This window comes from Bartonella sp. MR63HLJHH (assembly GCF_042194155.1).
Taxonomy (GTDB): domain Bacteria; phylum Pseudomonadota; class Alphaproteobacteria; order Rhizobiales; family Rhizobiaceae; genus Bartonella; species Bartonella grahamii.
This window is the reverse complement of record NZ_JBHIMN010000002.1, coordinates 216,409-274,079: the sequence shown is the minus strand read 5'-3', so window position 1 is coordinate 274,079 and position 57,671 is coordinate 216,409. Positions and strand designations below refer to the sequence as shown.

The window sequence follows — 57,671 nt, the reverse complement described above, 5'->3', positions numbered from 1 at the left end:
TGAGCATACACAGAATTGCTCATAAAAAATGTTGTTATAGCTGCAGCAATTGTTATGATTCTGTTGTTATTTTGTGATTTTAAATTATTTAATTTTCTCATTTTTTATTCTTTCAGGAAGCATTTATGAATGCTATGTGTTGTTATTTTATATTAAATGGTACTATCATCAGTGTATCTACAATAGATAAATAAAATCTATTTTTGTTAAAATTATACTTACATATAATTCATTATGGGTTAAACAACATTGTAACAAGTTGGGTTGCAGAACCTGCGACGACAACACCGATTGCCCACCGTACAAACGTGTCCTTTCCGATGTAGCGTCCTGCATAACCAATTGCTAAGCACAAGAGGATAACGGCAGCAGCAACAGGGATAATACTGTCAATAAGATCTTTTTTCAGAGCATCTAAAGCTGTCTTTGCCTTGTTCAAAACTTGCGCTTGAGCACATATGGGATGTGCCATAAAAGATACGGTTAAAGCTGCAGAAAATGCAATAATTCGATTATTTTTTGATTTCGATTTACTTAATTGTTTCATTTTCTATTCTCTTAAGAGTTTTATCGTTATTTTCAACATCATTGAGATTATTACTAATTTATCTAAAATTAATAAGTAAAATCTGTTTTGGTAAAATTATACTTACATATAATTTATGGAGCTGTTCCAAATAGCATTTTGACAAGTTCAGCTGCTGAACCTGCGATGACAACACCGATTGCCCAGCGTACAAACGTATCCTTTCCGATGTAGCGTCCCGCATAACCAATTGCTAAGCACAAGAGGATAACGGCAGCAGCAACAGGGATAATGTGTCCAATAAGATCTGTTTTCAGAGCGTCTAGAGCTGTCTTTGCCTTGCCCAAAACTTGCGCCTGAGCACATATGGGATGTGCAGTAAAAAACACAGTTAAAGCTGCAGACAATGCAGCAATTTTATTACGAGCTGTTGTGTGAAGAATATTTAATTGTTTCATGTTCTTTATCCTGATTAAGATTAAAACTCCCACAAATGACCCCTCGTTCATGAAGAAACTTAAAGAGATATTTTGGATCAGCCCAAGTTCTTAGTTTTCCTCTTTGTGTAAGTAACGTATATTTATTTGGCTTTCCGGTGATTGGATCATCGGAAATAAACGTGAAATACCATTCTCTTTCTGAAAGCATCACGACTGTAATCTCACGTGCTGCTTTTTGACTAAATGCTATATCAACGCTGTTTTGTTCTATCATTTTCATTATCTTTGCCCTCAATTAGAAGAGATTTTGTCCAATCTTACTAATTAGAGCTTTAACATTTTCTTATCTACCTTTCATTATAATATCCTATCAAAATTCTAGGGTTTCGTGAAAATATCAGTTGTCACTCTAGCGAGCCTCTCGATGAAGAAGAATTTTCAGCCGAAAAAGCATCGCTGGTGCCACTTTCTTTATGTGTAAATGCATCTTCCTCTCCTCTTGAAGAGGGAGGAAGAGAATCTACGTTAGTTGTCTGTTCTGGTTCTTCTTTTTTAAGCTTTACAGGCTCCTGCAAATCTTCATTTCCTCGTACAGCAGCTTTTACTCCAATATATGAAGTAACTTTCTGTATAGAGGTGTGGTTTGAGTTTTCTGTGTTGTAAAAATTTAGCACAGATTGCAAAGTCGCTTTTTCAAAGATGCACTTTGATGTTGTTTGTTCATAGCAGTAAGTTAAAGCGCTTTGTACAGCTGTAAGATTTCTGCAAAAACCAAATGCATCAAAAAGAGAAAACAATTTCACATTTCCAACACCAATTTGCCCTAAAATTATGTTAAAATTATGTTTGCTCTGTCTAAACTGTTCAGTTGTTGCGATTGTTTCCTTAAGCTGAGATGAATGATAGAAGAAGTTATCTTTATCATCTGTTACATAGACATTGTCCCGCGCTTCTTGTTCGGCGATAACTGAAAATGTTATGGGAGGCGTATTGGATATGTATGCAGCAGCAAAAAATGTGAAATCTGGAACAATCATTAGCAATACACCTTATTATGAAAAATTTTATTAATACAAATGCTAATTCTTTGTGGTGCGTTTTTTCGTTGTCTTTTGATTTTATAAATTTGCAGAACGAAATTGTTTAGCGTAGAATATTCCCTGTGATTACTGTTTTGTTCTCTTCTAAGAATATTTCTAATATATGCGAATATCCAACCAACAAGATAAAAGTGTGGAATAAAATAGAGCACATTACGCCAACCAATATTATTGGAATCACGAAAAAATGCGCTGCTTTTAAAAAATAATAATCTTTGATACTGTATTGAAGCTGCTTGTTTTATATAATTTTCTAGTTGCAAAAATCTTTTCAAAAAAAATTTATACGAAGTAAAAATCCGTTGTGTATGAGGGGAGGTTTTATTGTCATAATGAACCACACTATCATTATACAGAGAGGGCTTGTTCTTTGTTGCGTATTGCCATAACTTATAGAGTGACGATTTATATTTACTTTTGACTACTGATTCATGAGAGTCAGAGAGGTGTGATGGTGTTTGAGCACTACATTTAGTAGTTCCAGCGATTGAACTGAAAAAAGATGCAGTGGTGGTAATTGATGTACCAATAAACAGTTCTTTGTGGTCCAAAGCACATCTCCGTCAAAGTGATATATGTATCGTAATTTTAATTTCGATAATAAATAGACGAAAATTGTCTATAATTGTGTTTAAAATATGGCAAGAAAAAATTCTTTTTTGCAAGGGGAGTAATTAAGGTGAATGATCTCAAAAATATGAATTTTGATGAACTACAAGAGATGCGTACACAAATCGATATGGAATTAAAAAAACGGCAAGCAAAGGAAAAGCAAAATGCGCGACGAAAAATTCTTGAAATTGCTAATGCCCATGGAATTGATATCGCTGATCTTGTGAGCAAAGAGCGCCATTATAGAAATCCCAATAACCAATGGGAATTATGGAATGGGCGTGGACGTAGGCCTAAGTGGATTAAAGAGTGGTTGGAGAATGGGTATACACTTGATGAACTTGAAGTAACATAACACGTGTGCGATATTTACAAGATAAGGGAATACCAAGGAATGTAAATGTAAGAAGTATGCTCTTTTGGGTAATTTGATTGTATAGATATACTGAACGAATATATTAAAGTATTGAGTGATCAAATAAAATGATAGGGGGCATGAACAAATGTATTTAAATGAAAAAGGTCTTGTTGTTATAATCTGGCAAGCATAATGATGATGCCAGATTATAATATTGTAATTGCTTTTGGCATTTGAGAGAGGGGGATATTTTACTTCTTTTTATAGTTTTATTGACTCTTTACAAAAGTGGTCGAAATGAGAATAATTTATTGCATGGGGTTTATAGAATTTATGACATATTTCTGAGCGTTTGTGATTAAAATTCATTTATGAGCATTTATGAATAATGAATAAAGAGCTTATTTGAAAATAAAAGGATTGAGTCATTTCTATTGCGGTTTATCTTCTTTTATGGTGTGAAATAGGGGGGGTGATATGCAAGTTTACAATTATGTGTGATGGTATAGAGTACGGAACACTTTGTTATATATTAGAATATTTTTTCTAAAATCGTGTGGTATTCCACAATAAGTTAAAGGGTTAGTCTGAGGAACAGAATACCTCAAACAGAATACAGTTGTGTTACCAATTTACGTGCTTTTTTTAAAAGAAAAATTTTTCAATGCAACTAAGCTTATTTTATGGTGCTTCTCGTGAATAGTATAACGTAAAAGTCCCTATGATTACATAAAATCCATTTTGTACACCACCATTTTTATTTCAATAAAAAATATAAGCCGGCGCCATTATACACTTTACTCACCTCCAATGTTACTAAAGCCCTTAGTGCTTGAGAGGGTAAGGATTTTTATTGCTGTTTTATTTATACGACACTCCTGCTTGTGATGTGCAAGTGAATGATTTTGATTGCTTCAACATGAGAGAGATTTGAATTAAGGGTATTTTATGATCGTTAGATTTATCACTCAATATGAGAACAATGAATTTATTATTATAAATAAAATGTTGTGTGCTAAAAGGTCTTGTTTATTTCGTTATGACGTGAAATGGCTTCTTTTAAGGTGTGGTGATATAAGGCAACCTCTTTGAGACATTAAATGTTTTTTTTTCAGTGCGTGGTGAATATTCTTAGAATGTATCTCGCTTGTCGAGTCTTATATTAAGTGAAATATGGCAGGAGGAAGTCAAGAGAAAATTACTCGACAGGAATCTGGTTTGTAAACAGATTGGATGAGATAGGAATTTTTTGTTCTTTGAAGGAGGGAGGCAAAGGTTGTAAAAAAGTGAAATAGGATGAATTTTTGCTTAAAGTGGGAAGCCGTGTAGAAGGCGTGGGGCATTTGGAGTGAGTCCGGCAGCTTCTTGGATGAAGTATTTTTTTATTTTTGGCGCTTGATTAACAATACCAAGGCCGGTATCGCGGAGCATCCGTAAAAGAAGGCTATCATTAGAAAAGAGTTTATTAAGCCAATCATTGCTTAAAGCCATACGGACAACTTCAAAACGTCTCCAGCTTTGATAGCGCTCTAAAGCAGTGAGGGAGCCAATGTCAAGACCTAGTCGTGCTGTTTCAATAATCACTTCAGCGAGGGCAGCGCTATCACGTAATCCTAAATTGAGTCCTTGTCCTGCAATGGGGTGGATGGTATGGGCGGCATCGCCAACGAGAGCAAAACGTGGTTTAACGCATTGACGTGTTAAAGAAAGACTCAAAGGAAAAGCTTGACGTTCGCCATTCCAAGAGAGTTTGCCTAATCGATGGCCAATGCGTCTTTCGAGTTCTGTTTCAAAAATAAGGGCATTAGCTTTGAGATAATATTGCGCAGTTTTATGATCTTCATTCCACACAATGGCAGATCGGTTGCCTTTGAGAGGGAGAAGAGCAAAAGGACCGGCAGGTAAAAAATGTTGAATTGCTTGACCATTATGGGGTTTTTCATGTTCAACTGTACAGATGATTGCTGTTTGTTTATAGGGATGAGAAAAGTTTTTAAGACCTGCTTTTTGGCGTAATCTCGAATGGGCTCCGTCGGCTGCAATAAGCAATTTTGTTTGCCAAACCTCTTCATTATTTAAAGTGACGGTTTTATGTTGGTCTTCTTGATGAAAATCAATGACACGCGTGTTTGCAATAACAGGGATATTGAGATCTTTGACACGTTTTTTTAAAGTGTTGATGAGTTCTCTCTGCTCTACCATAGCAGCAAAGGGCTCACCAGGGTTAATGTCGCCTTCAAAGGTTAAAAGAGTGGGTTTGACAGGGTCACTTGTGCTTGTATCTGTGATGATCATTGAATGAATGGGTTGCGCATAGGGTTTTATAGGTTCCCAACATTGTAATTGTTTTAACATACGAATAGAAGCAGCAGCAAGGGCAATGGTTCGTATGTTAGAAGCAGGAGTATCTTCTTGTGGAGCAGCATCAACGATTTTTATTTTCAGATTAGGGGCTGTTTGCTTGAGTGCTATCGCTAAGGTTAAACCGACAGCCGCTCCCCCTGCAATGAGAAGATCACATTGTTTTGTTTTATGAGATTTAATTTTTTTATTTGGTTTTACGTCTTTATTGCGATTAGAACACACAATATTTCTTCCATTGTTTACAGTTTGCTTTCTTTTAAAAAGAATATCTTTTTAAATTGCCTAAAATATCTTAACGTTTACTTTTCTTTCTGCTTTACAAAAACGAGGTTCTTTTTTGGCGCCAATCTGATGACAGATTGGTTTTTGAGAGTTCTTCTGCTTCATCATTTATGTGATTCATTTTACAGATTTATCGGATAAGCTGTTTTGAATGTCCTCTTCAATTCTTTTTACACTTGGTTGATAAAAAAGAAAACTAAAAATAAACAAAGATGATCGTATATTTTTTAAGTTGTATGAGTGTACTTTAGTATGCCTGTCCTGAAGGGGGATATTTAGTTAGTATGATAGATAAAAAATTGTGTTCATTCGTGATGGTTAAAACAGTATTAATATTTTGCCGTTATCATGATGTAGTGTAAAAAACATCATCTGTTTAGGAAGGTGCTATAGGACCCATGTAAAACTTTACACATGAGGTGTTTTTTGGTTGATCCTGTGATAAATATTCAGGGAGATCTTTTTGTGCGCCTTATGAAGGATAGTCTCTTAAGGTGGTGATATATGAAGTGGGTTAGCAGGTAGAACGCGCTAGATAAGAAGTCGGATTGTTTACAGGCTATTTTGTTTACAGATCGGCACAGAGTTTAAGCTTCACCCTTTTGTAAGAGAGAGGGAGTTATAACTCTTTAAAATATGAAAGTTTTGTATTTGGAATTGATAGATGCACCGAAGTTCTTCTCCTTATGATTCATTAGAAGTGCGAAATTCTCAAGGTTCGCGTCTTATTGAGATGTTTTTACGTCAGATAGGGGTATTTATTGGGCTTGGGCTTTTGGGCTTTATTATTTTTTGTGTGTTTGCTTTGGCGACGTGGAATGTTGCGGACCCATCTTTAACCCATGCAAGTACAAATGAGGTTACAAACCTTATGGGGTGGATGGGGGCAATTTTTTCAGATTTTATTATGCAGTTTTTTGGCTTGGCAAGTCTTGCTGTTTTGTTGCCGCCATTATTTTGGTCTTTTCTCTTATTGGCGCAAAAGAATATCTACAATTTGACTTTGCGCTTTTTTTTATGGGTGCTATCAACGATTTGTTTTTTAATTGCTTTTGCCCTTATGTCACCTGTTGCTTCTTTTACTTATTGGCCATTGCCAATGGGATTGGGAGGGGTTTTAGGAGATAAAGCTTTAAGTGTTGCTTCTTCAATCTTTCCTCTTTTTCTTTCTCCTCTTTACACGGTGTTTTTCAGTGTTGTTTTTATTCTTTTAGGTTTTTTCACTGCTGCTTTTGCTGGCAATGTGATATGGCGGCGTCGAACAAAGAAAAGAAAAGAAAAAAGCATTCCAAAAGATGCAATCGTTAATCCAGTCTTTGAATTGGAAGAAGACACGGAATATGTTGCAGAGGATGATCGTGAAAATCATGGTTTTTTTGCGACAACTTTTGGCGCTCTTTTACATCTTTTTTATTTTTTACAAGCGCGTTTCTTTCGTTTGTTCTGTTTCAAAAGGCGTTTTCAGAGTAAGGGGCAAGGAAAGTCATTTGATCGGATTGAGCCAACTTTTTTGGGTGAAAAAGTAAAGTGTGAGGAAAATCAAAATAAAGCCTATGTTTCTCCTGTTAAAAATCGAAAGTCTTTAACAGCTTCTTCAAATGGTGGTTTTGTTCTTCCTCTTGTAGATTATCTTTCGGTTCCACCACCGTCTGTTAGGGATGCAAAACTTTCTCCTGCTGTTTTAAGAGCAAATTCTCAGGAACTTGAAGGGGTTTTGTTAGATTTTGGAGTCAAGGGGCAAATTATTGATGCTTGTCCTGGACCGGTGGTAACTTTGTATGAATTTGAACCGGCTGCCGGCATTAAGTCTTCCCGTATTATTGGTTTGGCAGATGATATTGCACGCTCGATGCGTGCGATTTCGGCGCGTGTTGCGGTGGTTCCAGGGCGTAATGTGATTGGAATAGAATTGCCCAATACAAAGCGTGAGATGGTTTATTTACGAGAAATGTTGCAGGCGCAAGAATTTATTGAAAGCAAAGCAAAATTAGGGCTTGCTTTGGGTAAGACAATCGGGGGGGAAGCTGTTATTGCAGATTTAGCAAAAATGCCCCATCTTTTGGTTGCTGGGACAACAGGATCGGGAAAGTCTGTTGCTATCAATACAATGATTTTATCATTGCTTTATCGGATGACACCTGAACAATGTCGTCTCATTATGGTGGACCCGAAAATGCTTGAGCTTTCGGTTTATGATGGCATTCCTCATTTATTAACGCCCGTGGTGACAGATCCTAAAAAAGCCGTGATTGCTTTAAAGTGGGCTGTTCGTGAAATGGAAGAGCGCTATAGTAAAATGTCAAAACTGGGCGTTCGTAATATTGATGGGTTTAATGCACGTCTTAGGGAAGCAGCAAGTCAGGGAGAGACAATGGCGCGGACAATTCAAGTGGGCTTTGATCATGAAACTGGTGAGCCTCTTTATGAAACGGAAACGCTTGATTTTAGTCCTATGCCCTATATTGTTGTCATTATTGATGAAATGGCTGATTTGATGATGGTTGCTGGTAAAGACATTGAAGGCGCGGTTCAACGCTTGGCACAAATGGCACGTGCTGCCGGTATCCATGTAATTATGGCGACACAGCGTCCTTCCGTTGATGTTATTACTGGAACGATCAAAGCCAATTTTCCTACACGTATTTCTTTTTCTGTGAGTTCAAAAATCGATAGCCGAACAATTTTAGGTGAACAGGGGGCTGAGCAATTATTGGGACAAGGAGATATGCTTTTTATGATGGGAGGAGGACGTGTTCAACGTGTGCATGGTCCTTTTGTTGCAGATGATGAAGTGGAGCAGGTTGTTGCGCATCTCAAAGCGCAAGCACGACCTGATTATTTGGAAACAATTACGCAAGAAGTTGAAGAGGATGGTGCTGATGTTTCTTTGGCTTCTCCTTCAGAAGATGATCCCTATAGTCAAGCTGTTGCTATTGTGCTTCGTGATCGTAAGGCTTCGACCTCTTATATTCAACGCCGTTTAGGCATTGGTTATAACCGTGCTGCGACATTGATTGAGAGGATGGAAGAAGAAGGTATCATTAGTCCAGCAAATCACGCAGGGAAACGAGAAATTTTAGTGCCTGCCGAAGAAGAACGCTTTTGAAAAATCTTTATAGTTGTTTTTATAATATCTTATAAAACAAGTGTTTATCCCACTTTATCGTAGAAATTCTGCATTTTCATACACCAGCTCTCGATTTGCGATAGCTCCTTGGCACTTGAGACTCTTTATAAGGGGATTCTTTATCTTATATAATTTTTATCCACACACCAACCTTGCTTGTAACGTGCAAGAAAATGATTTCAATTGATTCGATATGAGAAAGTATGTGATGAGAGAACCTTCCTGTATTTGGCGTTATGATTTAAGTTAAAAAGATAAATTATTATAAATCAATATCTTGGTATAAAATAATGTCATTGCGAATGTAGGGGTATAAAAGCATGTAAGGCTTGATATTTAAGTGTTTTTTTAAGTGCGCTCTAAATATTGAGGGCAAGGCTTATCTGTCGAGCCTTATATAAATGAATCATATGGGGTGGGAAGCCAAGTGAAATCTGCTAAACTCCAAACTGTTTACAGACTGGTTCGGGTGAAAATTTTTATTCTTTTGGATTGGAAGGAAGTCAAAAAAGCATTTTTGCCACTTAAAAGAGTTTTCAGGTGCGTGAGCAATATGTTTAGTACTTAATCCGTTATGTATTGACTATAATTTATGTTGCTTCACAGATTAGGGGTGGGAAAGAATATATTATGCGTTTAGAAAATCAGCAGAAAAACGGGAAATTTGGATGCTTTCGGAAACTTAAACGCAGACTAATTATTTGGAAACGATACCGCAAGAAATAAAGAAGGATGTTTCTTTAGCTTTTTCTTTAGAAGATGATTCCTATAGTCAAGCTGTGGCAGTTGTACTTCGTGAACAGTAAGGCTTCGACTTCTTATATTCAACGCCGTTTAGGTATTGGTTATAATTGTGCCGCAACATTGATTGAAAGGATGGAAGGAGAAGGCATTATTAGTCCAGCAAATGATATGGGTAAGCGGAAAGTTTTGGGGACGGTCGAAGAAGAATACTTTTAAAAATCTTTTGATAGTTTTTTCAAACAATATCGTTATCTTATAAAGAAGGGTATTTATTCATCGTTGATTACTTAAGTTATAAATTATAAAGTCAATTAAGTATTGCTTGGGAGCATTTTTTTATGAAAACGTCTTTTTTGTCGCAAAGAAGAGTCTTTGGGTTGGTGGGAATTATTATCTTTTGGTGTTTAACTTTTCCTGTTTTTTCGCAAGCGTCTAATAAAGTGATAAAGGCGCAAAATGTTGTAAATCACTTTGCGGCAATCAAAACAATGACAGGTGATTTTATTCAGTTTAGTCCAAAGGGGAAAATGTCTCAGGGGACATTTTACCTAGAGCGTCCAGGGAAAATTCGTTTCATTTACAAAAAAATGCCCTTACAGATTATTGCAGATGGTCAATTTGTAGGTATTAACAATCGGGCTTTGAATACTTGGAACTTTTCACAACTTTCGCAAACGCCAATGAAGTTTCTGTTGGGTGATAAAATTGATGTATCTTCTGGGCGCTTGTTGGCATTTCGCGAAGATCCAGGGGCTGTGACGATTGTTCTGCGTGATAAAACGATTGGGGCAGGGCAAATAAGGATGGTTTTTGATTCTAAAGGCTCTGCTTTGCGCCAGTGGACAATTGTTGACCAACAAAATTTGGAAACTACTGTGCAGATTATGAATGTGCGGACGGACGTCCGCTTCGCTAATGGAATGTTTACACTTCCTTCAAAGAAATAGTGCTGTGTTATTTCATTGGGATTGAAATGGATGTTCTTTCGTATTGCAACTTGGAATATTAATTCTATTCGTTTGCGTCTTGCACAGGTTTTTCAGTATTTGGAACTCTTTTCCGCAGATGTTTTGTGTCTACAGGAAACAAAATGTCCAGATGCTTTATTTCCAGTGGAGGCTTTTGAAGCGGCGGGTTATAAGCATATCGCATTGAGTGGACAAAAATCTTATAACGGGGTGGCTATTGTTTCTCGGTTGCCTTTTAAAAAGGTAGAAAAGCGTTTCTTTTGCCAAAACCAAGATTGTCGCTATATCTCAGTTATTGTGGAAGCCTATGGGAGAAGCTTGCGGATTCATAATTTTTATGTTCCTGCTGGGGGAGATATTCCTGATGCTGATGTGAATGAAAAATTTCGGCATAAGCTTGATTTTTTAGAAGAAATGTCCTCCGTATGTGCGGATCAAGGAGATGGTCTTTCTTCTCTTTTGGTGGGCGATTTAAATATTGCTCCTTTGGCAGAGGATGTTTGGTCTCATCAGAAATTGTTGAAGGTTGTAAGCCATACTCCCATTGAAACCGAGCGTTTAAAAGCTTTATGCTGTCAAGGTGGATGGGTTGATCTGATGCGGTTACATATCCCTGTTCCTACCAAGCTTTACACATGGTGGAGTTATCGTGCACGCGATTGGGCATTTACCGATTATGGGCGGCGGCTTGATCATGTTTGGTCTTCTCCTGATTTAACACCTTTTGTTGTAGATCTTTCGATTTTTCGTGATGCACGCGGATGGGAACGTCCTTCAGATCATATTCCTGTGCAAACTGTATTTGATTTTTCACGTTAAGTTTGAAATAAGAAGTAAATAAAGTATTAATATTAAATAATGATTCTGAAAGAATGCGGGAGACTAGATGTATATCAGAAATCTCAAAAGGGGCGCTTCTCGTGGATTACTTTCTAGTATCTTTTTGTGTTTGCTTTTGTCAGGATGTATGGTTGGTCCTAATTACCAGAAAACATCTTTTCGTGTTCCAGCAGTTTGGGGAGAAAAATCTGCACAGGCGTCTGGGCAGTCAGTTGCGCTTGCCGGATGGTGGCGGCGTTTGAATGACCCCGTTCTAGATGCGTTAATGGATTATGCGATTTCTGGAAATAATAATGTTGCTGTTGCCAAAGCTCGGGTACGTGAGGCGCGTGCGGGTTTAGGACAGGTTGTAGGAACTCTTTTGCCAAATGTGTCCAATTCAATTTCAGGAACCCGTAGTCATTCTGGACAGTCTGATGCATTGTTAAACCAATATCATAGTGGTTTTGATGCAAGCTGGGAGCTTGATTTTTTTGGTGGGCATAAACGAGCGGTTGAAGCAGCGCGTTATGGTCTTGATGCGGCTGTGGAAGATATGCGCGCTACCATGGTGATATTGTTAGGAGATGTGGCAACAAATTATGTACAAATGCGTGGTTGGCAACAGAAGTTGTTGATTGTGCGACAAATTGCTGTATCACAGCGTAAAACCTATGAATTGATGCGCGCTAGATTAACAGCTGGTGATGTTTCTGAGCTCGATGTTTCAAATGCGCAAGCGCAAATGGCAAATACAGAAGCGGATATATCACAGATGGAAGCGAATTTAGCAATGAGCGTTCATCGCCTTTCTGTCTTAACTGGTCGTGTGCCTACGGCATTGAAGGATCTTTTACAAAAAAATGCTAAACATGCAAAGATTCCACAACCACGCTGGCCGATACCAGCAGGAATTCCAGCCGATATTTTGTTAACACGTCCGGATTTGCGACGGGCAGAGCGTCAATACGCGCAAGCAACAGCGCGGATTGGTCAGCGTGAAGCAGATCGCTATCCATCACTTACTTTAACAGGTAATATTTCGACAGCCGCAACGGCGATTGATCAGTTATGGAAAAATTCAACGATTGGCTGGTCTTTTGGACCTGGTCTTCGTTTACCTCTTTTTAATGGAGGTCAGGTTGAGGCTTCTATTGCTGTTGCGCGTGCACAACGTGATCAAGCTTTTATTACTTATCGGGCTGCTGTGTTGGGAGCTTTAGAAGATGTAGAAAATGCGCTGGTAAGATTAACTAAAGAACATCAACGCTTAGAAAAGCTAATCGTTGCGAATAAAGCTTCTCTTCATTCCTTAAAACTTTCACGGAGCCTTTTTGAGAATGGAAATACCAGTTTTCTTGAATTGTTAAACGCTGATCGCTCTTATTATTCTGCACAAATGGCACTTAAAGATAGCCGTGTTTCTTTGGTTACGCAATATATCACGTTGATGAAAGCATTGGGGGGGGGCTGGGATGGCGTTGTTGATGTATCACGTCCGGAAGTCGTTGATGGTGCACCTCGTTCGCGTGCAAAGGTAGGGAAATGAAAAAAAGTCTACTCAAAAATTTCATTACAAAACACAAAAAACTTTCCTTTTTTTTAACTGCCATATTCCTTCTTCTCTTGTTTTTATGGTTGCGTTCTGTTGTTTTTGGAACATCTAGCCCAACTTATATAACAGCGGTGGTGAAGCGTGGGGATATTGAGGAAAGTGTTTTAGCTTCTGGTCTTGTACGTCCTTATCGGTTGGTGGCTGTTGGTGCGCGTGCAACAGGGCGTGTGGTATCAATGCGCGTTTCTCCTGGGAGTGTTGTGAAAGAAGGCGATCTCTTGGCAGAAATTGATCCTACAGATCAAGAAAATGATTTAAAAAGAAAAAAAGCAGCATTATCTCACTATTATGCGAGTTTGGTAGAACAAGAAGCCCATCTTTCTCTTGCGCAGAAAAATTTAGCACGTCAGAAAAAAATGATCGAGTCACGTGCGGTTTCACGGGCTAATCTCGATGATGCTGCGACACAAGTAAAAATACGTGAGGCGCAAATTGCTCAACTTCAACAGCAGATTGTGCAAGCACAAATTGATGTGGATAGTGCAGAGGTCAATTTAGGTTATACACGCATCATTGCCCCTTCAGCGGGAACGGTTTTGGCAACAGTTGTGGAAGAAGGGCAGAATGTGAATGCAGTTCAGTCGGCGCCAACAATTGTTATTTTGGGCGATTTGTCAAAGATGACGATCAAGGCGCAAATCTCAGAAGCTGATGTTCTTAAAATTCAGGCTGGACAACCACTTTATTTTACAGTTTTAGGGAATTCGCAGCGTCGTTATGAGGGCGTTTTAGAAAAGATAGAGCCGGCTCCTGAAGCAATTCGTGCTGATGTGAGTATTAACCCTGGTATGGTAGGGGGGTCTAGTGCTTTAATCTCATCAGCTATTTATTATAACGGAATTTTACATGTTGATAATGCGGACAATTTTTTGCGAACCTATATGACTGCTCAAGTTCATATTATCTTAGGGCGTGCTCAAAATGTCTTGTTGGTTCCAAGCGATGCTTTACGCGATGAGACAAAAGAGCATAAGGCGTGGGTTTCTGTTTTGGAGGGGGGGAACAAGGTGGTTACTAAACAGGTGAGCGTTGGATTGAATAATAAGGTGATGGCAGAGATTGTTTCAGGACTTAATGAGGGCGATGTCGTTATCACTGGCTCGCCTGATGGGGTGATGCCAGAACCTTCTGACGTGCATAGTGAAGACGAGATTTAAACCATGAACACAAACCAAGCAGATGCTGTCCTTGTGTTGGAAAATATTGTACGTAAATTTCCAGCGGGCGAAACATTTGTTACTGTTTTGAAGGACATCAATCTTACCATTAAGCGCGGTGAAATGGTAGCGATTGTGGGAGCTTCTGGTTCAGGAAAATCCACATTGATGAATATTTTAGGTTGTCTTGATCGGGCAACTTCTGGTCGTTATTGGATTGCAGGGAAAGAAACAGCTTCTCTTTCAGCTGATGAATTATCGGCTTTGCGGCGCAATCATTTTGGTTTTATTTTCCAGCGCTATCATTTGTTGAATGAATTGACAGCTCTTGGGAATGTTGAAATTCCGGCTATTTATGCAGGATGTGCTGTGGAAGCAAGGAAAAAGCGTGCACAAGATCTTTTAACGCGCTTGGGCATGGGCGATCGGGTGAATCATCGTCCAAATCAACTCTCAGGTGGTCAGCAACAACGGGTGTCTATTGCTCGAGCGTTGATGAATAATGCGGAGGTTATTCTTGCCGATGAGCCAACTGGTGCACTAGATAAACAGAGTGGACAGGAAGTGTTGCGTATTTTGGATGAGCTTCATCAAGAAGGTCGTACTATTATCATTGTAACCCACGATATGCAGGTGGCCAAAAGAGCAGAGCGTATTATCGAAATCAGTGATGGAGAAATTATTGCTGACAGTATGACAAAGGTTGCAAAGAAAAGAGCAGCGGGGGCAAAAATAAAAACGGATAGTCAATCTTTTTATGAAAAACAGAAACTAAAAGTTAAACAACAGCTTGGCTCTTTTCGGTCTTTTGTTGAGCGGTTTCGTGAGGCATTTATTATGGCTTTGTTGGCAATGAATGCACATCGAATGCGAACTTTTTTAACAATGCTTGGGGTGATTATCGGTATTGGGGCGATTATTGCTATGGTGGCTTTGGGAAATGGTACACGAGAGAAAATTTTGGAAAATTTTAAAAGCTTGGGTGCTAATACATTAACAATTTTACCTGGCAAAAGTTTTTCTGATCCACAAGCAGAGAAAATAACAACTCTTGTTGAAGCTGATGCAGAAGCCTTGTCTGGGTTACCTTATGTTTCTGGTGTAACGCCTCAGATTTCAACAAGTTCGAAAGTGCGTTTTGGTGCAGTTGAAGTCAATGCCGTCATTGTGGGGGTGGGAGAACAATTCTTTCAGACACAGGGGCTTAAAGTTTTCAAAGGACAGTTTTTTGATCAAAAAAGTGTGCATGATCGGGCGGTTGATCTCGTGATTGAGAAAGAAGCATTGTCTGTTCTTTTTCCCCATAGCCATGAGAGCCCCCTTGGCAAAGTGGTGCTTGTGGGTAATGTTCCAGCGCGCATTATTGGTGTTGTTGATTCGCAAAATAACGCAAATGGAAATACATCAAATACATTACAGCTTTATTTGCCCTATACAACAGTGCAAACGCGTTTTCTTGGCACAACAGAAGTTCGTGCGATTACCGTTAGGATTGCTGATGATGTCGATTCACATTTAGCGGAAAACATGGTGAAACGTTTTCTCATTATGCGGCATGGTGGAGAAGATTTTTTCATTAGAAATTCAGAATTCTTTCGTGAACGTATCATGGAAAGTACACATATCTTAACACTTTTAATTTCTTCAATTGCAGCTATTTCCCTGATTGTGGGTGGTATTGGGGTGATGAATATTATGCTGGTCACCGTTTCTGAGCGGATCAATGAAATTGGTGTGCGTATGGCAGTTGGTGCACGCCAAAGTGATATTTTGCAGCAGTTTCTCATTGAAGCGGTGTTGGTTTGTGTCATTGGTGGTGGTTTGGGGATCTTGCTTGGGCTTTCTATCGGTGGTTTATTTCTTCTGTTTAAAGCGCCTATCCACTTGGTTTATACGATTGATTCGATCATTTTATCCCTTACTTTTTCAACCCTCATTGGAATCTGTTTTGGTTTTTCTCCAGCGCGGCAAGCTTCACGGCTTGACCCTGTTGTCGCTCTTTCACGCGATTAAGCTTTATCAATTGTAGGGCATGTTTGTTGTGATGTTTTCCACTTGGAAGAAGCGTTTATGAAGCGAAACATGGATGGGAAAGTTTAGCATTATTTGCTGTTATATTTTAGAAAACGCTTTATTCGTTAAGTGAAGCGTGCTTTATATAACGTTAAAGGATGAAGTTTTACGGCACAACGTATTATGAATAAATTTCCCTTGTATTTTATATAGCTATAAAAATATAAGGCGCGATAACTTTAGGATTTTAACCTAAAAATAGGAGGGGGAATGGAGTGTATATCTGTTAACAAACAAGATAAAAAAGAAGCAAGTTTAAACGAAAAACAGCTTATATCTAAAAAAAACGAACGGGTATACGAGGCGGGTTGGTCTCTATAGTTTTTCTTTTCCTTTTGTTTATTCGTGGCCCTGTTTTTTGCTCACAAATTGTATGGCAAAGAGAGGGGCGTTGGTATTGGTAACGTTTGGTTTTAAGATTCTTTATGGCTTTATGCGACGGAGATATAGGTTTTTACGAAGCTCCAGTTTTGTAGGGAGAACGAGATGAATACACTTATGGGCTCATGTTGCTGGGAATGTTAATTGCTGTATTCATTATTATGTGTATTGGTATAGCTAGTTGTTAGTTTTACGTTATGCTTTTATTGCATTTAGCACCTCCTGAATATGAGCTTAAACTATTTTCAATAGATAAATATCAAAAAAAGCTCATCAAAATAATGAAGGAAATCTCTACATTCTTGTGCGTGATTACATGATATTTATCAGGGATGTGGGAAGAGCAGATTCTATTCTTTTGTTGATAAGTAAAACTTTATTCATTTGTTTTGTTTAGTACATATTCCATTATAAATATTGGTTCATTCAGTAAATCGAGTTATCTAAAGTCTTTTGGGGGAAATAATAGGCATTGACCAATTTGGCTAGACTCGATAATTGAAAGTATTTTTCATTGGGGGGAAGCATGACGCTGCAATCGCTTTTACAGACATATCGTGACGAAGCGCGTACCGAACGGGACAAAGGTACATATTTTGAGCGTTTTGCTCTTGCTTATCTGACACATGATCCTCTTCAGTTTGGGTGTTATGAAAAGGTTCAAACCTTTAAGGATTGGGCTCGTGAAAATGATTGGGATGGTCATGATACTGGCATCGATCTTGTGGCAAAGATTCGTAATGAAGAGGGTTTTGCAGCAATCCAATGTAAATTTTATGATGCATCATATCGGATTAGAAAAGCAGATATTGATAGTTTTATTTCGGCATCAGGGAAAGCTCCATTTAAGCGGCGTGTTATTATAGATAGCACTGAAAGTGCTTGGAGTGATAACGCTGAAACAATGATACGGGGGCAGGATATTCCTGTTATACGGATTAATCTTTCCGATATACAACAAAGTCCGATCCGTTGGGAAACTTTTGCAGCCCAGGGCAAAGTTGTGTTGGAGGATAAAAAGAAAATCCGTCCACATCAGCAGGATGCATTGCGTGATGTGCGTGCTGGGCTTGCTCAAGCAGATCGGGGTAAGCTTATTATGGCTTGTGGTACTGGTAAGACATTTACCAGTCTTAAAATTGCTGAGGATTTAGCGGGTGAAGGCAAGTTTGTTCTGTTTCTTGTTCCTTCCTTGGCACTGATGTCACAGACGGTCCGTGAATGGACAACGGATGCAGAAATCGGATTGAGATCCTTTGCTGTCTGTTCAGATACACAAGTGGGAAAGCGTCGTAAAAATAGTGATGATGTTGCTGAAATTGATGTGTTTGATCTTGCTTTTCCGGCGACAACCGATGCTGCTAAACTTGCAGAACAGGCGGGTAAGAGTGTTGCAGATAGGATGACCGTTGTGTTTGCAACCTATCAATCCATTCAAGTGGTTGCGGATGCTCAGAAAAAGTATGGTTTGCCAACATTTGATCTTATTATTTGTGATGAAGCGCACCGTACAACAGGGGCAACGCTGGTTGGAGAGGATGAATCCAATTTTGTTAAGGTGCATTCTAATGATGTTATTCGTGCCAAGAAGCGCCTTTATATGACAGCGACACCACGTATTTTTGGTGATAACGCAAAAAGTCGCGCGAATGAAGCCAATGTTGTTCTTGCTTCGATGGATGATGAAAAGCTTTTTGGTAAAACACTTTTTTATCGGGGGTTTTCTTGGGCAGTACAAAATGATCTTTTAACGGATTATAAGGTTATTGTCTTAGCAATGGATGAAAAATTGGTCAGTTCCGCTGTTCAGAAGCGTCTTAGTGATGACCAGTCTTCACTTGTTCTTGATGATGCAACGAAGATTATTGGTTGTTATAAGGCGCTGACAAAACAAGATCTGAAGGCTGATGTTGGTGCTGATCCACACCCCATGCGTCGTGCTTTAGCGTTTTGTAAAACTATTGAAAGTTCTAAACTGGTGTGTGGTGAATTTTCTGCGGTTGTTAGAGAATATCTTGAGTATACGAAAGAGGATACGGAAAAAGAGCATTTTCTGAAATGTGAAATTGAGCATGTTGATGGCACTTTCAATGCGAAGGATCGTGGTGCATTACTTGATTGGCTGAAAGCTGATAGTGGTGAGGATGTTTGTCGTATTTTGACCAATGCACGGTGTTTGTCTGAGGGGGTGGATGTTCCGGCTCTGGATGCGATCATGTTTTTAAATCCACGCAAGAGCCAGATTGATGTTGTGCAAGCGGTTGGGCGGGTGATGCGTCGGTCTGAGGGCAAAAAGATGGGGTATGTCATTTTGCCAATTGGTATTCCCTCTGGGATTCCAGTGGAACAGGCTTTGAACAACAATGATAAATATCGGGTTGTTTGGCAAATTTTAAATGCTTTGCGTGCGCATGATGATCGTTTTGATTCGACGATTAATAATGCATCGCTGAGCCAAGATATCAGCAATGTGATTGAGATTATTGGTGTCACGCAGAGCACTGAGTTACAGGCTGTTACAGCTGTTGTAGACAATCTTCCAGTTCGCGCACAACCGGCACGAGCGGGCATTGGAGCACCGGAATATGATTTAACTCGTACAGATCAGCTAAACAAGGAGTTTTCTTTCCCGGTGGATGAAATTTCTCGTGCGATTTTGGCAAAGATCGTCAAGAAATGTGGGACACGTGATTATTGGGAAGATTGGGCGAGCAACATTGCTGAAATTGCTAAGAATCATATCACGCGTTTAACAGGTATTCTGGCAGAGCCAAATACTGAGGCGCGTCAAGCCTTTGACAGGTTTGTAGCAGAACTGCGTGATGATTTAAATGATGCTGTTACAGAGGCTGATGCGATTGAGATGTTGGCACAGCATATTATCACGCGTCCTGTCTTTCAGGTGTTGTTTGAAGGGTATCAGTTCACACGTGAGAATCCTGTCTCGCGTGCTATGCAGCGTATGCTTGATGTGCTTGATGAGGCAAACCTTGATAAGGAATCCAAAGATCTTGAGAAATTTTACGCAAGTGTAAAATTACGCGCCAGTGGCATTACGGATCCAAAAGCAAAACAGAGGTTGATTGTAGAGCTTTACGATAAGTTTTTTCGTTATGCTTTTCCACGTACTGTAGAAAAACTTGGCATTGTTTATACCCCCGTTGAGGTTGTGGATTTTATTTTGCACTCTGTCAATGATGTCTTAGAGCAAGAATTTGGGCAAACGCTTGGCTCATCGGGTGTGCACATCATGGATCCCTTTACTGGAACGGGAACTTTTATCACGCGGCTTTTACAATCGGGTCTGATAAAGCCAGAGGAGATGAAGCATAAATTTTGTCATGAAATTCATGCCAATGAAATTGTGCTTTTAGCCTATTATATTGCAGCCATTAATATTGAGACGACCTATCATGGTCTGATGGGGGGCGATTATGTTCCGTTTGAGGGAATTTGTTTAACCGATACATTCCAGCTTTATGAGCAAGAAAAGGACCTGATCAGTGATTTGCTGGTGGATAACAGCACACGTCGATCACGCCAGAAGGAACTGGATATTCGTGTTATTGTTGGCAATCCCCCTTATTCTTTTGGACAAAAAAGTGAAAACGACAATGCACAAAATATTGGCTATCCTAAATTGGATTGTCGTATCCGTGAAACTTATGCTGCTCAATCCAGTGCAAGCCTTATGCAAATGCTTTATGATAGTTATATTCGTGCCATTCGCTGGGCAAGTGATCGCATAAAAGACTGTGGTGTTATTGGTTTTGTAACTGGTTCTGGTTATGTTGAAAAATTAGCAATGGATGGACTCAGAAAAAAATTGAGTGAAGAATTTTCGAGCATTTATGTTCTCAATTTGCGGGGTGATATTCGCAAAAATATGATGAGCAAAGGGCGTGCTCAAGAAGGGCAAAATGTTTTCGGCAGTGGAAGCATGACAGGTATTGCTGTGACATTATTTGTTAAAAATCCAAATGTTACGGAGCATTGTAAAATTCACTATTACGATATTGGTGATAATCTCACGACAAAAGAGAAATTATCTAAACTTCAGCGGTTAGGTAGTGTTGGCGGTATCAAGCGTGAACAAGGCTGGCAGATGATTACACCAGATGAGCACGGTGATTGGCTGGATCAACGCAACAGTGATTTTGAAAAATTTTTAGCCTTAGGTGATAAGAAGGGCAGTGATAAAAAGCTTTTTGAAAATTTTTCTCTTGGTATTGCGACTAATCGTGATGCATGGGCATATAATTCAAGCCGTGAAGCTTTAGCAAAAAATATGAGCAATATGATTACTTTCTATAATAATGAAGTGGAACGTTTTAATAATGCTTATTCACATACTGATCGTAAGGTGCGTGTGAATGCTGTAAACGATTTTGTAAATTCAGATGTCAGAAAGATTAGTTGGAGTCATAATATTAAACAAGAACTGATAAGAGGAAAAGCTTTTAAATTTGAGGAAACATGTTTTATTAAAAGTCTTTATCGTCCTTTCATGCAACAATGGCTTTATTATAACCGTACTTTCAATGAAAGAGTGTACCAAATGCCGCGTATCTTTCCGATGGGGAAAGCGGTTGAAAATAGGGTCGTACAAATTACAGGGTTGGGAGCAAGGAGTGGTTTTTCTGCTCTGATGACTAAAGATTTACCGGATTTAAATATGATGGATGGTGGTAGTCAATGTTTTCCACGGTATGTTTATGAAGATGTTGCATCCTTAGGAGGGAAAGAGAAGGATCAGGTTCATTTGTTTGCAAATTTTGCAGAGGAAAGCAAAGAAATTGGTTTGCAGCGGCGTGATGCTCTCACGGATGAAGGGTTGGTATATTTTAAGGCAGCATATCCTAGTGAAATGATAACAAAGGATGATTTGTTTTATTATGTTTACGGGATTTTGCATTCTGAAGATTATCGTGCTCGTTATGCGCATAATTTGTCTAAAGAATTGCCGCGTATTCCAATAGTTAAAAAGGTAGAGGATTTTTGGGCTTTTGTAACAGCGGGGCGAAATCTTGGTGATTTGCATATGAATTATGAAGAGGTTGAGCCCTATCCTGTTACCTATAAACAGGGTGATCCAAGAACTTGGATGATTTCTGATGAGAAGAGTTTCTATCGTGTTGAAGCGATGAAATTTGCTGGTAAGCGTGGCGCTATTGATAAAAGCACAGTGATTTATAATGCGCATATCACGATGCAGAATATTCCTCTTGAAGCTTATGATTATGTAGTCAATGGCAGGTCTGCTCTTGAATGGGTTATGGAGCGCCAGATTGTCAAAACGGATAAAGCGAGTGGGATTGTGAATGATGCTAATCGCTATGCTGTTGAAACGGTGGGTAATCCGGCCTATCCTCTGGAATTGTTTCAGCGGGTTATTACGGTAAGCTTGGAAACAATGAAAATTGTGCGCAGTCTTCCAAAATTGGAAGTGAGAGAAACTGAAAATGTTCAGTTATCCATTGTGACGTAAAACAGCGCTGTGTCGTAACAAACTGGCACTATCATACACTTTGCCAGCTCGTGGGTATTGCGACAGTTTTTGGCACTTGAGACAAGTCCATAAGAGGCATGTCTTTTTTGTACAGTTTTACGCCACGCAAGCTCTCTTCCCTTGTGATGTGCAAGAAAATGGTTTTGATTGATTCAACAGAGAATAGATTTAAAATGAGAGAATCTGATGATATTGAGAGATCTCATTCAAGTTGTAGCGTATAAACTTTCCTTATAAATCAATATGTTGTATGTGATAAAACATCTTAGGTAGTAGACGGATAAAATGATGACGCATGCGCTTTAGCGACAGTGATGAATAGCTTTAAGCAGAGCTTGTTCGTTGAGCCTTATGTGAGTAAACCATATAAATGGGGAAGCTGAGAGGAACTTTCCCAGAGAAGTAGGATTGTTTACAAACCGTTGCTGATGGGAATCATCGTCCTTTGAGCGGGGGTGATTGGAAGTGAACAGGGAGAACGCATTAGACAAGAAGCTGGATTGTTATTGTTTACAGATCGCTAGAGTTTAAAAATTTTCGTTCTTTTTTGGGGAGGCAGCCAAACAAAAAGTGTTTTTAGTGGGAAATGATTTCAAAAAAGATTGCGATAAAAAGTGTGGGATGTTCGTGGTGGTGTGCGTTTTGAGCTTATTCCTATCTGTGATCTAAAATGCCCTTATGAAGATGCTTTGTTGAATGAAGAGATTATTACTAATATATTGGTTTATAATGATAGTTTAAGCTTCTCTCTGTTGAATGAGAAATCTAAGTATCATAAATTTTCTTATTTTAAATCTATTAAAATTACTTCTTTTCATGTCATACGAGGTTGGTATGCTCGTGTTAAAAAAAGGCGAAAGCATGTCTCTTACCAATCATCCCAAGTGGTGTAAGAGCTATCGTAATATTGGGGGCGGTAAAATATAGGATGGGGTTGGTTTGTCTTTTTTATGAAGCGTAAAGACGGTGGTATAAATAGATCTCTATAACAAGTCGGGAGATCTTATAGTTGGCTGGGGGCTCTATTTACAAGAGCTTATATATTGAGATGGCATGTACAGATCCCGTGCTGTGAGATATGTTTGGGATGTAAGAGATGTCTTTGGGTGAATGTGCAATACAGTGATACGTGTATTGGGGGTATTTTGCTTTGTATGAGGGTAGCTCTGTCGAGCTTTTATAGAGGCAACCTCGTGTGGAAGGCTATGGAAAGAACGGTATGAAGCGGTTCGTGGGTGGCAAGGTTTTTAAAAAAGTCAGAAGGATAAAGAGAAGGATAAAGATTAGAATGCGGTTCTGATATAAACTTGGAGCGTTTTAATATATTGGAATATGAGAATGCGGATTTGATTGATCTGTTGTATTGCGCTTTCAGCATCGCTCTTTTTAACAGGATAAGCAATGAAATGGATATCAGGCATTAAATACTTAAGTTCTCGCATTGAGCGCCACATATGGTAATCATGGGTGACGATATAAAGGGTTTTATAGTGGTGTTTTTTGATCCAAGCAGCACTTTCTTTAGCGTTCCCTCTGGTGTTAATCGCTTGATGCCCAATGTCAATACAACATGAGACAAGCTGTGGGGTAATATGCCTGTTATGCATGAAACCTTTCAGATTGGTTGTGGCGTTTACGCCACTGATAAGGAGTCGTGAACCAAGCCCCTTTTGTAAGAGATGGATTCCTGTCTCTATTCGGTTTTCTCCGCCTGTAAGCACAATGATGGCATCAGCTTTGGGGAGAGGCTTTGGGGGAGAAAGTCGTTCAGTTTTTTCAGAAAAAACAATAAAACCGCCCCAGAAAATGAAAACAATGATTGCAAGAGTAAGTGTTGTCGGTGGAAAATAGCGAAATAAAAAGCACACAGACCAACGATAGTGGGGTCGTTTTGGAAGAGGACGTTCTAAATTGTTTTGCCTCAACGAGTTGGAATGGTAGGAGTGGTAAGTCATAAAATTAAAATAAACCATTTTCACATTGATCGATTTTTTTCAATTGCGCTAAAATAGTCATGCGGTTTGTAAGAGTGGTAAGAAAAGAAACGAAAATAATAAGAAAAATGATTTTTCCGTAAGGAACGGAACTTATGGAAATATGTCCAAACAAAGCTGTTACTTGGCTAGCTTCCACTCTTCCCAAGTTATAATTCGTCCAGAGACAAAAGGCTAAAAACAGAAATATGCTTGTGAGACCACCATATAAAGCACCACGCAGTGCAGTTTTAAAAAAATGCCAGTCAAATTGGCGGGCAATGAAAATAGTTTCAGTACCAAGGAAATATAAGACATTGATAATATGCGCATTTTCTGCCAATGCATTGCGGGTGGTAAAAATGATGGTAAGAATAAGAGAGCCTAGAACCAATGCTAAAATTGAAAAACCAATAAAAACAGTGGTGTGTGCCATGGTTGCAAAACGATGGACCCAAACACGGTGATCATCAAATTGACCTCCTGGAATTTGGGTTTTAATGGCGTGATTAATGGCTGCAAAATTGATTTTTTCATCCTCTTTCAGGGTCACAATGATAAGGCGGGGAAGGGGTAGTTCATTGACATTAAAGCCTGTTCCAAGCCATGGTTCCAGTAATTTTTCGGTAGCTTTTTGGTCAACAATTTTTGCATCTTGTACACCAGAAAATGTTTTAACCAATTGTACGGCATCACGGAGTGCTTTGTTGATATCAACATTGTCTATGGGGCGTATTTGTATTGTTGCTTCATAGCTAATCTGATTACTCCAATTTTGGGCGGCGCGTTGGACTAAATCAACACCGATTAAGGTGAGGCTTGAAAGAAACGTCATAATAGCAATCACGGCAACCAATGCTTTTCCAGAAATATTACCACTGGGAATAATCGCTGTTGTATTTTTTTTATTGCTTGTAAAAATGGGGAAAGACTTATTCATGAATCGTCATCCGTCCGTTATGGAGAAGCATACGTCGTGCTGCAACTTGTTCCATTAAGGCAATATCATGGGTAGCAATGATAACAGCTGTTCCAAAACGATTTAATTCAATAAACAAACGCAGTAGGCGTTTTGCCAAGGGCGGATCGACATTTCCGGTAGGTTCATCAGCAAGTAGAATTTCAGGTTGATCAATGAGCGCGCGTGCAATGGCTACCCTTTGTTTTTCTCCGCCAGAAAGAACTGGTGGTAAAACATGAATATGATCTCCAAGACCTACCCAACAGAGAAGATCTTCCACTTCACTGCGATAGGTTGCCTCTTCTTGTCCTTTAATGCGTAAAGGTAAGGAGACATTTTCATAAGTGGTCATGTGGTCGAGTAAACGAAAATCTTGAAAAACAACACCGATACGTTGTCGCAGCGCAGGGAGCTCTTGTCGTTTGAGTAACGCTGTGTCTGTTCCAAATAAATCAATATGACCGCGGGTGGGTTTGAGTGCCAAAAACATAAGACGCATCAACGACGTCTTCCCTGCTCCAGAGGCGCCAGTGAGAAATTGAAATGATCCAGGAGGAATATGAAAGCTAATATCACGAAGGACCTCAGGTCCCATTCCATAGCGTAGACCGACATTTTCAAAATGAATCACTTTTTATTATTACTCCTGATTTTATATTGCATCATTTATTCTAAGAACTCTTACTTTCATTACTTTAGATTTTTGTTGTAAGCTTGGTTATTTTAGATTTCATGGTTTTCAATATTTTTTATACACCCTCGTTATAGATAAATATTTTTGCTCAAGAATATTATCACTTATACTTTCTCTTTTTAGCTTTATTTATGATTTTAGCAGGAATTTCAAAGTGATTCTAGCATAAACATCAGAACTATTTTTCCTTCTTTCTCAGAGGCTTTTTTGCATTGAGTGGGTACTGGGTGATTTTAAAAAGCTATGTTGCTCTTTTTATCTCACTTTCTTATTCCTATTCGCATTTATATTCCAATCTTAGCATCTTCCAACCGTGAAGTTTTTTCTTCTATTGTTTCTTATTTGTTATGAAGAAAGGCGTTTGTTGTTAGAGTTGTTGAGCTTCCCATGAATTGTTTTGTTTTTTTATTCTCATGGGTGGTTTTCGTAACAATGCTAGGATAATTTTAGCAGAAAAACAAAAACCACCGTATGTTGTGTTTCTTCGTGGTTTCTTTAATTTTGTCGGTTGGCAATAAGATCTTCAACAACTTGTGGTTCGGCAAGAGTTGAGATATCTCCGAGAGTATCAAAATCGTTTTCGGCGATTTTTCGTAAAATACGTCTCATAATTTTTCCTGATCGCGTTTTGGGAAGCTGTGGGGAAAATTGAATTTTATCCAATATGGCAATGGATCCTATTTCCTTTCTCACATGTTTAATAAGCTCTTCTTGTAACTCTTCATTTGGAGCCGTCCCTTCCATTAAGGTGATAAAACTATAAATTCCTTGTCCTTTAATGGGATGCGGGTAACCCACAATGGCTGCTTCTGATACAGCGGGATGAGAAACGAGGGCTGATTCAATTTCAGCAGTTCCTAACCTGTGCCCCGAGACATTGAGAATGTCATCAACCCGCCCTGTAATCCAGTAATAGCCGTCACTATCACGCCTACAACCATCGCCTGTAAAATATCTTCCTTTATAGGAGGAAAAATAAGTTTGAATAAAGCGCTCATGATCTTTATAAAGCGTGCGCATTTGTCCTGGCCATGAATCACTGATACAAAGATTGCCTTCTGCTTCACCTTCTAAAATATTGCCTTGAGCATCAACAATTTGGGGTTGAACACCAAAAAAAGGACGTGTGGCTGATCCTGCTTTGAGGGGGGTTGCACCAGGCAAGGGCGTGATCATATGCCCTCCTGTTTCTGTTTGCCACCATGTATCGAGAATCGGACAACGGTCATTTCCAACTGTATGATAAAACCATTCCCATGCTTCTGGGTTAATCGGTTCTCCTACCGTGCCTAAAAGACGCAACGATGTCCTGTTTGAGTGTTCAACAAACGAATTTCCTGCTCCCATTAAGGTGCGGATAGCTGTTGGTGCGGTATAGAGTGTATTGACTTGATGCTTGTCGACAATTTCCCAAAATCTTCCTTTATCAGGAAAGGTTGGTGTGCCTTCAAACATTAAAGTGGTCGCACCATTGCATAAAGGTCCATAAACCAAGTAAGAATGACCGGTAATCCAACCAATATCAGCTGTACACCAGTAAATTTCATCAGGGTGATAATCAAAAACGTATTGATGTGTCATTGCGGCATAAACGAGATAGCCCGCTGTAGTATGCAAAACACCTTTGGGTTTGCCGGTGGAGCCTGAAGTATAAAGAATAAAAAGCGGATCTTCAGCGTTCATTGGTTCTGGTGGGCAGTCTGTTTTGGCATGAGCTATCTCTTCGTGGTACCAAAAATCACGTCCCTCTATCCATTGAATGGGTCCACAAGTCCGCCGTATAACCATGACTTGGTCCACATGCACGTTTTGGCGCGCTGCTATCTCAATAGCATGATCAACATTGTCTTTTAAGTTGATTCGTTTGCTGCCACGCAAGCCTTGATCAGCTGTAATAATGAAGGTTGATTCGCAGTCAACAAGGCGTCCTACTATTGCCTCAGCAGAAAAGCCAGCAAAGATAACCGAATGAACAGCACCAATGCGGGCGCAGGCGAGCATAGCATAGGCTGCTTCGGGAATCATGGGAAGATAAATGGTTACTTTATCGCCTTTCTTAATGCCACGACTTTTCAAAAGATTGGCAAAACGACAAACATGTTCATAAAGCTCGTTATAGGTTATTTTTTTATCATGATAAGGATTATCTCCTTCCCAAATAAGCGCGATTTTTTCTCCATGGGTTTTCAGGTGGCGATCAATGCAGTTATAGGCAACATTTGTTATTCCATCTTCGTACCATTTTATTGATACATCTCCATTAAAGGAAGTGTTTTTTACTTTTGTATAAGGTTTAAACCATTCAATGCATTTTCCATGTTTTGCCCAGAAGCTTTCTGGATCATTGACGCTTTCTTGATACCATTGTTGATAGGTCTCCTCATTGATAAGCGCATTTTTTTTGATTTCTTCTGATATTGGATAAATTTTTTCAGTCATGTGTCCCTCTTTTAATTTATTGTTTGGAAAAATTTGCCTCTATACTTTCGTATGTTTATATTTTTGGCAGAGTTTTCCAAAAGCTTTTCATTGCGAGGTTAGACTAAATGACAAAGATTAGAATAGTCAATTTTTAAAATCATCTGTGTTTGTCTTTACGTTTATATTTTAAGAGAGCTTTTTTATGCTGTTTTAGGGGGTAACGTGTGACAAAGTATATCGTCATAAAGAGCTGTAAATTGTATAGAAATACAAAAAGATCGTATTGTTGTAGAGAGAGCTCTTTATGTGCCGATAAGAAATTAAATTTTAAAAACAAATTCATATAAAAGTTAAAAGGAGATGGGGATTCGTAGATTATCGGCATTATTTATGGCATTATTTATAAAGTCATTTTCGAAGGGCGAATATTGCCACACTACAGATTTATTACTTCCATAAATGTAAAATACTGACACTTAGTGTTTTGCGTTATGCCATTCACTGATTGTACTAGGAAATGGTATTGGGAGCAAGGACAAATGTTCCTTCAAGATCCACCTAAGGCTAGGAACGCATTGAAAATCTAAAATTAATTCTTGCTTGTTTTTTAGGGAAAGGAAAAAATCAAGTTAACTATCCGATTGTGCACGCCCTTAAAAATATCATCCTTTAAAGCAGTGTTATAAACATGCTGGGTAATTTATCGATTTGACTGTTTTTTAATTAATATAAACACAAATATATAAATAAGTTATTAGAAATAAAGAACATAATAACTGACTATAATGCCGTTATGATATTTTCTAAATGTAACAAAATTTTTTCTAAAAAAATAAATATAGTAATAGATATAATTAATACGGCGAATAATTTCGCAATCATATATTGTATTTGTATAAAATACAATATAAAAAATTATTATGTATAAATAATAATTTTAGTGTAATGCTTTTAATATTATATCTTTTAAATTATCAACGTTATATTTACAAAATACACCAAACAGAAATGAAACCAAAAAAATAAATAAGAAGAAGAGTATCACTAATAGTCATAAGATCCATAAGATCCATTATAAGTACCTTCATAAAAGTTGCGATTGTAACATACAGCGTTGAATGCTATCTTAAATATACATATTTGTAAATATGTATCTATATAATATTAATATTTAAAAATATACATTATAAAATATTACTTATAATTTGATATAAACCAATATAGTTAAATAAAAGACTAATAAGAAAGAATATACAGCTTATTAATAATGATTTTTTAGAGAATCTTTCCAACTATAAGAAATAAAATTATAATAAAAAAGATATATTAAACCAAAAAAATGTTGCTATAAGCGATTCAATAATTTTATGAGTAAAATCTGTCATTATAAATCATAATTTCTCATTAATAGCACCATCGCTACTTTATTCAGTGTACTTGGAACTCATCCGATAAAGATTAATATAAACCAAAATATCTACATAAACTATCAGAAATAATGAACAGAATTACTGTATATAATGTTGTTTTTATAGATACTTTCCAACTGTAACCACCAATTTTTTTAAAACCAATAGCATATATAGGGATGAATACAATGAGAATGCAAAACAGTCTTATGATTTCATAAAGAATATTCATTATAACAAAATCCTGATTATGTGATGTGATTCACAATAGATATCTCCGAAAACTATTTTATCCACAGATGTAGATATTTAATTTTGGTATATTCTTTCGAATATATTTACAGAATTATTTATCTTCAGAGATATCTTTGTAGCTATTCTCTATAAATTAGAACCAACACTCACGACCTTTTTCTATAAAGCCCCAAGCAGCACCTCCTATGTATCCCAATGACAAAGCTCCCATTCCACCTGTAAATGCACCCACTGGTCCCCCAGTTATACCACCTTGAATTGCACCAACTACTCCTGCCGGAACTCCTACTTCGCTGCCACGTGCATTCATGTGAGACATAAAAGCACCAGGACTAAATGCATTTCCATGAGTAGGTCTTGAATTGTGCGAATGACCAAAAGAATGCTTTGTCGCCATATGACCGAATGTGTTGAATGAACCAAACATATTAATTCTTCTTAATTATCTACAGTAAAAGTAGCATCACAATGATACATTTCAAATGGCTATCACGTATTTTTAGAGAAATGTCAAAGATAAACTTTAAAAATAACAATAAAAATACTGTATAAATAATATATAAATTATGTATATATGAATTTTTTTCTTAAAAAGATAATAATATTAATTATAAGTTTTTAAAATATAAGAAATGACACCATATTTTTTCTTAATTAAAGTTTAAATTTAGAAAAATTGCGTATATTAAAAGTTGAAGTTTTTCTCTTTGTTTAAGAAATCCACAAAGGAATAATGATAAAGAAATATCGTTATTGGGATCGGTTTCATTGCCATTGTTTTGCATGCATGTATTATGCGCATATGCACGGGATTCGTTCTTTTATTTTTCAGGCGGATATTGACTGTATTTACGCTTTGTAGAGCATAGAAAGTCTCTATGCTATCGTTGTGATCTTATAGGATTGCTATTCATGTTGTTTAGCGCGGCTCTTGGTGCTCTATTGAGCATTTGAGATGTTTATTTTGCTCAAGTGACTTACATGAAAGAGTTTTGTTACTGTATTATGCAGCCATAAGCCTCTTTTTGCCTGCTTTACGCCATTGGCATGTGGGGAAATTGTTTACGCGTGTTGGAGAAGTTAAGAGAATTCGTGGTTTTTAATGGAAATCATTGCGATAATCGTATTGAATATTCTTTTGCAATTGGTGATTTTGCGACAGTTTTTTCATTCATGCGCAACGCCCCTCTTATCATTTTGCCTTTATATAAGGATTTATTTTTTACGTTGCTTTTGCTGGAGAGGCGGTCAGAGGGGAGGTGAAGTAGAGCCAATGTGCGAGAATATGAGAGCCAAATTGCAATGCTATCTTGAAGCTATTGTATGTGTTGTGGATGTGCCGGTGAGAAATTTGAGAAGACCAGCTTTTTTGCTTATTTTGCTAACAGGATGAAAGAGGGACTGGAATCTTTTTTGCTAGAATTGCTTTTTTATTAATATTGAAGGAAATATTTTTTCTCATTTCTGCTGTTTTTGGCTTGTTCGTAGAATTTTCAATGGGAGTTTATATGAAGGGGGAATGAGTTTATATGAGGGGAAATTGCTTTACACAGGGCGTTTTCCAAATAAAGCAGAGCCAATGCGAAGGACGTTAGAGCCAAACTGTAGAGCGGTTTTGAAGTCACTGGACATACCCATGGAAAGCTTTGGAAGACCTGCTTGTTTTGCTAATTTTGCTAAGAGCGCGAAATAGGGTCCGGGGTTTTCATCGACAGGGGGGATGCCCATAAGGCCGATGATATCAAGTCCATAGTTGTTTTTGCATTGGTTGACAAAAGGGATTACTTCTTGCGGTGCAACACCACTTTTTTGCGGTTCTAAGCCAATGTTAACCTGAACATAGCAAGGAAGATGCCTTTTTTGTTTTTGCATTTCTTCGGATAAAATTTTGGCTATTTTTTCACGATCAACCGTTTGAATGACATCAAAAATTTTGATAGCTTCGGCGGCTTTATTTGATTGTAAGGGACCGATGAGATGAAGTTTAATATTTTCAAATTGTTGACGTAAAGCAGGCCATTTTTGTGCTGCTTCTTGTACGCGGTTTTCTGCAAACAAAGATTGGCCTGCTTGTAAAAGGGGACGTATATCAGTGGCAGGAACAGTTTTTGAAACAGCGATAAGTTCAATTTCTTCTACAGGGCGTTGTAACTCTTGGCATGTTTCAGCAATGTCTTTTTGAAGGTTTTGCCATGCTTCAATGGAAGGGGCATCGAGGGGCGTTTGTGTATTCATATTTTTGTGTTTTACCTTTTTTGTTCAAGAGTTGGTCGTTTTTTTAAAAGTTTTATAAAATACTTAGGGAAATATTTCACGAAAATGTTGACGATGAGGTTAATCCATGGTCAAGCATAATAAAACAAGTTTTTGGTTCTGTTTTATTAAAAGAGTATAATGGGAATGACGATTGAACATTATAATATAGGCGAACGCTATAATCCACGTGCGAGAGAAAAAAAATGGCAAGAAATTTGGGATGAAAAGAAAATTTTTCAGACTGTTCAAGAAGATGCTCGTGAAAAATATTATGTTTTAGAAATGTTTCCTTATCCGTCAGGCCGCATTCACATGGGGCATGTGCGCAATTATGCCATGGGGGATGTGGTGGCACGCTATAAAAGGGCAAAGGGTTTTAATGTGCTTCATCCTATGGGCTGGGATGCTTTTGGTATGCCGGCTGAAAATGCTGCTCTGCAAAGTAAAGTGCATCCTAAAACTTGGACCTATCAGAATATTGCTGTGATGCGTGGGCAATTAAAGCAATTAGGGCTCTCACTAGATTGGACACGTGAATTTGCGACTTGTGATGTGGAATATTACCATCGTCAACAAATGTTGTTCCTTGATTTCTATCAAAAGGGTTTGGTTGCGCGTAAAGTGGCTAAGGTGAATTGGGATCCTGTTGACCACACCGTTTTGGCAAATGAGCAGGTTGTTGATGGGCGGGGATGGCGTTCTGGTGCGTTGGTGGAACAGCGTGAATTGACGCAGTGGTTTTTCAAAATTAGCGACTTTAGTGAAGAGCTCTTGGCTGGGCTTGAAGAGCTGGAGCAGTGGCCTGAAAAAGTTCGCACTATGCAAAAAAATTGGATTGGAAAATCGCAAGGTTTACTGATTCGTTGGGCTTTAAAGGCAACAAGTGGTGTTGATGATGCAAGTGGTGTTGATGATGTTTGTGAGACATTTGATGAGGTTGTTTGTTATTCAACACGTCCTGATACACTTTTTGGCGCCTCTTTTTTAGCTCTGTCTGTTGACCATCCCATTGCACAAGCTTTGGCAAAGAAAGATAAAGCGTTGAGTGCTTTTATCGAAAACTGTCGGTGTGGTGGAACGACAACCGCAGCACTTGAAACAGCTGAAAAACAAGGATTTCTCACGCCTTTTTTGGCAGTTCATCCTTTTGATTCAACAGTACATATTCCTGTTTATATCGCGAATTTTGTGCTCATGGATTATGGAACAGGGGTTGTTTTTGGTTGTCCGGCTCATGATCAGAGAGATTTCGATTTTGCGCGCAAATATGATCTTCCAATAAAACCAGTGGTTTTGCCAAAAGGAGAGCAAGCAGAAGATCTTGTCATTGCTGAAACAGCTTATACGGGTGATGGTGTGATGATCAATTCCAGCTTTTTGGATGGTTTGACACCTCAACAAGCTTTTGAAGAAGCAGCCAAAAGGCTTGAGAAACAAATGCTCAATGGGCAACCGCAAGGGAAAAAAACAGTGCAATTTCGTCTGCGTGATTGGGGGATTTCGCGGCAGCGTTATTGGGGGTGCCCCATTCCGATGATCCATTGTACATCTTGTGGAGTGATTCCTGTGCCGCGCACCGATTTACCGGTTGTGTTGCCTGATGATGTTACTTTTGATCAACCTGGAAATCCTCTTGCACGGCATGGAACCTGGCAGAATGTTACTTGTCCTTCCTGTGGTCAACCTGCCAAACGTGAAACCGATACCATGGATACATTTGTTGACTCTTCTTGGTATTATGCACGCTTTACGGCCCCTTTTGCGCAGGAACCTGTCGACAAACAAGCAATCTCTGAATGGTTGCCTGTGCAACAATATATTGGTGGAATTGAGCATGCCATTCTTCATCTTCTTTATGCACGCTTTTTTATGCGTGCCATGAAATTGATCGGTCATGTGACTGTTGATGAGCCTTTTAAGGGGCTTTTTACCCAGGGGATGGTGGTTCATGAAACCTATAGGGATGATCAAGGGTGGGTTTCTCCAGCAGAAATTTCCATTGTTGAAAAGGATGGAAAACGACAGGCTTATAAATTGACTGATCAAAGTGAAGTGATGATTGGTTCGATTGAAAAAATGTCGAAATCCAAAAAGAATGTCGTTGATCCTGATGATATTATCGCATCCTATGGCGCTGATACTGTGCGTTGGTTTGTGTTGTCAGATTCTCCCCCTGATCGGGATGTCATCTGGACAGAATCTGGTGTTGAAGGAGCTCATCGCTTTGTACAGCGTGTCTGGCGTTGTGTGGCTTTGAGCGCTTCTGTTTTAAAGGATGTGGCGCCTTGTGCAGGGCATCAGGGGGCGGCTTTGGAACTCTCAAAGGCTGCACATCGTACGCTTTGCGCTGTAGAAGATGATTTGGAAAAATTTGCTTTTAATCGGGCTATTGCACGCCTTTATGAATTCTTGAATATTATGGCACCGTTGCTCAACAAAATAGCAAGTGTTGACGATGAAATGAAAGCTTCTTTACGTCAAGCCATGGATTTTTTTCTTGCCATGATTGCACCGATGATGCCTCATTTAGCAGAAGAATGTCATGCTGCTTTAGGGGGGAAAACTTTAATGTCTGCGCTTGCTTGGCCTGTTTATGACAGTGCGTTAACCGTTGCGGAATGCTATACTTTGCCAGTACAAATTAATGGTAAAAAACGCGGTGAGGTGAGCGTTGCAGCAACAGCAAATGAAACGATGATTAAAGAAGCGGTTTTGGCTTTAGATTTTGTAAAGGCACAGCTGGTTGAAAAGCCTGTGAAAAAAATCATTATTGTTCCACAAAGGATTGTAAATGTCGTTTTTTAAAAGTTTGATTCTTGTCGTTTTAGCTGGTGTATTCACACTGTTGTGTGGATGCAAAGTTGAACCGCTTTATCGTCAAGAGTTGCAGAGTGCAATGACAATGAATTCTGCTTCCTATAGGAATCCTGTTTCTGGGCAAGCTTCTTTGGGGCTTGCGCAAAAGCTTGCCTCTATTGTTGTGGAAGAGCCTTCGGATCGTTTTGGTCAAATGGTGCGCAATCATCTGCTGTTTCTTTTGTATGGAAATGGTGGTAAACCTTCTCTACCTGCTTATCGATTGGCATTGCAGATATCCGTATCTACAAGAGAATCTATGCAGATAGAGGTTGATTTCGAGAAAAAACGAAAAGGACGACCTTCTGTTGGAACTGTTATGAGCAGAGCTTCTTACACTTTGCAGGATATGAAAAATACTCTTGTTGCAAAAGGAACAGCAATGATGAATGCATCTTTTGACCGACTTCGTCAAGAATATGCAACGATGCAAGCAGAAGAAGATGCAAAAAAACGTGTTGCTGAAGAGTTGGCTGAACAGATTTTTTTGTTACTTTCAAAAGATCTTTCCAATAAAAATTCTAGATATTAAGCAATATTTTGTCCTGTTTTTTTCCAGTCGTTGAGAAATATTTGCAACCCTTTATCAGTGAGAGGGTGTTTGACCAGTGCTTTTAAGATTGCTGGTGGAACTGTTGCAACGTCAGCACCACTGAGTGCTGCTTCTTTGACATGATTAACGGTGCGGATTGAAGCGGCTAGGATTTGTGTTTCAAAGTTATAGTTATCATAAATTGTGCGAATTTCATGAAGCAGTTCACTTCCATCATTTCCGCAATCATCAAGTCTACCAATAAAAGGCGAAACAAATGTCGCGCCTGCTTTGGCTGCAAGTAAGGCTTGATTGGCAGAAAAGCAAAGTGTGAGATTTGTTTTTAGTCCTTCTTTTGTGAGGGCTTTACAGGCTTTTAATCCATCGAGTGTTAAAGGAAGCTTGATACAAATATTGTCGGCAATCTTTGCTAAAACAGCCGCTTCTTTCATGATGTTTTCAAATTCCGTTGCTGCAACTTCAGCAGAAACAGGCCCGCTAATGAGAGCACAAATTTCTTTTGTAACATCAAGAATATTGCGTCCTGATTTTAGGATAAGAGAGGGATTGGTGGTGACACCATCAACAAGGCTTAAATTCTGTAACTCTTGGATTTCTTCGATATTGGCGCTATCCACAAAAAATTTCATATCTAACCTCTTCTTTTTAGCTTTTATCCTATTTTTTGTTATGCGCTATTGTTGACTGCAAAAGCAAGAGAAAGAATTAATCTCTGTGTAAAGAACAAGAATGCTATGATGTTAACCATGTACGCGTTTTTAGTAAAGAAATATTACTTATTGTTTCCATACCTATTTTATATCGTTGCTCGTGATAAGGCATAGAGTTCATTGCGTACCAACATTTTTGCGTATTGGAATCTTTGCGTAGCGGTATTTTTATACTTATGAAAATAAGCTAGCATTATCACACACTTTGCTCATTTCCTATTTGCGATTGCTCTTGATATTTGAGAGTGAATCATAAGATACCTCCCTTTTTCAGGGGGTAGGTTTAACCTCATTTTTAATAGAAGCGAATGGATTTATTTTATCGTAAAACACCATTGAAGAAGGCATGTAAAATTTTATACATGAAGGGTTTTTTTATGGTCAATTACATTGATTTATTCTGTGTTACCCATTCTTCAACAATACGCTTTTGTGCTACTTGTATTGTTGCTTGATTCTCAATCAAGCTGAAAGATGTACGCACGTGTTTCCACGTTTTGGCACAAAGCCAAGGTGAATATTGTAACGGTTCCATTTGCAATATTATTCTCCCTGTAATTAAAATCATGGGAGACTCTCTCATCAATAAGGATTTACAAATGTTCCTCGATGGGTTTGAAATGAGAAAAATTCATCGTATTGAGGGTTTTTATTACAATAGGTAAAATGATGATTATATTTTTATAAATCAGTTTGTTGAAGATAAATTGAGATATAAGGCGGTAAAAAAATAAACGTGTGTGTTGGGAAGAAGTTACACTATGGGATAGCTTTGTTGAAGAGCGCACTTACAATATCATGTTGAATGCTTATAGTGATGAGCTTTATTTGCACAGAAGAATGGCGCTGGTTTTTTTTGCTATAGAGTTTTTTATTATAGACGATGAGATTGGTTCTTTTATTGGCACTTTGGTGATGAAATGAGTGTTAAAAAGAATTTTTGTGAGAAAAGTGTTGTGATAGGGGGAGAGATTGAATCCCGCAATGAATTTTATAAGAGTGTTTAAAGATAAGGTGTAGACCTGTTGGTGCTCAAGAGGTCGTAGATTGGTTTAAAAGATGCATTCAAATGTGATAGAGGAAGAGATTGTATCCGTATTGGTTCCTCTTCCTGTTGCTCACGCTTATAGTTATAAAGTTCCATCTTCTATGGAGGTGAACGTTGGTTCCTTTGTTCGGGTTCCGGTGATGGGGCGTGAGCTTTGCGGTTTTGTTGTGGATGTCGGAGAGAAGACAGCAGATGGGCAAAGGTCTGGTTTGGTGGCGTGTGAAAAATTACGCTCTCTGCTTCATGTTTTTGATTGTCCCCCATTAAAGGCAGAAATGATCACATTTTTGCGTTTTGTCAGTCGCTATACAATGGCGCCTTTCGGTCTTGTGGCGCGATTGGTTTTGTCTGTACCGGCTGCTTTAGAGCCGGAAGCACAGATGTTGGGTTTGCGATATTGTGGTGGAAATGTAGAACGTCTCACACCAGCGCGATTACGGGTTTTGGAATTGGTGCGTAATGAGAAGATATGGACACGTTCTGGTCTTGCGCATGCGGCTGGAACTTCGGTTTCTGTTGTTGAAGGTTTAAAAGCGTTAGGGGTTTTTGAAGATGTTATAGTTCCTGCTCCTGATCTTGTGGCAATGCCTGATCCTGACTTTTGTCCCCCTCAGTTGCAGGGAGCGCAAAATGAAGCAGCAACAATGTTGCGAGAAGGTGTTTTATCTTCTCAGTTTCAAGTTTTTTTGCTTGATGGTGTTACGGGATCAGGAAAGACAGAGGTTTATTTTGAAGCGGTTGCTCAAGCCTTCAAAGGGGGCAAGCAGGTTTTAATTTTATTGCCGGAAATTGCTTTAACACAGCAGTTTTTAGATCGTTTTTATGCACGCTTTGGAGCTGCGGCAGCGGAATGGCATTCTGATTTGACGCCACGTCGTAGAGAACGTGTCTGGCGGCAAGTTGCAGAAGGGCGGGTGCGTGTCGTTGCGGGGGCTCGTTCAGCGCTTTTTCTTCCCTTTCATGAGCTTGGCTTGATTGTTGTCGATGAAGAACATGATAGCGCTTATAAACAAGAAGAGCGCATTTTTTACCATGCGCGTGATATGGCTGTTGCACGGGGTTCTTTTGAGCATTTTCCTGTTATTTTATCTTCAGCTACACCGTCGATTGAAAGCCAAGCCAATGTTTTAAAAGGGCGTTATCAAAAGGTGCATTTACCTTCCCGTTTTAAAGAAGTAGCACTTCCACAGTTGCGGGTGGTTGATATGCGCCAAGGAGGGGTGCAAAAGGGGCGCTTTATTTCCTTTGCTCTTGAAAGGGCTTTAAAACAAACGCTTGATAAGGGCGAACAAGCTCTTCTTTTTCTTAATCGTCGTGGTTATGCACCTTTAACTTTATGCCGAATTTGCGGACATCGTTTTCATTGTACTGATTGTTCAAGTTGGTTGGTCGAACATCGTGCGCAAGGGCAATTGAAATGTCATCATTGTGGATATCATGAACCACTTCCTCAAGCCTGTCCTGAATGCGGGACATTAGATCATCTCGTGGCTTGTGGACCGGGTGTGGAAAGAATTGCAGAAGAAACACAAATGCTTTTTCCTCAAGCGCGATCATTGATTCTTTCAACAGATCTCAAAGGAGGGATTGGGCAATTGCGAAGCGAATTACAAGCCATTGCAAATGGCGATGTGGACATTATTATTGGAACACAGTTGGTCGCTAAAGGACATCATTTTCCCAAGCTCTCTTTGGTTGGCGTTATTGATGCTGATCTTGGTCTTGCCAATGGCGATTTACGCGCAAGTGAACGTACCTACCAGCTGCTTTCTCAAGTTACCGGAAGAGCAGGGCGTGTGGGATTGGAAAGTTTAGGATTATTGCAAACTTATCAACCAGATCATCCGGTCATCAAAGCCTTACTTTCATGCCAGCCAGAAGATTTTTACACACGTGAGATTGCAGCGCGTCAGCATTATCATTTGCCTCCCTATGGGCGGCTTGCCTCTTTGATTGTATCTGCACAACAGCGCCAAGCAGCAGAACATTATGCGCGCGCATTGCGCCAAGCAGCGCCACGGGAGAAAAATATCTCGGTTATGGGACCAGCAGAAGCGCCTTTAGCTCTGGTTCGGGGGCGTTATCGCTTTCGGCTTTTGCTGCAAGGACAGCGCTCTTTTGATATACAAGGGTTTATACGTGCAATGCTTAGCGGTATACCCAAAATGCCCAGTTCCGTTCGGGTTCAAATTGATATTGATCCGCAAAGTTTTTTCTAAAACCAGTCTCGCATAAAGTGAAGGTCCCTTTAGCTTAAGGTGCTTTACTTTAATACTATCTATTCAGAATAAGCATCCAAGCAGCAGAATATGATACATGTGCATTGCATTAAGCAGAGCCACGGGAAAAAATATCTTTGTTATGGAACCAGCAGAAGCGTCTCTTTTATTTGAGGGCGCTATCATTTTGGCTTTTACTCCTTTTTTGTTTTAGGGACAGTATCCTTTTGATAGGCGGATTTTTTTATAATGGCTGATTATAGGGGCTGAAAATGCTTGTAAATACACCAAAAATATCCAAATTTATACGGGTTCAAATTGATATTGATCTATGCTTTTTCTAAAATCAGTGCAATATAGTGCCATTATAAAGTGAAGCTATGTAGGCTTAATGAAGGTCGTGTTTTTGATGTTGTTTGACCTTAAAAACTTATGAAGCAGCATTCATAAGATGTATTAGTGCTATACGAGTCGTATCTGCTTTTGTATGCTAGATTAGGGCGAGAGTATTGCATATATCTATTTTATTTATCTTTGACGAGAACATAGACTCATTTGGGAGCGTAAAGGTTAAAATGAGCATTTATCGTTGTCGTCCTTATTTATGGCTCTAGAATTTTCAAAAGCGCCCATAATTATAATTTTATAAATAATAACATATTGATTTATAGTGATAATATGCCGTTATTCGCTTTAGAATTTCAACTATTATAGGATTCTCTTATTTCAAATCTGTTTATATTGATCAATCAAAACCATTCGTTTGCATGTTACAGATGGGGGAGCTTGTGTCGGGTGAAACTATATAAGAAAGGACTGAAATACCTCATCATTTCAAGTGTTAAGGGCTGTCGTAAAATTGGGAGATGGCAAAGTATGTGATGGTGCCGGCTTGTTCTTTCATAAGTGTAAAGATGAGGCTGCTCAATGGAGTTATCATTATAGCATTTATGGACGCTGTCGTGAAATGGAGATTATCCATTGCTTCACGCTTTTGTTACTTTCGTTCTCTAATGGGGGCACATTCTTCATGTAAAGCTTCATGTAAAGCAGAACGCCCAAAACGGAATATTACAGAACATCTATTGTATTACTGTATTCATATGCTTGTTTAAGCAAATGTTTCTCAGCATGCTCGGATTCATTTTACGATGTTTTTCGAGTGTAGAATGTAAAAGCTTTCATGAATGAAAAAAACGCATTAAGGCTCCCTATCTTTATTTCATAAAGGTATAAAATGGCGCCATTTATTATTTAGCTTTTAGGATTACGAAAGCTCTTGGTACTTGAGAGCGTTTATACGAGGTGTTTTTTCTTTAATCATTTCCTCTTTTGTTTGTGATGGAGCAAGGGAGTGATTTTGATAGAAAGATTTGAAATAAGAGAATCTTTCGATGTTTGGGGCTCATCTGGTATGAAAAATGATACATTATCATTATAAATCAATGCATTGTATGCTTAAAGAGTGTGTTTACAAGAAAATATACTTGGTGAATTTTTTTAAAAGGTGTGGGTATTTGAAGAAAAAAGATCAATTTTTTCTTTAGTTTTTAGGAGGATATTCATTATTTTTTCTTTCTTATCAGTTTAAAAGAATAGACTTTTTTAGTCGCAGTCGCATCTTGTTGAAGGTCTTGAGGTGATAAAGGGAGTGATTTTTAGAGAAGAAGTGTTTTGTTATAGTGGCAAGAGCATTTGAAGCAAAATCAAAGAGAGTGAAAAAATCGCTCAGAGAATGTCAAAAAGAGGCATAAAAAAACTGTGATGCCATCCTGTATATCTAAAAAAAATTCTTTTCAAAAATATTTTGAATATTTTATTAAAATTTTTAAAAAGCAGCGATTTGTGGTGTTGCGAGTCGGCTATGTCTATGCTAGAAACCAAGAGGTTTTTGTTCTAGGTTTTAAGAAGAAGATTCTTAAGATTGAGAATGTCTGTTTCATTTCATCTGATAACTATCAGAGAGTCGCTCAAGGGAAAGAGGCGGTATTTCGTGTCGGATTCATTTTCTCTCATACCGCTGCCGTTGGTAGATCAACGCTATGCGCAAGCGCTTTTTGATTGCGTTCAAGAAGCTGGAAACGTTGAAAAGGTTGAAAAGGCAGTGGAAGATCTTTTGCTTGTTTTGGAGCAAAATAAAGATTTAAAACGCTTTGTGCTTAGTCCATTCTTTTCAGTTAAAGAGCAAATTAAGGTGATGCAATCTGTTTGTGCAAACATCCAATTTGCTGATAAAAACGCAGGTCAGATTATTGGTAATTTTTTACGCGTTATTGCAACAAACCGTAGGCTTAGTGCCGTATTTGGTATTTTACATGCTTTTCAGCGTTGTGTTGCGCGCGCTCGTAGGCAGGTGACTGCGCAAATTATTTCTGCGCGCCCCTTAAGTTCTCAACAAAGACAAGAGTTGTGTGAGGCTTTGGAAGGTGTCGTTGGAGGAAAAGTTTTGCTACACAGCATTGTGGATCCAACAATTCTTGGTGGATTAATCGTTCGTGTGGGGTCGTCTCAAATTGATACGTCTCTTCTCACAAAATTGTCTTCGCTTAAGCTTTCATTGAAAAAAGAGGTCAGCTGATGGATATTAGACCATCTGAAATTTCAAAAATTCTAAAAGAGCAAATCAAAAACTTTGACCAAAAGGCTGAGGTTTCAGAAATTGGTTGGGTTCTCTCTGTAGGGGATGGTATCGCTCGCGTTTATGGTTTGGATAATGTCCAAGCAGGGGAAATGGTTGCTTTTCCAAACGGTGTGCGTGGTATGGCCCTCAATTTGGAAGTTGATAATGTTGGTGTGGTCATTTTTGGCTCAGATCGCGATATTCGTGAAGGTGATTGTGTAAAGCGGTTAGGCGCTATCGTCGATGTTCCTGTGGGGCCCGCTTTGCTGGGGCGTGTGGTTGATGCGTTGGGAAACCCTATAGATGGTAAGGGGCCCATTAAAGCAACGGAGCGTCGTCGTGTCGATGTTAAGGCTCCTGGAATTATTCCGCGTCAGTCAGTACATGAACCGATGTCGACCGGATTGAAAGCGATTGACGCACTTATTCCTATTGGACGGGGGCAGCGTGAATTGGTGATTGGTGATCGCCAAACAGGAAAAACAGCAATTTTGCTCGATACATTTTTAAACCAAAAACCTTTTCATGAAAAAGGGGCTGGACGAGAGCAAGACAAAGTTTATTGTATTTATGTGGCTATCGGTCAAAAACGTTCGACGGTGGCACAATTCGTTAAAGTTTTAGAAGAACGTGGAGCGTTGGAATATTCTATTATTGTTGCAGCGACCGCTTCTGATCCAGCACCACTGCAATTTATTGCACCTCTTGCTGGATGTGCTATGGGTGAGTATTTCCGTGATAATGGGCAACATGCTTTGATCGGTTATGATGACTTGTCAAAACAGGCGGTGGCGTATCGTCAGATGTCTCTTTTGTTGCGTCGTCCTCCAGGTCGTGAAGCTTATCCGGGAGACGTTTTCTATCTTCATTCGCGTCTTTTAGAGCGGGCTGCGAAGTTGAATGCGGAAAATGGATCTGGGTCACTGACAGCTTTGCCGGTTATTGAAACGCAAGCAAATGATGTTTCTGCCTATATTCCTACAAATGTGATTTCGATTACTGATGGGCAAATTTTTCTAGAGACTAATTTATTTTATCAAGGAATTCGTCCTGCTGTAAATGTTGGTCTTTCTGTGTCTCGTGTTGGTTCTGCCGCACAAATTAAGGCGATGAAGCAAGTTGCTGGCTCGATTAAAGGTGAATTGGCGCAATATCGTGAAATGGCAGCTTTTGCGCAGTTTGGCTCTGATTTGGATGCGTCAACCCAGCGTCTGTTGAATCGGGGTGCGCGCTTGACAGAGTTGTTGAAGCAGCCACAATTTTCTCCACTCAAAACAGAAGAACAAGTGGTGGTTATTTTCGCGGGTGTGAATGGCTATCTTGATGCTTTGGCGGTTTCTGATGTTGCGCGGTTTGAGCAGGGACTTTTGGTGCTTTTGCGTAGTGATTATCAAGATCTCTTAAAGGCAATTGCTGAGCAAAAGCAAATAACAGACGAGCTGAAAGACAAGTTGATAACTGTTCTTAATACTTATGCAAAAAATTTCTCGTGATGAATTGATGGAATGCTTGAATGGCCTCACTAAAAGATCTTAGAGACCGTATCGCTTCGGTTAAAGCAACACAAAAGATCACCAAAGCTATGCAGATGGTTGCAGCGGCAAGGTTGCATCGTGCTCAAGAGGCAGCGCAGTCTGCGCGTCCTTATGCGAAGAAGATGGCTGATATTTTGACCAGTGTTGCTGCTGATGTAGATGGTGTTGATGCGCCTGCTCTTATGCGTGGTACGGGGCGAGATGATGTGCATCTCTTGGTGGTATGTACTGCTGAGCGCGGTTTGTGTGGTGCTTTTAATGTGCAAATCGCTCGTCGTGCACGTGAACAGATTAAGGCATTGTTGGCATCTGGTAAAATAGTGAAAATTATCACTGTGGGCAAAAAAGGTGCGGATATTTTATCGCGTGATTACAAAGGTTTGATAATTGATCATATCGATTTGCATGCTGTAAAGCGCATTGGTTTTGCAGAGGCGGTGATGATTAGTCAACGGATTGTTGATTTATTCAATGAAGGCGCTTTCGATGTTTGTACGCTGTTTTATTCTGAATTTATTTCTGTGATTAATCAGCGTCCAACAGCTTTTGGCTTGATTCCGATGATTGCTCCAAAAGCAGCTATTGAGGCAATAGATGTTGAGGAGCAAACCGATCATAGCAAAGGTTCACAATCAATTGTTTATGAGTATGAACCTGATGCGGCTTCTCTTTTAGAGGCGCTTGTGCCACGCAATCTTTCGGTGCAAATCTTTCGGGCTTTGCTAGAAAATGTTGCTGGTGAGATGGGTGCCAAGATGACAGCTATGGACAATGCATCGCGCAATGCGGGTGAAATGATTAATAAATTGACGGTAGCTTATAATCGTCAACGTCAGGCACAGATTACGACAGAACTGATCGAAATTATTGCGGGCGCTGAAGCGCTTTAAATGGAAAAGGTAAGGATTGATGGTAAAAGCAGTAACCTCAAGCAAAGGAATAGAAAAAGGTGAAAAAAAGAAATCAGCTGCTCGTTCCGGCGTGAAAAAAGCCGCTTCGAAGTCTCAAGTGGATGTAAAGGCTTCAGCGGATGTAAAGGCTTCCTCTGCGCCTGCGCGTAGTGCAGCTAAAGAGACACCTGTAAAAAAAGATGCATCCGCAAAAAAAGAAGAGCGTGCAAAAGGCGCTGTTGGTGAGATCAAGCAGGTTATTGGTGCTGTCGTTGATGTGCAATTTGAAGGTGAATTGCCAAATATTCTTAATGCATTAGAAACAGACAATTTAGGCAATCGCTTGGTATTAGAAGTTGCGCAGCATTTGGGTGAAAATACTGTGCGTACGATTGCTATGGATACAACCGATGGGTTGGCGCGTGGCCAAAAGGTTGTGGATACAGGCATGCAAATTAGCGTTCCTGTAGGAGAAGCAACATTGGGACGTATTATGAATGTGATTGGAGAGCCGGTGGATAATGTGGGACCAATTCCTGCAACCAAAACGCGTTCGATTCACCAAGAGGCACCTGCATATGTTGAGCAATCAACCATTTCAGAAATTCTCGTCACCGGTATTAAAGTTGTGGATTTGTTAGCTCCTTATTCTAAAGGAGGTAAAATTGGCTTGTTTGGTGGTGCTGGTGTTGGAAAAACCGTTCTCATTATGGAGCTTATAAACAATATTGCAAAGGCACATGGTGGCTATTCTGTATTTGCTGGTGTGGGAGAACGTACACGTGAAGGAAATGATCTTTATTATGAAATGATCGAAAGCCGCGTGAATGTGAATCCAAAAGAGAATAATGGTTCAACGGAAGGGTCAAAGTGTGCCCTTGTTTACGGGCAAATGAATGAACCACCAGGAGCGCGTGCGCGTGTCGCTCTTTCAGGATTGACAATTGCAGAAAGTTTCCGTGATGAAGGACAAGACGTTCTTTTCTTCGTGGATAATATTTTCCGTTTCACGCAAGCTGGTGCTGAAGTGTCAGCGCTTTTAGGACGTATCCCTTCTGCTGTGGGCTATCAACCAACTTTGGCAACAGATATGGGGGCTTTGCAAGAGCGTATTACCAGTACGAAAACAGGCTCTATTACCTCTGTGCAGGCTATTTATGTTCCGGCTGATGACTTGACTGATCCGGCACCTGCGGCATCTTTTACCCATTTGGATGCAACAACTGTTCTTTCGCGCTCTATTGCGGAAAAGGGAATTTATCCGGCGGTTGATCCGCTTGACTCTTTCTCGCGTATGTTAGATCCATTGATTGTAGGGGAAGAGCATTACACTGTTGCTTGTCAAGTGCAAACCATTTTACAACGTTATAGAGCGCTTCAGGATATTATTGCTATTCTTGGAATGGATGAACTTTCTGAAGATGACAAATTGCTGGTGGGACGGGCGCGTAAAATTGAACGTTTTCTTTCGCAACCTTTCCATGTTGCGGAGGCCTTTACTGGTTCGCCAGGGAAACTCGTTCCTTTAGAAGAGACAATCAAAGGCTTTAAAGGTCTTTGTGCTGGCGATTATGATGATTTGCCAGAAGCTGCTTTTTATATGGTTGGTTCGATTGATGAAGCACTTGAAAAAGGAAAGCGTCTCATGGCAGAGGCTTCTAAGTAAGAAGCTTCTTGTTCAAGAGAAAACTGTCATGAATATTTTTCGTTAAAAAGGACAAGTCGTTGAAGAAAACAGAGAGTCCTTATATCGGGTATTGTGGAGACTTTTGTGGAAAACAATAGAGAAGAGCATTTTTTATTTGAGCTTGTATCGCCTGAAAAAATTGTGTTTTCAGAGCAGGTAGTGTCTGTTGTTCTTCCTTCAGCCTCAGGTTCTTTGACAGTTATGGCGCATCATGCGCCATTAGTGGCAAGCATTGTGTTGGGTAGTGTGCGTGTTCGCACCTCTTTGGGTGAAAAATTATTTGCTGTATGCGGGGGCGTTGCAAATATTACCTTTTTGGGCTGCTCTTTATTGGTAGAGCACGTTGTGGCTGTAGAGCATCTTTCTTTTGATGTATTGGAACAGCGGATTTTGCAGGTCCAAGCGACATTAGAAGGGGGGACAAGAGATGAGGATAATCATAAAATAGAGGCTTTTTTCCAGCAATTGTCAGCTGATGGTGCTGTGTTGATAGAAGCGTAGCAGCGTATACAGGAAAAAGGTGACATGAGCGGAAAAAAGAGTACGGTTGTGTTTGCTAAAAGGGGTGGAAAACCTTTTCCTCGTCCTGGTCGTATTTTTGCAGGACCTTTGCCAAAATGTTTTGTTTATATTTTTGCTTCTCTTATTTTGCAATGGGCTTATGGTTTAGGGGCTAATATTGTTCAGTCTAACATTGTCCATCTTACGGGTGATTTTCACGCAACTTTAACCGAGACAACATGGTTGGTAGCGGCTTATATGGCGCCAAATGTGAGTGTAGCGATTATGTTGATCAAAATCCGCTATCAATTTGGGTTGCGTGCTTTTGCTGAATTATCAATCCTTGGCTTCGTTTTGGTTTGCGTGTTGCAACTCTTTGTTACGGATTTGCGTTCTGCATTGATTATTCGCTTTTTTGCTGGGATTGCTGCTGCTCCTTTGGCTTCGCTTGCGCTGCTTTATATGATGGAGGCTTTTGCTCCAGCAAAGAAGTTTACTGTTGGTCTTAGTTTGAATTATATGAATGCGGCTTTAGCGGCACCTTTATCACGTTTAATTTCTCCTGATTTGCTGGAAAATGGTGGCTTTTCCAGTCTTTCCGCTCTGGAAATGGGGATGGTTCTCATCAGCTTGGTCTGTATCTATACTTTGCCTCTTACTCCTGTTGTCCGCAGTAAGGTTATTCAAAAATTAGATTGGATAAGCTATGGTTTGATTGCTCTTGGTCTTGGATTAAATGCTGTGATCATGTCTGTTGGCATATTGTATTGGTGGTATGAAGCACCATGGATTGGTTGGGGGCTCGCACTTGCTATTTTCTCGTTGGCTATTGCTATTATTATTGAGCTTAATAGAGAAAAACCGTTGATTGATTTACGTTGGATTTTCAGTAAAGAAATGGTCCAATCTGTTTTTATTTTATTTATTTTTCATGTTTTTTTATTGGAGCGGTCAAATTTGCCTGTAGGGTTTTTTAATCTTTTTGGTTTGCTCAATCGTGAGATGGCGCCCATGTATCTTGCGGTGACATTAGGGATTCTGTTAGGGGGGGCTGTTTGTGTCTTTTTTTTACGGGCAGGGCGTGAGGATTATTTTTATTTGTTGTCTTTGGGTTGTTTGGCGTTGGGAGCTTATTTAGATAGTCATGTAAACCATTTAACGCGCCCACAAGATATGATGTTGAGCCAAGGGTTGGTGAGTTTTAGTTATGCACTTTTTTTGCCTCCTGCTCTTTTCAAAGGGTTTGTGATCGCTGGTGAGCGAGGACCGCGTTACGTTTTAAGTTTTATTGCTGTTTTTTTGCTAACGCAAGTGACAGGGGGATTGATGGGGTCGGCTTTTTTTGGCAGCCTTCAGTTTTATTTTGCCCATAAGAACTTTGAGTCCTTAACACAAAATATTATTATTACTGATCCGCTTATTTCTGGTGAGATGAATACTTTATTTTCGCCTTCTTATGGTGTTTCTGTTCCCAATGGCTTGAGAAGTGAGCAGGGTACTTCTATGTTGATAGAGAAATTTAAGTTAACAGCAAATATTTTTGCTTATGATGACGTTTTTCGGCTTTATTTTTATATTTCAATGGTTGTATTCGTTATTTTTCTTGCCACAATGATTGTTAAGTCATGCTCTTTGCGTGCATTAGAAAAGTAGAGTAATGTCATAGAAGAGGGGTGCAAAAAATGATAAAAACATTACGGTCAAAAGCTACGATTGTTGCATTCCTATCGGGTATTACGGGGGTTTTGCTGATTTTGTGGGCTTGGAGACTTCCTCCTTTTGTGAGTAACATTCAAATAACGGATAATGCTTCCATTAAGGGAAATGTTACTCTGGTTAGTTCACAGATCTCTGGGGTGATCGCACGGATTTATGTGCAAGATTATCAACGCGTTGAAAAGGGAATGCTGCTCTTTGAGCTCGATGATTCTCTTTTTCGGCAGCAGCTTGCACGGGCACAGGCTGTTCTCGATTCAAAAAATGCAAAACTGGCAAGTATTGAATTGCAAGCACAGCTTTTGCAGGGCGAAATTAATACAGCAGAGGTGGAATTGGCGCGGTCACGAGCATTTTCCAATGTTGTTCCAGATAGTAAAAAGTTAGGCTTTGGTGATGCGGCAAGTTCTGTTTCTCGCCCTCTTTCACAACTCTTGACAGCTCTCGAAACAAAACGCCAATTGCAAAAACAATTGGATCTTGAACGGCAAAGTTTACAGTCAGAAGTTGCGGGAGCGAAGGTGAGTGTTGAGTTGGCAAAACTTAATCTCGATCACACAAAGATTTTATCTCCTCGAACAGGCTATATTGGATTGGTTGGAGCGCGGGTAGGGCAATATGTTATGCCGGGGACACAATTGGTCTCTGTTATTTCTGATGATATTTGGATTATTGCTAATTATAAGGAAACGCAACTTTCTCAGATGCGTGTGGGACAACCGGTTGTTTTTTCTGTTGATGCATTGAACAACAAAAAGTTAACAGGGCGTGTGGTTCGTTTTGCACCTGCTACAGGTTCAGAATTTTCATTGTTAAAAACGGATACGACAATTGGTAATTTTATCAAAATTGCGCAACGTATTTCAGTACGGATTGCTTTAGATCCTGGGCAGGAAGGGATTGAAAAACTCATTCCTGGGATGTCTGTGGTTACGTATGTGGATACTTCGCAGCGGGTCGATTCTGGAGGATAAATTTTGGGTTTTTTCAGTTTAATTCTTGTGTCATTTACTTATAGCAAATGGGTATTCACATTGGAAGATTTCGTTTGGTTTTTTATAATACATCTTTTAAAGCTCTTAGGCTTCTTATACTTCTATATCATGATGTCAATTAATGTTCCTTAGAATATTAAAGCGCATGCATGTTTACTCACTTCCATTTCTTTTGAACTAACTCAGTAGCGGGATGGATGCAATGTTGAAAAATTTTCTTATAATTTCTCACAACACTGTCCTTTGAAGTGTGGTGTCACCGCGTGTTTTGAGGACAGGGGTAGGGGACTGCCAGATAGAAAATTGGATAATAGACTGGCGGGATGGATGAAAACTTATCTTTTGGAGGAAAGTGTAAAGTTAGGGGGAAAGACGTAAATTTTATATTTTGTAAACTATAAAAAATGCCCGCTTTGAGTCGGGCATTAAAAGGGAAGGTTGTTGGTTGTGTTGTTAATTTTTACGGATCAGCAAGAAGCTTACTAAAACGACTCCTGCTGCTAGTGCGAGGGTTTTTTTAGGATTTTCTTTCGCTTTTTTCTTTAATTCTGTAGCATGTTCGTTGAGGTGATAAAGCGCGTGACGGCCTTTTTGTTTCCATGTGTTAAACAGCTCAGAAATGTTTTCAAAGCTATCATTTTGAGAACTCCAATGATTTACGGGGACCAGCTCTCTTTTTAATTGTGCTATACGTTTTTTAATTTTAGCATTTTTGGCGTTGGGTGAAAATAGACACATTTATTGACTCCTTCATGTGTTAAATTGTTGCGTGACAGTTGGAATTGTGTTTGGGGTTTTGCTATAACGGCTTGAAAATTGAAAGGTTGCATTGATAATGCCGCGCGTGGGTGAGATGAGAATTAAGAGTTTGGGTTTAATGAGGAATTTCTTAATGTGCTCGAGTTCATTTCATGATGGTGTTTGTTAAGGATGTGAGGTAAAAAATTTTACAAAATGGTGTAGAATTCATTCTATCATCTTTATTTCATAAAGATGTAAGTCGGTGTCTTCATTTTTTTGTTTGTTTAAAGTGTTGGGATAGCTTTTAGCACTTGAAATAGTTTATAAAGAATTTTTATCTACATGTTCTCTTGCGGCTTTAGGAGAAGTGGTATTGATTGATTCAATTAAGAAGATTTAAAATGAGAAAATCTTACGATATTTGGGTTTTCTATTCAAATTTGTAAAAAATAGATTATTATAAATCAATGTGTTGGATTAATTTGGCGGTGTCTTTCATGCAATTTTTAAAAATTGCGCTTTGATAGGCGTTATCTGTTGTGTTGTAAAACACGTTTTGCGATGATGTGGATGTACGGTATAGGCATGCAACTTAAAAATACAGTATTGTCTCTGTTTGGTTTCGGTTTCTTTTTGAATCACCCAAGTGTAGAAGTATAAACTTGAACAGAAGTAGTAAAACTTATCCGGTGCGTCTATAGGATGAATCGCACCTATGAGTTGAATTGCATCAGTGGTTAGTAGGTGGAACCTTTTGAGAGTAATCTGTTAAGATTGGGGGGCGGTGTAATTTTCGTCCTTTGAAGCGCGGAGGAAGTCAATGTAAATGATGATTGATAGCGCAGGTTTTAAAAATTTGAGGACTTGATGAGTACGACCTATTTTTTATCTAAACCACTTGAGCGTCGTCGGTCTATTGGTGTTGCTGTTGGTGATGTGATTGTTGGGGGGCAGAGCCCGATAGTTGTACAGTCAATGACCAATACGGATACGGCTGATGTTGATGCAACTGTTGCTCAAGTGGCTGCTCTTTGGCAAGCTGGTTCACAATTGGTTCGGATTACTGTTGATCGTGATGAAGCGGCGGCAGCTGTACCAAAAATACGGGAGCGATTGGAGAGGTTAGGATTTTTTGTACCATTGGTTGGGGATTTTCATTATATTGGACACAAGCTTTTATCTGAGCATCCTGCGTGTGCTGAGGCGCTTGCAAAATATCGCATCAATCCTGGAAATGTTGGTTTTGGCGCAAAAAAAGATCGTCAATTTGCAGAAATTATTGAGATTGCTTGTCGGTATCATAAACCTATTCGCATTGGCGTGAATTGGGGCTCTCTTGATAATGCGTTGTTAACACGGCTTATGAATGAAAATGCACAGCAAGAAAATCCTTTATCGGTTGCTGAAGTGATGCGGGAAACTGTTGTGCAGTCTGCTCTGCAATCGGCTCTTTGGGCTGAAGAGATGGGATTGGGACGTGATAAAATTATTCTTTCTGCTAAAGTGAGTGATGTTCAAGATCTTATTGCTGTCTATACCACCTTGGCGGCACGTTGTGATTATGCTCTTCATTTGGGATTAACGGAAGCTGGGATGGGAACAAAGGGCGTTGTTGCTTCTTCGGTGGCTTTGGGTATTTTATTACAGCAAGGTATTGGCGATACGATACGAATTTCCTTAACACCAAAACCTGGTGGTGATCGGACACGAGAAGTAAAGGTGGGGCAAGAACTTTTGCAAGTGATGGGTTTTCGGCAATTTTTGCCCGTGGTTGCGGCTTGTCCTGGTTGTGGGCGCACAACCTCAACGGTCTTTCAACAATTGGCGCAAAAAATTGAAGCAGATTTATACAAAAATATGCCTATTTGGCGTGAAAAATACCCTGGCGTTGAAAGTTTGAAGGTTGCCGTGATGGGATGTATCGTCAATGGACCGGGGGAGTCAAAACATGCGGATATTGGAATCTCTTTGCCTGGAGTGGGGGAAAGTCCTGCGGCACCTGTTTTTATTGAGGGACAAAAGGTAAAAACTTTGCGGGGTGATCACATTGCTGAAGAATTTGAAGCGCTTTTGAGTGATTATATTCATACACGCTTTGGACAGGGTTGAAATAAATTCTTGGAGTGCATTTTTTCTTCATTAAAGGCTGTATTTTTGCTTGTAAATCAATATTCAGTCCTCATTGTGGTTGCATGTTGAGAAATAAGATGATCGTTTATAAATTGATGCGCTTCTTCATTGGTTTCAAGCATTTTTCCTTGATAATACTGTTTTCAAACAGATCCAATAGCAAACTAAATGTGACATTATTTCCAGCAATTTTCAGGATATCAAATTGATAGGATTGGAGATCCTATAGCGGCTATTGCCATATTTGTCATAAAATTTAAGCTTTTATCTTTATATAAAAGGATGTATTGACACCTTTCGTGGCGTTATTGGGGAATAGATGACAAATATATTAGCATTTGGATTTTTGTTTAACGGTATAAGAATTTTAACAGGTGCCTTTATTGTATTTTATATGCTTGAAAAAGGGCTAACTCTTATTGATATCGGGATCATTAAGTCGTTTCAGGCTTTTATTATGATGGTTACAGACATTCCTCTGGGATATTTTGCCGATAGAAAAAGTTATAAAATATCGATCGTTTTGGCAGCGGCTTTTGCTGCTACATGGCTATGTCTCATGGGATTTTCTACAAGCTTTTATGGTTTTCTTTTGGCAGAATCTTTTAATGCCTTATCGCTGACATTGATTGCTGGGGCTTATAATGCTTTACTTGTTCAATATGCAAAAGCAAAATTGACATCGACTAAAAAAGTGCTTGGTTCCAGCTCTCAATATAATTACATCGGCATGTTTATATTCAGTTTAATTGGCGCATATTTTGCTGATTATTCTAGCCAATATATATGGTATATTGCGGCGTTTTTAATGTTGATGACAACACTATTTGGTTTGTTTTTTCTTGATGACCTGAAAGGAGAGAAAAAAACAAATAAAGCGAATTCTCTCATTTATGATGCTAAAGAGATGTTGTCTATTTTTATTAAAGTTCCTTATATCTCTTTATGCTTTTATTTTTCACTGATCTTTTTCAATATATTCTCGCAGTATTGGCAGTGGATATTTAAAGATCATAATATTAATGTTACTTATTTTGATCTTGGTGTGACATTTTCACTGATATTGCTCTCTCAGCTCTTGGCTAGTTTTCTCTTTACAAAACTAAGTGAAAGAGTGAATTTTATTTTATTGCTGTTTCTTTTGGGTTCACTGATTTTTACAGTGGTTTTCTTTGAGCCGAAAAAAGAAATTGCTGTTATTTTAGTCTGTATGATTTTTTACTTAATTAAGTATACATATCTGCGTGTAGAAGTTGTTTTGCACGATAGTATTAGTGATCATTTCAGGGCTACATATGAATCTTTCTTGTCAACTGTTGGGAGATTTAGCTTATTGGTATTTTTTTACATGAGTGCGTATATGGTTGATATATTTGGCTTTTTCTCTCTCGTTTATGTTTTTGGTATCTATTTATTGGTTTATCTGTTGGCAATGTTTTTTTTAGAAGGAGCCCTAAAGAAATCTCAGTGAAAATAGTAACGTATTTCACGTGTGTTTCATGGGGTTTATAGTGGATCAAGGCTTTTATTTATTAAGGCGCATCATTGTTTTTGCATGTTGAATGGGAAAGCAGAATGTTATCCGTTATTCTTATTTCAAATCTATGTATGTTGAAGCAATCAAAGTCATCTGCTTGTACGTTATAAATGGGCGTGGCATCACAATCATTAAAAAAATAAAAATGCTTCTCATGAATATTGCACCAAGAGTTGCTGACAAGATTGGACGCTGATAAAGAAAATGATTGTGCTGGATTATATGCTTATTAAGGAATGGTGATGGAGCAGTTTTCCCATTTTCATTGGTTACTTGCTGGTAACACTTTATCTCATTAGAGCTCATTAAGCAGTCGGACAATTTTAGCCTGTTCAAAAAGGCTTTCCTCATGACCGATTTTATTGTTGATATATCTAACGCGTTTTATTTCTGTTTCCTTTAAAATATGAATGATCTTGTTGAGATAACGGCATCTTTCATTCTCATTTTTGAGTATTTTCTCTTTGGTTTTGGTCTCTGTATTGGTATTGTTGGGATGTACTCGCGTGGATAGTCTAGAGCAGTACAATAAACTTTACGAAGAATAGATAAATGGAAAATAAGAGGCTTTTGAACATTTTCAAAAACAAGAGCAAGCAAGAAACTTCGTATATAGCCGTGGTTATCAGAATATAGCGCTCAAATTTGATATTATATGGCATCATCACAGACTTATTGTTTTATGTGGACGCTTTGTTAATTTATTGCGCGGTGAATTATAATGAGGAGATGTCATGGGCAATGTTTCCTAATGTCATAAGCAGTTTGCGTTATGACTATAATTGGAGAGAAAACAATTTTATTTGGGCATATAATATGTCTATGAACTCTACGGATCCCATGATTGATTATGCGAAAAAATTTCTTAATTCTTCAAGCGGAAATGGCATTAGCTCAATAACACAAGTTATTGACTTTGTGTCTAGTATGGAAGCTTGTCATAATGAAAACACTAAATAAATAGCGGGTTTTTGTATAGAGCTCAATACGATATATGACATGATGAAACCAAGAAAAACTTACAAATGACATTTAATGGGTAATGGGCAAAATTCTCTCGAAGGATATTAAATGGCTATGATACTCTATTGATCGTCACGATATTTTCTTAGCCATGTTGCATGTTTTTTGTTATGTCTTCAAAAGATGGACGCATTTTCCAGCTTTGGCAACAGGCATAGGTTCACTTACAATGATGCTCTTCATCTTAATAAGAAAATTTCACTTAAAGGAGGAAATTTACACTTAGCTTGAAAAAAGTACTTATTATAAATTAAATTGCGCTATTATATTAATAATAAGGCCTTTTTTATCTTTCTGTTTCAATGATCATTCTCTGTTTAATCTTATCAATTCTCTTTTTATGCGATGAATTGAATAAACGAGATAAAGAGCGTGACGAATTAAAGTTCTACAGTGATCGTGATTATTATTAAATTGAAATTATTCCATAGTTTTGTAAAAATGTTTCTACTTTTGAAGGAGCGCGCCGACACTATCATTCACTTTGCTGTCCCCTAATGTTGCTACAGCTCTTGGCTCTTGAGACGATTCATAAGAGGTATTTTTTAATCCGTTCTTTGATGTTTTTCCCCACGCGGCTTTCTCCGTTTGTGAGGTGCAAGCAAATGATTTTGATTGATTCAACATACACAGATTGAAATGAAAAAATCCTACGGTATTCAGAGTTCTAATTCAATATGAATAACGCTGAATTATCATTATAAATAAATTATTTGTAGCTTTTTTGCGAAGAAAAGAGAGATTAGTAATAATACTGCTTTGGTCTTTCGTTCTATTGAAATTGATGACTTTATTTATCCTATTATGCCGTAATACACTGTCATTTGAGGGGAGGTGAAGGTTGTCTGTTTGACACATTAAATATTTTAAAAATTGCATGGTGAATATTCTTAAGTCTTGTTTATCGAGTCTTTAGTTTAAGTGAATCGCATGCGTGGAAAGCTAGAGGAACTTACTCGGTTAAGAATCTAGACTGTTTACAGAGCAGATTGGGTTAAAAAACTTTGTTCTTTGAGGGTGGCATAAAAATCAAAATAGCCATTGTGTTCATTTTTTTCTGATATTTTAAATACGGGCTTCAAAAAAATGATGCTTGAACTAAACAACGAGTACTTTTGTAAAAGTGTTTTTAGAGATCAAGCAATACACGAGTGAATTTACAGAATGTAACCATATTTGATCTTCTATAACAAGATAGCGTGGAAAGGCATAAAAATTACGATTCTCTACTGAGGGCATTTACTTAGGGCATTGTACTTCTTTTGTTGTTTTTTACGGGTTTATAAAATGCCTTGTTTGATACTTATCCTGTTTATTTTTTGCCTTATCGTTAGAAGATTAAAGACATGAAGGAGAAAACGAGTTTTCTTCTTTTTGATCGTTTTTATTCGGCTTTAAAGCATCCACGGTAATATCTTTTAAAGCATGGTGATTGCGCATTGTTTCACATTTTCTTTCGTTCATTCTTTAATGGAAGGTATTTTTCATGCAAAATGGGATACCCAGAATGCACTTGTGTTATAAATTCACGCGGTTTGTTTTAATGAAATCCCTCTCAAGATTTGTCGCACCCATTTCATGATAAGGACTATAATGGAGATTAATGGTAACGTTTCTTTGAAAAGTCTATTATGCATTCAACAAAGGTGATGTTTTACACTATGTGCAATGGAGCAGATGAAGTTTAATTTTTGCGTATTGCACTAAAGTGTGCTGCTTGTTGGAGGGGGAGTGCTTTAGCGCCAAAAGGATGTAAGAATGCTTCTGCTTTACTGATAAGTGTATCTCGCTTTTTTTGGGTTTCTTCAATGCCATAAAGATGAACAAAAGTTGCTTTTTGTGCCGTTTCATCTTTCCCAGCAGTTTTTCCTAGGGTTTGCGTGTTGGCGGTGACATCAAGAAGGTCATCGGTTAATTGAAAGGCTAAACCAAGATAGGTACCAAAATCAGTAAGCTTTTCGGTTAATTCTTTAGATGCATTGCCAATGATGGCGCCTGCTTGGCAAGCAAAGCTTATCAAGGCTGCTGTTTTCATGTGTTGTAGAGTGATGATGTCACTACTTCCTTGCGGTTTTTTTTCAGCTGCAAGGTCCAGCATTTGTCCACCTAACATACCGCCAAGTCCTGCCGATTGTGCAAGAGACGTGATCAGTTTGATTCTAATGTCTGTAGATAAAGTACTGGCTTTATGGGCAATGATTTCAAAGGCAAATGTTAAGAGAGCATTGCCTGCTAGAATTGCTGTTGCTTCGTCAAATGCTATATGGACGGTGGGTTTTCCACGCCGGAGTATATCGTTATCCATAGCGGGAAGATCATCATGAATGAGCGAATAACAATGGATACATTCTAAGGCACATGCAACATCAAGAGAATGTTCTACAGGGATATCAAAAAGTGCAGCACTTTGAATCACAAGAAAAGGACGCAGGCGTTTTCCACCGTTCAGAACGCCATAGCGCATGGCTTTGATTAAGTTTTTAGGGCGTGAAATTTCACCATTTTGGATTTGATCACTTAACAGGGTATCAAGCCGCTTTTCAACGGTGTGTCCATGTTTTGCAAGAAGGGTAGTAAATTCGTGCATTCTTGCTTCCTTTGTTTTTACAAAAATGAAATTACGAAGTTTTAAAGAGAAATGTTGTCGCTTTTTCTTGTTTTCATAAATTGGCGTCGTTTTTTATTAAAAATCAATTTCTCTTTTTATCCGTATCTCTATTGTATGTGCAAATCCCTTTTTAAGCCAAATAAAAATTGAATGAAGGTCTTATGAGAATGCTTTCATTGGCGTATAAAATTTTCAAATTTTGCGGTGTTTTTGATATTCATTTGATCATTTTGACATCATTTTTGATAAAAAGAAGGT

Annotated in this window: 40 protein-coding genes and 1 pseudogene (1 of these 41 running past the window's edge); 25 read left to right on the top strand and 16 right to left on the bottom strand. The window is 38.8% G+C overall.

The annotated features are described in order from the left end of the window. From trwL (ACFIKQ_RS02545) to ACFIKQ_RS02525, 5 genes are all read right to left on the bottom strand, one after another. On the bottom strand, nt 1-101 hold the start of the coding sequence (gene trwL / locus ACFIKQ_RS02545; RefSeq protein WP_375655816.1) for a VirB2 family type IV secretion system major pilin TrwL. Its footprint begins 211 nt before the window's first position; the window shows 101 of its 312 coding nt (coding positions 1-101); the start codon lies at nt 99-101; its stop codon lies off the left edge, out of view. Nucleotides 102-232: 131 nt separating this feature from the next. After that, nucleotides 233-547 (bottom strand): VirB2 family type IV secretion system major pilin TrwL, encoded by a 315-nt coding sequence (gene trwL / locus ACFIKQ_RS02540; protein WP_375655814.1) that lies wholly within the window; start codon nt 545-547, stop codon nt 233-235. 113 nt (nt 548-660) lie between these two features. After that, nucleotides 661-984, bottom strand: coding sequence for a VirB2 family type IV secretion system major pilin TrwL (trwL, locus tag ACFIKQ_RS02535; RefSeq protein ID WP_375655812.1), 324 nt, complete (start codon nt 982-984; stop codon nt 661-663). Further along, a complete protein-coding gene (gene korA / locus ACFIKQ_RS02530) occupies nt 947-1,246 on the bottom strand; it encodes a KorA family transcriptional regulator (RefSeq protein WP_015857010.1) in 300 nt (99 codons plus the stop codon). Before korA ends, trwL (ACFIKQ_RS02535) begins: the two co-directional genes overlap by 38 nt. 124 nt (nt 1,247-1,370) lie before the next feature. Then, nucleotides 1,371-2,003: a TrwN protein gene (locus ACFIKQ_RS02525; protein ID WP_375655810.1), complete on the bottom strand. Its 633-nt coding sequence runs from the start codon at nt 2,001-2,003 to the stop codon at nt 1,371-1,373. Nucleotides 2,004-2,745: 742 nt separating this feature from the next. Here ACFIKQ_RS02525 and ACFIKQ_RS02520 point away from each other — a divergent pair. Further along, complete coding sequence (locus tag ACFIKQ_RS02520; protein ID WP_375635480.1) at nt 2,746-3,033, top strand: H-NS family nucleoid-associated regulatory protein; 288 nt, start codon at nt 2,746-2,748, stop codon at nt 3,031-3,033. Between the two features lie 1,311 nt (nt 3,034-4,344). Here ACFIKQ_RS02520 and ACFIKQ_RS02515 read toward each other — a convergent pair. Then, on the bottom strand, nt 4,345-5,622 hold the full coding sequence (locus ACFIKQ_RS02515; RefSeq protein WP_375655808.1) for a ubiquinone biosynthesis hydroxylase: 1,278 nt from the start codon (nt 5,620-5,622) through the stop codon (nt 4,345-4,347). 724 nt (nt 5,623-6,346) lie between these two features. Between ACFIKQ_RS02515 and ACFIKQ_RS02510 the strand changes: the two genes are divergently transcribed. From ACFIKQ_RS02510 to ACFIKQ_RS02470, 9 genes and pseudogenes are all read left to right on the top strand, one after another. Beyond that, nucleotides 6,347-8,788, top strand: coding sequence for a DNA translocase FtsK 4TM domain-containing protein (locus tag ACFIKQ_RS02510; RefSeq protein ID WP_375655806.1), 2,442 nt, complete (start codon nt 6,347-6,349; stop codon nt 8,786-8,788). A gap of 716 nt (nt 8,789-9,504) precedes the next feature. After that, nucleotides 9,505-9,769, top strand: a pseudogene (locus ACFIKQ_RS02505) (DNA translocase FtsK); the annotation flags it as partial. Between the two features lie 122 nt (nt 9,770-9,891). Then, nucleotides 9,892-10,500, top strand: coding sequence for an outer membrane lipoprotein carrier protein LolA (locus ACFIKQ_RS02500; RefSeq protein ID WP_375635483.1), 609 nt, complete (start codon nt 9,892-9,894; stop codon nt 10,498-10,500). 30 nt (nt 10,501-10,530) lie between these two features. Further along, entirely contained in the window at nt 10,531-11,340 is an 810-nt protein-coding gene (locus tag ACFIKQ_RS02495) for an exodeoxyribonuclease III (RefSeq protein ID WP_375655804.1), read from the top strand. 67 nt (nt 11,341-11,407) lie between these two features. Then, nucleotides 11,408-12,889, top strand: coding sequence for an efflux transporter outer membrane subunit (locus tag ACFIKQ_RS02490; RefSeq protein ID WP_375635485.1), 1,482 nt, complete (start codon nt 11,408-11,410; stop codon nt 12,887-12,889). Then, nucleotides 12,886-14,112 carry an efflux RND transporter periplasmic adaptor subunit gene (locus ACFIKQ_RS02485; protein ID WP_375652685.1) on the top strand — a complete coding sequence of 409 codons (1,227 nt, stop codon included), beginning with the start codon at nt 12,886-12,888 and terminating at the stop codon, nt 14,110-14,112. Before ACFIKQ_RS02490 ends, ACFIKQ_RS02485 begins: the two co-directional genes overlap by 4 nt. 3 nt (nt 14,113-14,115) lie before the next feature. Further along, nucleotides 14,116-16,125, top strand: a complete 2,010-nt coding sequence (locus ACFIKQ_RS02480; protein WP_375635487.1) for a MacB family efflux pump subunit — start codon at nt 14,116-14,118, stop codon at nt 16,123-16,125. Nucleotides 16,126-17,092: 967 nt separating this feature from the next. After that, complete coding sequence (locus ACFIKQ_RS02475) at nt 17,093-22,054, top strand: DEAD/DEAH box helicase (protein WP_375655802.1); 4,962 nt, start codon at nt 17,093-17,095, stop codon at nt 22,052-22,054. Nucleotides 22,055-22,689: 635 nt separating this feature from the next. Then, on the top strand, nt 22,690-22,968 hold the full coding sequence (locus ACFIKQ_RS02470) for a hypothetical protein (protein WP_375655800.1): 279 nt from the start codon (nt 22,690-22,692) through the stop codon (nt 22,966-22,968). Nucleotides 22,969-23,358: 390 nt separating this feature from the next. On the opposite strand, the gene ACFIKQ_RS02465 is transcribed toward ACFIKQ_RS02470, so the two are convergent. The 5 genes from ACFIKQ_RS02465 to ACFIKQ_RS02445 form a co-directional block, all read right to left on the bottom strand. Further along, nucleotides 23,359-24,048, bottom strand: a complete 690-nt coding sequence (locus tag ACFIKQ_RS02465) for a YdcF family protein (protein ID WP_375644435.1) — start codon at nt 24,046-24,048, stop codon at nt 23,359-23,361. Further along, a complete protein-coding gene (locus tag ACFIKQ_RS02460) occupies nt 24,035-24,988 on the bottom strand; it encodes an ABC transporter permease (RefSeq protein WP_273787645.1) in 954 nt (317 codons plus the stop codon). The genes ACFIKQ_RS02465 and ACFIKQ_RS02460 overlap by 14 nt, the downstream gene beginning before the upstream one ends. Further along, nucleotides 24,981-25,640 carry a cell division ATP-binding protein FtsE gene (gene ftsE / locus ACFIKQ_RS02455; RefSeq protein ID WP_273723097.1) on the bottom strand — a complete coding sequence of 220 codons (660 nt, stop codon included), beginning with the start codon at nt 25,638-25,640 and terminating at the stop codon, nt 24,981-24,983. Before ftsE ends, ACFIKQ_RS02460 begins: the two co-directional genes overlap by 8 nt. 558 nt (nt 25,641-26,198) lie before the next feature. Next, the gene (gene acs, locus ACFIKQ_RS02450; RefSeq protein ID WP_375635489.1) at nt 26,199-28,142 is read right to left on the bottom strand and encodes an acetate--CoA ligase; all 1,944 of its coding nucleotides are present in this window, start codon (nt 28,140-28,142) and stop codon (nt 26,199-26,201) included. A 1,779-nt stretch (nt 28,143-29,921) separates the two neighbouring features. Beyond that, on the bottom strand, nt 29,922-30,215 hold the full coding sequence (locus ACFIKQ_RS02445) for a hypothetical protein (protein ID WP_375635490.1): 294 nt from the start codon (nt 30,213-30,215) through the stop codon (nt 29,922-29,924). A 665-nt stretch (nt 30,216-30,880) separates the two neighbouring features. On the opposite strand from ACFIKQ_RS02445, the gene ACFIKQ_RS02440 reads away from it, so the two are divergent. Then, nucleotides 30,881-31,051 (top strand): hypothetical protein, encoded by a 171-nt coding sequence (locus tag ACFIKQ_RS02440; protein ID WP_375655798.1) that lies wholly within the window; start codon nt 30,881-30,883, stop codon nt 31,049-31,051. A 282-nt stretch (nt 31,052-31,333) separates the two neighbouring features. On the opposite strand, the gene ACFIKQ_RS02435 is transcribed toward ACFIKQ_RS02440, so the two are convergent. Next, complete coding sequence (locus tag ACFIKQ_RS02435; protein ID WP_375644436.1) at nt 31,334-32,023, bottom strand: YggS family pyridoxal phosphate-dependent enzyme; 690 nt, start codon at nt 32,021-32,023, stop codon at nt 31,334-31,336. Nucleotides 32,024-32,188: 165 nt separating this feature from the next. Between ACFIKQ_RS02435 and leuS the strand changes: the two genes are divergently transcribed. Together leuS and lptE are read left to right on the top strand one after the other, a co-directional pair. Beyond that, on the top strand, nt 32,189-34,849 hold the full coding sequence (leuS, locus tag ACFIKQ_RS02430) for a leucine--tRNA ligase (RefSeq protein ID WP_375655797.1): 2,661 nt from the start codon (nt 32,189-32,191) through the stop codon (nt 34,847-34,849). After that, a complete protein-coding gene (gene lptE / locus ACFIKQ_RS02425; RefSeq protein ID WP_375635492.1) occupies nt 34,836-35,432 on the top strand; it encodes an LPS assembly lipoprotein LptE in 597 nt (198 codons plus the stop codon). Before leuS ends, lptE begins: the two co-directional genes overlap by 14 nt. Here lptE and fsa read toward each other — a convergent pair. Continuing rightward, nucleotides 35,429-36,082 (bottom strand): fructose-6-phosphate aldolase, encoded by a 654-nt coding sequence (gene fsa, locus ACFIKQ_RS02420; protein WP_375620026.1) that lies wholly within the window; start codon nt 36,080-36,082, stop codon nt 35,429-35,431. The genes lptE and fsa overlap by 4 nt on opposite strands. A 466-nt stretch (nt 36,083-36,548) precedes the next feature. Then, complete coding sequence (locus tag ACFIKQ_RS02415) at nt 36,549-36,731, bottom strand: hypothetical protein (RefSeq protein WP_375647346.1); 183 nt, start codon at nt 36,729-36,731, stop codon at nt 36,549-36,551. A 170-nt stretch (nt 36,732-36,901) separates the two neighbouring features. On the opposite strand from ACFIKQ_RS02415, the gene ACFIKQ_RS02410 reads away from it, so the two are divergent. The 9 genes from ACFIKQ_RS02410 (at nt 36,902) to ACFIKQ_RS02370 (ending at nt 49,353) form a co-directional block, all read left to right on the top strand. Continuing rightward, on the top strand, nt 36,902-37,087 hold the full coding sequence (locus tag ACFIKQ_RS02410; RefSeq protein WP_375655795.1) for a hypothetical protein: 186 nt from the start codon (nt 36,902-36,904) through the stop codon (nt 37,085-37,087). 135 nt (nt 37,088-37,222) lie between these two features. Further along, nucleotides 37,223-39,430 (top strand): primosomal protein N', encoded by a 2,208-nt coding sequence (locus ACFIKQ_RS02405; protein WP_375635495.1) that lies wholly within the window; start codon nt 37,223-37,225, stop codon nt 39,428-39,430. 1,993 nt (nt 39,431-41,423) lie between these two features. Continuing rightward, nucleotides 41,424-42,008: an ATP synthase F1 subunit delta gene (gene atpH, locus ACFIKQ_RS02400; RefSeq protein ID WP_375635496.1), complete on the top strand. Its 585-nt coding sequence runs from the start codon at nt 41,424-41,426 to the stop codon at nt 42,006-42,008. After that, nucleotides 42,008-43,543: a F0F1 ATP synthase subunit alpha gene (gene atpA / locus ACFIKQ_RS02395; protein WP_026500438.1), complete on the top strand. Its 1,536-nt coding sequence runs from the start codon at nt 42,008-42,010 to the stop codon at nt 43,541-43,543. Before atpH ends, atpA begins: the two co-directional genes overlap by 1 nt. Before the next feature lie 20 nt (nt 43,544-43,563). Beyond that, nucleotides 43,564-44,475: a F0F1 ATP synthase subunit gamma gene (locus ACFIKQ_RS02390; RefSeq protein WP_375635497.1), complete on the top strand. Its 912-nt coding sequence runs from the start codon at nt 43,564-43,566 to the stop codon at nt 44,473-44,475. Nucleotides 44,476-44,494: 19 nt separating this feature from the next. Then, nucleotides 44,495-46,141, top strand: a complete 1,647-nt coding sequence (gene atpD, locus ACFIKQ_RS02385; RefSeq protein ID WP_375655793.1) for a F0F1 ATP synthase subunit beta — start codon at nt 44,495-44,497, stop codon at nt 46,139-46,141. Between the two features lie 105 nt (nt 46,142-46,246). Continuing rightward, nucleotides 46,247-46,663 carry a F0F1 ATP synthase subunit epsilon gene (locus ACFIKQ_RS02380; RefSeq protein ID WP_375655791.1) on the top strand — a complete coding sequence of 139 codons (417 nt, stop codon included), beginning with the start codon at nt 46,247-46,249 and terminating at the stop codon, nt 46,661-46,663. A gap of 24 nt (nt 46,664-46,687) precedes the next feature. After that, on the top strand, nt 46,688-48,316 hold the full coding sequence (locus tag ACFIKQ_RS02375) for an MFS transporter (RefSeq protein ID WP_375644440.1): 1,629 nt from the start codon (nt 46,688-46,690) through the stop codon (nt 48,314-48,316). A gap of 29 nt (nt 48,317-48,345) precedes the next feature. After that, the gene (locus ACFIKQ_RS02370) at nt 48,346-49,353 is read left to right on the top strand and encodes an HlyD family secretion protein (RefSeq protein ID WP_375647351.1); all 1,008 of its coding nucleotides are present in this window, start codon (nt 48,346-48,348) and stop codon (nt 49,351-49,353) included. 474 nt (nt 49,354-49,827) lie between these two features. Here the strand turns inward: ACFIKQ_RS02370 and ACFIKQ_RS02365 are convergent, their stop codons facing one another. After that, a complete protein-coding gene (locus ACFIKQ_RS02365) occupies nt 49,828-50,112 on the bottom strand; it encodes a hypothetical protein (RefSeq protein WP_375635500.1) in 285 nt (94 codons plus the stop codon). A gap of 870 nt (nt 50,113-50,982) precedes the next feature. Between ACFIKQ_RS02365 and ispG the strand changes: the two genes are divergently transcribed. The 3 genes from ispG (at nt 50,983) to ACFIKQ_RS02350 (ending at nt 54,742) form a co-directional block, all read left to right on the top strand. After that, entirely contained in the window at nt 50,983-52,224 is a 1,242-nt protein-coding gene (gene ispG / locus ACFIKQ_RS02360) for a flavodoxin-dependent (E)-4-hydroxy-3-methylbut-2-enyl-diphosphate synthase (RefSeq protein WP_375635501.1), read from the top strand. A gap of 340 nt (nt 52,225-52,564) precedes the next feature. After that, nucleotides 52,565-53,716, top strand: coding sequence for an MFS transporter (locus tag ACFIKQ_RS02355; RefSeq protein WP_375655789.1), 1,152 nt, complete (start codon nt 52,565-52,567; stop codon nt 53,714-53,716). Nucleotides 53,717-54,523: 807 nt separating this feature from the next. Further along, nucleotides 54,524-54,742 carry a hypothetical protein gene (locus tag ACFIKQ_RS02350; protein WP_375644443.1) on the top strand — a complete coding sequence of 73 codons (219 nt, stop codon included), beginning with the start codon at nt 54,524-54,526 and terminating at the stop codon, nt 54,740-54,742. Nucleotides 54,743-56,489: 1,747 nt separating this feature from the next. Here the strand turns inward: ACFIKQ_RS02350 and ACFIKQ_RS02345 are convergent. After that, on the bottom strand, nt 56,490-57,392 hold the full coding sequence (locus tag ACFIKQ_RS02345) for a polyprenyl synthetase family protein (protein ID WP_375652697.1): 903 nt from the start codon (nt 57,390-57,392) through the stop codon (nt 56,490-56,492). Nucleotides 57,393-57,671: the final 279 nt, after the last annotated feature.

What these genes read in the sequence shown, in the direction of transcription:
- ACFIKQ_RS02510 (WP_375655806.1), top strand. Translation starts at nt 6,347, where the DNA reads ATGCACCGAAGTTCTTCTCCTTATGATTCATTAGAAGTGCGAAATTCT.
- lptE (WP_375635492.1), top strand. Translation starts at nt 34,836, where the DNA reads ATGTCGTTTTTTAAAAGTTTGATTCTTGTCGTTTTAGCTGGTGTATTC.
- ACFIKQ_RS02405 (WP_375635495.1), top strand. Translation starts at nt 37,223, where the DNA reads ATGCATTCAAATGTGATAGAGGAAGAGATTGTATCCGTATTGGTTCCT.
- ACFIKQ_RS02350 (WP_375644443.1), top strand. Translation starts at nt 54,524, where the DNA reads ATGTTTCCTAATGTCATAAGCAGTTTGCGTTATGACTATAATTGGAGA.
- ACFIKQ_RS02365 (WP_375635500.1), bottom strand. Translation starts at nt 50,112, where the DNA reads ATGTGTCTATTTTCACCCAACGCCAAAAATGCTAAAATTAAAAAACGT.
- ACFIKQ_RS02355 (WP_375655789.1), top strand. Translation starts at nt 52,565, where the DNA reads ATGACAAATATATTAGCATTTGGATTTTTGTTTAACGGTATAAGAATT.
- korA (WP_015857010.1), bottom strand. Translation starts at nt 1,246, where the DNA reads ATGAAAATGATAGAACAAAACAGCGTTGATATAGCATTTAGTCAAAAA.
- ACFIKQ_RS02490 (WP_375635485.1), top strand. Translation starts at nt 11,408, where the DNA reads ATGTATATCAGAAATCTCAAAAGGGGCGCTTCTCGTGGATTACTTTCT.
- atpD (WP_375655793.1), top strand. Translation starts at nt 44,495, where the DNA reads ATGGTAAAAGCAGTAACCTCAAGCAAAGGAATAGAAAAAGGTGAAAAA.
- ACFIKQ_RS02475 (WP_375655802.1), top strand. Translation starts at nt 17,093, where the DNA reads ATGACGCTGCAATCGCTTTTACAGACATATCGTGACGAAGCGCGTACC.
- ACFIKQ_RS02480 (WP_375635487.1), top strand. Translation starts at nt 14,116, where the DNA reads ATGAACACAAACCAAGCAGATGCTGTCCTTGTGTTGGAAAATATTGTA.
- ACFIKQ_RS02415 (WP_375647346.1), bottom strand. Translation starts at nt 36,731, where the DNA reads ATGATTTTAATTACAGGGAGAATAATATTGCAAATGGAACCGTTACAA.
- ACFIKQ_RS02445 (WP_375635490.1), bottom strand. Translation starts at nt 30,215, where the DNA reads ATGTTTGGTTCATTCAACACATTCGGTCATATGGCGACAAAGCATTCT.
- ACFIKQ_RS02390 (WP_375635497.1), top strand. Translation starts at nt 43,564, where the DNA reads ATGGCCTCACTAAAAGATCTTAGAGACCGTATCGCTTCGGTTAAAGCA.
- atpA (WP_026500438.1), top strand. Translation starts at nt 42,008, where the DNA reads ATGGATATTAGACCATCTGAAATTTCAAAAATTCTAAAAGAGCAAATC.
- ACFIKQ_RS02485 (WP_375652685.1), top strand. Translation starts at nt 12,886, where the DNA reads ATGAAAAAAAGTCTACTCAAAAATTTCATTACAAAACACAAAAAACTT.
- ACFIKQ_RS02435 (WP_375644436.1), bottom strand. Translation starts at nt 32,023, where the DNA reads ATGAATACACAAACGCCCCTCGATGCCCCTTCCATTGAAGCATGGCAA.
- fsa (WP_375620026.1), bottom strand. Translation starts at nt 36,082, where the DNA reads ATGAAATTTTTTGTGGATAGCGCCAATATCGAAGAAATCCAAGAGTTA.
- trwL (WP_375655812.1), bottom strand. Translation starts at nt 984, where the DNA reads ATGAAACAATTAAATATTCTTCACACAACAGCTCGTAATAAAATTGCT.
- ACFIKQ_RS02370 (WP_375647351.1), top strand. Translation starts at nt 48,346, where the DNA reads ATGATAAAAACATTACGGTCAAAAGCTACGATTGTTGCATTCCTATCG.
- ACFIKQ_RS02525 (WP_375655810.1), bottom strand. Translation starts at nt 2,003, where the DNA reads ATGATTGTTCCAGATTTCACATTTTTTGCTGCTGCATACATATCCAAT.
- leuS (WP_375655797.1), top strand. Translation starts at nt 32,189, where the DNA reads ATGACGATTGAACATTATAATATAGGCGAACGCTATAATCCACGTGCG.
- ACFIKQ_RS02460 (WP_273787645.1), bottom strand. Translation starts at nt 24,988, where the DNA reads ATGAATAAGTCTTTCCCCATTTTTACAAGCAATAAAAAAAATACAACA.
- ACFIKQ_RS02500 (WP_375635483.1), top strand. Translation starts at nt 9,892, where the DNA reads ATGAAAACGTCTTTTTTGTCGCAAAGAAGAGTCTTTGGGTTGGTGGGA.
- ACFIKQ_RS02375 (WP_375644440.1), top strand. Translation starts at nt 46,688, where the DNA reads ATGAGCGGAAAAAAGAGTACGGTTGTGTTTGCTAAAAGGGGTGGAAAA.
- ispG (WP_375635501.1), top strand. Translation starts at nt 50,983, where the DNA reads ATGAGTACGACCTATTTTTTATCTAAACCACTTGAGCGTCGTCGGTCT.
- ACFIKQ_RS02465 (WP_375644435.1), bottom strand. Translation starts at nt 24,048, where the DNA reads ATGGTTTATTTTAATTTTATGACTTACCACTCCTACCATTCCAACTCG.
- ACFIKQ_RS02345 (WP_375652697.1), bottom strand. Translation starts at nt 57,392, where the DNA reads ATGCACGAATTTACTACCCTTCTTGCAAAACATGGACACACCGTTGAA.
- acs (WP_375635489.1), bottom strand. Translation starts at nt 28,142, where the DNA reads ATGACTGAAAAAATTTATCCAATATCAGAAGAAATCAAAAAAAATGCG.
- trwL (WP_375655814.1), bottom strand. Translation starts at nt 547, where the DNA reads ATGAAACAATTAAGTAAATCGAAATCAAAAAATAATCGAATTATTGCA.
- ACFIKQ_RS02495 (WP_375655804.1), top strand. Translation starts at nt 10,531, where the DNA reads ATGTTCTTTCGTATTGCAACTTGGAATATTAATTCTATTCGTTTGCGT.